The 55,946-nt window shown below is 63.7% G+C and carries 52 protein-coding genes and 1 tRNA gene (1 of these 53 cut by a window edge); 30 read left to right on the top strand and 23 right to left on the bottom strand.

The window, feature by feature from the left end:
* Positions 1-186 precede the first annotated feature (186 nt).
* The 3 genes from hemE to rho all read left to right on the top strand — a co-directional run bounded on the left by hemE (position 187) and on the right by rho (position 3,195).
* The gene (hemE, locus tag NKH13_RS16725; protein ID WP_352913105.1) at positions 187-1,215 is read left to right on the top strand and encodes a uroporphyrinogen decarboxylase; all 1,029 of its coding nucleotides are present in this window, start codon (positions 187-189) and stop codon (positions 1,213-1,215) included.
* Positions 1,216-1,217: 2 nt separating this feature from the next.
* The gene (gene hemJ / locus NKH13_RS16720; RefSeq protein WP_502914264.1) at positions 1,218-1,763 is read left to right on the top strand and encodes a protoporphyrinogen oxidase HemJ; all 546 of its coding nucleotides are present in this window, start codon (positions 1,218-1,220) and stop codon (positions 1,761-1,763) included.
* 166 nt (positions 1,764-1,929) lie between these two features.
* Positions 1,930-3,195, top strand: coding sequence for a transcription termination factor Rho (gene rho, locus NKH13_RS16715; protein ID WP_023675925.1), 1,266 nt, complete (start codon positions 1,930-1,932; stop codon positions 3,193-3,195).
* A 183-nt stretch (positions 3,196-3,378) separates the two neighbouring features.
* Here rho and NKH13_RS16710 read toward each other — a convergent pair whose 3' ends face one another.
* Complete coding sequence (locus NKH13_RS16710) at positions 3,379-5,397, bottom strand: thioredoxin domain-containing protein (RefSeq protein WP_352913103.1); 2,019 nt, start codon at positions 5,395-5,397, stop codon at positions 3,379-3,381.
* Between the two features lie 60 nt (positions 5,398-5,457).
* Between NKH13_RS16710 and mnmE the strand changes: the two genes are divergently transcribed.
* From mnmE to NKH13_RS16685, 5 genes are all read left to right on the top strand, one after another.
* On the top strand, positions 5,458-6,786 hold the full coding sequence (gene mnmE / locus NKH13_RS16705; protein WP_352913102.1) for a tRNA uridine-5-carboxymethylaminomethyl(34) synthesis GTPase MnmE: 1,329 nt from the start codon (positions 5,458-5,460) through the stop codon (positions 6,784-6,786).
* A 339-nt stretch (positions 6,787-7,125) separates the two neighbouring features.
* Positions 7,126-9,015, top strand: coding sequence for a tRNA uridine-5-carboxymethylaminomethyl(34) synthesis enzyme MnmG (gene mnmG, locus NKH13_RS16700; RefSeq protein WP_352913100.1), 1,890 nt, complete (start codon positions 7,126-7,128; stop codon positions 9,013-9,015).
* A complete protein-coding gene (gene rsmG / locus NKH13_RS16695; protein ID WP_352913098.1) occupies positions 9,012-9,653 on the top strand; it encodes a 16S rRNA (guanine(527)-N(7))-methyltransferase RsmG in 642 nt (213 codons plus the stop codon). The genes mnmG and rsmG overlap by 4 nt, the downstream gene beginning before the upstream one ends.
* Before the next feature lie 33 nt (positions 9,654-9,686).
* Positions 9,687-10,487: a ParA family protein gene (locus NKH13_RS16690; RefSeq protein WP_352913096.1), complete on the top strand. Its 801-nt coding sequence runs from the start codon at positions 9,687-9,689 to the stop codon at positions 10,485-10,487.
* A gap of 41 nt (positions 10,488-10,528) precedes the next feature.
* The gene (locus tag NKH13_RS16685) at positions 10,529-11,410 is read left to right on the top strand and encodes a ParB/RepB/Spo0J family partition protein (RefSeq protein ID WP_352913094.1); all 882 of its coding nucleotides are present in this window, start codon (positions 10,529-10,531) and stop codon (positions 11,408-11,410) included.
* 238 nt (positions 11,411-11,648) lie between these two features.
* Here NKH13_RS16685 and holA read toward each other — a convergent pair whose 3' ends face one another.
* The gene (holA, locus tag NKH13_RS16680) at positions 11,649-12,695 is read right to left on the bottom strand and encodes a DNA polymerase III subunit delta (protein WP_352913093.1); all 1,047 of its coding nucleotides are present in this window, start codon (positions 12,693-12,695) and stop codon (positions 11,649-11,651) included.
* Between the two features lie 52 nt (positions 12,696-12,747).
* Complete coding sequence (locus tag NKH13_RS16675) at positions 12,748-13,671, bottom strand: hypothetical protein (RefSeq protein WP_352913091.1); 924 nt, start codon at positions 13,669-13,671, stop codon at positions 12,748-12,750.
* Positions 13,672-13,993: 322 nt separating this feature from the next.
* Here NKH13_RS16675 and NKH13_RS16670 point away from each other — a divergent pair, with 322 nt between their 5' ends.
* The 4 genes from NKH13_RS16670 to lpdA all read left to right on the top strand — a co-directional run bounded on the left by NKH13_RS16670 (position 13,994) and on the right by lpdA (position 19,255).
* Positions 13,994-15,226, top strand: a complete 1,233-nt coding sequence (locus NKH13_RS16670) for a 3-methyl-2-oxobutanoate dehydrogenase (2-methylpropanoyl-transferring) subunit alpha (RefSeq protein WP_352466549.1) — start codon at positions 13,994-13,996, stop codon at positions 15,224-15,226.
* A gap of 2 nt (positions 15,227-15,228) precedes the next feature.
* Positions 15,229-16,242, top strand: coding sequence for an alpha-ketoacid dehydrogenase subunit beta (locus NKH13_RS16665; RefSeq protein WP_292665092.1), 1,014 nt, complete (start codon positions 15,229-15,231; stop codon positions 16,240-16,242).
* A gap of 11 nt (positions 16,243-16,253) precedes the next feature.
* On the top strand, positions 16,254-17,621 hold the full coding sequence (locus tag NKH13_RS16660; protein WP_352913089.1) for a dihydrolipoamide acetyltransferase family protein: 1,368 nt from the start codon (positions 16,254-16,256) through the stop codon (positions 17,619-17,621).
* Positions 17,622-17,860: 239 nt separating this feature from the next.
* A complete protein-coding gene (lpdA, locus tag NKH13_RS16655; protein WP_352913186.1) occupies positions 17,861-19,255 on the top strand; it encodes a dihydrolipoyl dehydrogenase in 1,395 nt (464 codons plus the stop codon).
* 166 nt (positions 19,256-19,421) lie between these two features.
* Here lpdA and NKH13_RS16650 read toward each other — a convergent pair whose 3' ends face one another.
* Complete coding sequence (locus NKH13_RS16650) at positions 19,422-20,525, bottom strand: saccharopine dehydrogenase family protein (protein ID WP_352913088.1); 1,104 nt, start codon at positions 20,523-20,525, stop codon at positions 19,422-19,424.
* 123 nt (positions 20,526-20,648) lie between these two features.
* Here NKH13_RS16650 and NKH13_RS16645 point away from each other — a divergent pair, with 123 nt between their 5' ends.
* From NKH13_RS16645 to NKH13_RS16635, 3 genes are all read left to right on the top strand, one after another.
* Positions 20,649-21,077, top strand: coding sequence for an Lrp/AsnC family transcriptional regulator (locus tag NKH13_RS16645; RefSeq protein ID WP_352913086.1), 429 nt, complete (start codon positions 20,649-20,651; stop codon positions 21,075-21,077).
* A 193-nt stretch (positions 21,078-21,270) separates the two neighbouring features.
* Positions 21,271-21,636, top strand: a complete 366-nt coding sequence (locus tag NKH13_RS16640; protein ID WP_352466543.1) for a RidA family protein — start codon at positions 21,271-21,273, stop codon at positions 21,634-21,636.
* A gap of 22 nt (positions 21,637-21,658) precedes the next feature.
* Positions 21,659-22,888, top strand: a complete 1,230-nt coding sequence (locus tag NKH13_RS16635) for an amidohydrolase/deacetylase family metallohydrolase (protein ID WP_352913084.1) — start codon at positions 21,659-21,661, stop codon at positions 22,886-22,888.
* A gap of 134 nt (positions 22,889-23,022) precedes the next feature.
* Here the strand turns inward: NKH13_RS16635 and NKH13_RS16630 are convergent, their stop codons facing one another.
* The 6 genes from NKH13_RS16630 to NKH13_RS16605 form a co-directional block, all read right to left on the bottom strand.
* Complete coding sequence (locus tag NKH13_RS16630; RefSeq protein ID WP_352913083.1) at positions 23,023-24,822, bottom strand: NAD(P)-binding domain-containing protein; 1,800 nt, start codon at positions 24,820-24,822, stop codon at positions 23,023-23,025.
* 137 nt (positions 24,823-24,959) lie between these two features.
* The gene (locus NKH13_RS16625; RefSeq protein ID WP_352913082.1) at positions 24,960-26,993 is read right to left on the bottom strand and encodes an aldo/keto reductase; all 2,034 of its coding nucleotides are present in this window, start codon (positions 26,991-26,993) and stop codon (positions 24,960-24,962) included.
* 56 nt (positions 26,994-27,049) lie between these two features.
* Positions 27,050-28,147 carry an ABC transporter ATP-binding protein gene (locus NKH13_RS16620; protein ID WP_352913081.1) on the bottom strand — a complete coding sequence of 366 codons (1,098 nt, stop codon included), beginning with the start codon at positions 28,145-28,147 and terminating at the stop codon, positions 27,050-27,052.
* A gap of 8 nt (positions 28,148-28,155) precedes the next feature.
* The gene (locus NKH13_RS16615) at positions 28,156-29,022 is read right to left on the bottom strand and encodes a carbohydrate ABC transporter permease (protein ID WP_352913079.1); all 867 of its coding nucleotides are present in this window, start codon (positions 29,020-29,022) and stop codon (positions 28,156-28,158) included.
* Positions 29,019-29,879 (bottom strand): carbohydrate ABC transporter permease, encoded by an 861-nt coding sequence (locus NKH13_RS16610; protein WP_352913078.1) that lies wholly within the window; start codon positions 29,877-29,879, stop codon positions 29,019-29,021. Before NKH13_RS16610 ends, NKH13_RS16615 begins: the two co-directional genes overlap by 4 nt.
* 207 nt (positions 29,880-30,086) lie before the next feature.
* Positions 30,087-31,358: an extracellular solute-binding protein gene (locus NKH13_RS16605; RefSeq protein WP_023675947.1), complete on the bottom strand. Its 1,272-nt coding sequence runs from the start codon at positions 31,356-31,358 to the stop codon at positions 30,087-30,089.
* A 106-nt stretch (positions 31,359-31,464) separates the two neighbouring features.
* Between NKH13_RS16605 and NKH13_RS16600 the strand changes: the two genes are divergently transcribed.
* Positions 31,465-32,337 (top strand): helix-turn-helix domain-containing protein, encoded by an 873-nt coding sequence (locus tag NKH13_RS16600; protein ID WP_352913077.1) that lies wholly within the window; start codon positions 31,465-31,467, stop codon positions 32,335-32,337.
* A 9-nt stretch (positions 32,338-32,346) separates the two neighbouring features.
* Here the strand turns inward: NKH13_RS16600 and NKH13_RS16595 are convergent, their stop codons facing one another.
* From NKH13_RS16595 to NKH13_RS16580, 4 genes are all read right to left on the bottom strand, one after another.
* Positions 32,347-32,853: a M24 family metallopeptidase gene (locus NKH13_RS16595; RefSeq protein ID WP_352913184.1), complete on the bottom strand. Its 507-nt coding sequence runs from the start codon at positions 32,851-32,853 to the stop codon at positions 32,347-32,349.
* Positions 32,766-33,584 (bottom strand): aminopeptidase P family N-terminal domain-containing protein, encoded by an 819-nt coding sequence (locus NKH13_RS16590; RefSeq protein WP_352913076.1) that lies wholly within the window; start codon positions 33,582-33,584, stop codon positions 32,766-32,768. Before NKH13_RS16590 ends, NKH13_RS16595 begins: the two co-directional genes overlap by 88 nt.
* 191 nt (positions 33,585-33,775) lie before the next feature.
* Positions 33,776-34,114 carry a hypothetical protein gene (locus tag NKH13_RS16585; protein WP_292665306.1) on the bottom strand — a complete coding sequence of 113 codons (339 nt, stop codon included), beginning with the start codon at positions 34,112-34,114 and terminating at the stop codon, positions 33,776-33,778.
* Positions 34,115-34,498: 384 nt separating this feature from the next.
* A tRNA-Gly gene (locus NKH13_RS16580) sits at positions 34,499-34,573 on the bottom strand.
* A gap of 232 nt (positions 34,574-34,805) precedes the next feature.
* Here NKH13_RS16580 and NKH13_RS16575 point away from each other — a divergent pair.
* From NKH13_RS16575 to NKH13_RS16560, 4 genes are all read left to right on the top strand, one after another.
* Positions 34,806-35,303: a prolyl-tRNA synthetase associated domain-containing protein gene (locus NKH13_RS16575; RefSeq protein WP_352913075.1), complete on the top strand. Its 498-nt coding sequence runs from the start codon at positions 34,806-34,808 to the stop codon at positions 35,301-35,303.
* Positions 35,304-35,388: 85 nt separating this feature from the next.
* Entirely contained in the window at positions 35,389-36,381 is a 993-nt protein-coding gene (gene trxA / locus NKH13_RS16570; protein ID WP_352913073.1) for a thioredoxin, read from the top strand.
* A 163-nt stretch (positions 36,382-36,544) separates the two neighbouring features.
* Positions 36,545-37,216: an LON peptidase substrate-binding domain-containing protein gene (locus tag NKH13_RS16565; RefSeq protein WP_352913071.1), complete on the top strand. Its 672-nt coding sequence runs from the start codon at positions 36,545-36,547 to the stop codon at positions 37,214-37,216.
* Between the two features lie 82 nt (positions 37,217-37,298).
* Positions 37,299-37,538 carry a Trm112 family protein gene (locus tag NKH13_RS16560; protein WP_292665009.1) on the top strand — a complete coding sequence of 80 codons (240 nt, stop codon included), beginning with the start codon at positions 37,299-37,301 and terminating at the stop codon, positions 37,536-37,538.
* 89 nt (positions 37,539-37,627) lie between these two features.
* On the opposite strand, the gene NKH13_RS16555 is transcribed toward NKH13_RS16560, so the two are convergent.
* From NKH13_RS16555 to NKH13_RS16545, 3 genes are read right to left on the bottom strand one after another with little or no spacing between them, the layout of a single operon-like run.
* Entirely contained in the window at positions 37,628-40,936 is a 3,309-nt protein-coding gene (locus NKH13_RS16555) for an error-prone DNA polymerase (RefSeq protein WP_352913070.1), read from the bottom strand.
* A complete protein-coding gene (locus tag NKH13_RS16550) occupies positions 40,933-42,411 on the bottom strand; it encodes a DUF6504 family protein (protein WP_352913068.1) in 1,479 nt (492 codons plus the stop codon). Before NKH13_RS16550 ends, NKH13_RS16555 begins: the two co-directional genes overlap by 4 nt.
* Positions 42,353-43,426 carry an ImuA family protein gene (locus NKH13_RS16545; protein WP_352913067.1) on the bottom strand — a complete coding sequence of 358 codons (1,074 nt, stop codon included), beginning with the start codon at positions 43,424-43,426 and terminating at the stop codon, positions 42,353-42,355. Before NKH13_RS16545 ends, NKH13_RS16550 begins: the two co-directional genes overlap by 59 nt.
* A gap of 184 nt (positions 43,427-43,610) precedes the next feature.
* Between NKH13_RS16545 and NKH13_RS16540 the strand changes: the two genes are divergently transcribed.
* Entirely contained in the window at positions 43,611-44,033 is a 423-nt protein-coding gene (locus NKH13_RS16540) for a metallopeptidase family protein (RefSeq protein WP_023721935.1), read from the top strand.
* A 263-nt stretch (positions 44,034-44,296) separates the two neighbouring features.
* On the opposite strand, the gene NKH13_RS16535 is transcribed toward NKH13_RS16540, so the two are convergent.
* Positions 44,297-44,503 (bottom strand): DUF1737 domain-containing protein, encoded by a 207-nt coding sequence (locus NKH13_RS16535; RefSeq protein ID WP_352913065.1) that lies wholly within the window; start codon positions 44,501-44,503, stop codon positions 44,297-44,299.
* Between the two features lie 27 nt (positions 44,504-44,530).
* Complete coding sequence (locus tag NKH13_RS16530; protein WP_352913063.1) at positions 44,531-45,412, bottom strand: HpcH/HpaI aldolase/citrate lyase family protein; 882 nt, start codon at positions 45,410-45,412, stop codon at positions 44,531-44,533.
* A gap of 278 nt (positions 45,413-45,690) precedes the next feature.
* Between NKH13_RS16530 and NKH13_RS16525 the strand changes: the two genes are divergently transcribed.
* The 4 genes from NKH13_RS16525 to NKH13_RS16510 are packed head-to-tail and all read left to right on the top strand — an operon-like array spanning position 45,691 to position 50,689.
* A complete protein-coding gene (locus NKH13_RS16525; RefSeq protein ID WP_352913061.1) occupies positions 45,691-47,235 on the top strand; it encodes a DUF4153 domain-containing protein in 1,545 nt (514 codons plus the stop codon).
* A 4-nt stretch (positions 47,236-47,239) separates the two neighbouring features.
* The gene (locus NKH13_RS16520; RefSeq protein WP_352913059.1) at positions 47,240-47,932 is read left to right on the top strand and encodes a response regulator; all 693 of its coding nucleotides are present in this window, start codon (positions 47,240-47,242) and stop codon (positions 47,930-47,932) included.
* Positions 47,920-49,491 carry an ATP-binding protein gene (locus tag NKH13_RS16515; RefSeq protein ID WP_352913057.1) on the top strand — a complete coding sequence of 524 codons (1,572 nt, stop codon included), beginning with the start codon at positions 47,920-47,922 and terminating at the stop codon, positions 49,489-49,491. The genes NKH13_RS16520 and NKH13_RS16515 overlap by 13 nt, the downstream gene beginning before the upstream one ends.
* Positions 49,492-49,522: 31 nt before the next feature.
* Complete coding sequence (locus NKH13_RS16510) at positions 49,523-50,689, top strand: NAD(P)/FAD-dependent oxidoreductase (protein ID WP_352913056.1); 1,167 nt, start codon at positions 49,523-49,525, stop codon at positions 50,687-50,689.
* Positions 50,690-50,712: 23 nt separating this feature from the next.
* Here the strand turns inward: NKH13_RS16510 and NKH13_RS16505 are convergent, their stop codons facing one another.
* From NKH13_RS16505 to NKH13_RS16490, 4 genes are all read right to left on the bottom strand, one after another.
* A complete protein-coding gene (locus tag NKH13_RS16505) occupies positions 50,713-51,201 on the bottom strand; it encodes an SRPBCC family protein (RefSeq protein ID WP_352913054.1) in 489 nt (162 codons plus the stop codon).
* A gap of 38 nt (positions 51,202-51,239) precedes the next feature.
* Positions 51,240-51,686 carry an SRPBCC family protein gene (locus tag NKH13_RS16500; protein WP_352470856.1) on the bottom strand — a complete coding sequence of 149 codons (447 nt, stop codon included), beginning with the start codon at positions 51,684-51,686 and terminating at the stop codon, positions 51,240-51,242.
* Entirely contained in the window at positions 51,686-51,997 is a 312-nt protein-coding gene (locus NKH13_RS16495) for an ArsR/SmtB family transcription factor (RefSeq protein ID WP_352491684.1), read from the bottom strand. Before NKH13_RS16495 ends, NKH13_RS16500 begins: the two co-directional genes overlap by 1 nt.
* Positions 51,998-52,089: 92 nt before the next feature.
* Entirely contained in the window at positions 52,090-52,515 is a 426-nt protein-coding gene (locus NKH13_RS16490) for a GNAT family N-acetyltransferase (protein WP_352466522.1), read from the bottom strand.
* Between the two features lie 167 nt (positions 52,516-52,682).
* On the opposite strand from NKH13_RS16490, the gene leuD reads away from it, so the two are divergent.
* The 5 genes from leuD to leuB all read left to right on the top strand — a co-directional run.
* Positions 52,683-53,288 carry a 3-isopropylmalate dehydratase small subunit gene (gene leuD / locus NKH13_RS16485; RefSeq protein ID WP_292663076.1) on the top strand — a complete coding sequence of 202 codons (606 nt, stop codon included), beginning with the start codon at positions 52,683-52,685 and terminating at the stop codon, positions 53,286-53,288.
* Between the two features lie 55 nt (positions 53,289-53,343).
* A complete protein-coding gene (locus NKH13_RS16480; protein ID WP_352719401.1) occupies positions 53,344-54,255 on the top strand; it encodes an Ivy family c-type lysozyme inhibitor in 912 nt (303 codons plus the stop codon).
* A gap of 123 nt (positions 54,256-54,378) precedes the next feature.
* Positions 54,379-54,762 carry a RidA family protein gene (locus NKH13_RS16475; protein WP_352719400.1) on the top strand — a complete coding sequence of 128 codons (384 nt, stop codon included), beginning with the start codon at positions 54,379-54,381 and terminating at the stop codon, positions 54,760-54,762.
* A 51-nt stretch (positions 54,763-54,813) separates the two neighbouring features.
* Complete coding sequence (locus NKH13_RS16470; RefSeq protein ID WP_352719430.1) at positions 54,814-55,164, top strand: VOC family protein; 351 nt, start codon at positions 54,814-54,816, stop codon at positions 55,162-55,164.
* A 136-nt stretch (positions 55,165-55,300) separates the two neighbouring features.
* Positions 55,301-55,946, top strand: the 5' portion of a protein-coding gene (gene leuB, locus NKH13_RS16465; protein ID WP_352719399.1) for a 3-isopropylmalate dehydrogenase. Its footprint extends 458 nt past the window's final position; only the first 646 of its 1,104 coding nucleotides appear in the window; the start codon lies at positions 55,301-55,303; the stop codon falls past the right edge of the window.

The following is a 55,946-nucleotide window of genomic DNA, read 5'->3' as shown; positions in this document are numbered from 1 at the left end:
TAAATTCCCGACTTTCCACAAAGTCCTGCAATCCCGTTGGAGAAGCGCGCGACAATATGCTGGCTGGTCTTTTCGAGGGCAAAGCGGGACAGGAGACAACCACCACAACCAACAGACTCTTAGAATCATAAGATTCCTAAAAATAGAATATTTAATTATAGGGAAGCCTGGAAAGGCGAGCGCTCAATGCCTCAAGACCGGATCGTGCTGGACGTGTTGAGAGGCAAGGCGGCGTTTCCGCCGCCGCTCTGGATGATGCGCCAGGCTGGCCGCTATCTGCCGGAATACCGGGAGACGAGGAGACGGGCAGGATCGTTCCTCGATCTTTGCTACGACCCGGATCTCGCCGTCGAAGTGACGTTGCAGCCGATCGAACGCTTCGGCTTCGACGCATCGATCCTGTTTTCCGATATCCTTGTGGTGCCGCATGCGCTCGGCCGCGACGTGCGCTTCGAGGAAGGACGCGGCCCGCTGCTGACGCCGATCACGGCTGCGGAAATTGCTGCTCTCGAAGGCGAAACGTTTCACGTGAATCTCGAGCCGGTCTACGAGACGGTGCGGCGATTGCGCGCCAGACTGCCTGATGAAACGACGCTGATCGGCTTCTGCGGTGCGCCCTGGACGGTGGCGACCTATATGATTGCCGGCCACGGCACGCCCGACCAGGCGCCGGCCAGGCTGTTCGCCTATCGCGAGCCGGCGGCCTTCCTTAGGCTGCTGAAGGTGCTCGCCGATCATTCGGCTGCCTATCTGATCCGCCAGATCGATGCCGGCGCCGACGCGGTGCAGATCTTTGATTCGTGGTCCGGCGTGCTCGACGAAGCGTCGTTCGAGTTGTTCTGTGTCCAGCCGGTGGCCGAGATCGTCCGGCAAGTGAAGGCTGCCCATCCCGACGTTCCGATCATCGGCTTTCCCAAGGGTGCCGGAGATCACTATCGAAGCTATCGCCAGAAGACCGGCGTGGCGGGGCTGGGCCTCGACTGGACCGTGCCCTTGTCGACGGCAAAGGAATTGCAGCGTGACGGCGCCGTGCAGGGCAATCTCGATCCGCTGCGGCTCGTAGCCGGCGGCAAGGCACTTGGCGACGGCGTAGCGGCGATCCTGAAGGCGCTGGGCGACGGGCCGCTGATCTTCAACCTCGGCCACGGCATCACACCGGAGACGCCGCTCGCGCATGTCGAGCAGATGGTCAAGCTGGTGCGGAGCGCGTCGTGACGATGATGGGCGCAGACAATGCGAACGGCACCAACACCGGCAAGGGCGCGATGCGCCGCGCGGCAATTGCGATCGCCATTTTTCTCGTGCTGGCCGGGCTGCTGTTTCTCTTCGGGCCCGATGATTTCTATCCCTGGGCGAAGGCGATCCATGTGATTGCCGTCATCTCCTGGGTGGCGGGCATGCTCTATCTGCCGCGCTTGCTGGTCTATCATGCCGATGCCGAAAAAGGCTCCGTCCAGTCGGAGACTTTCAAGGTGATGGAGCGCCGCCTGCTGCGCGGCATCATCAATCCGGCAATGGTGATCACCTGGGCGTTCGGCCTGTGGCTTGCCTGGAAAGGCTTTGGTTTTCAGGGCGGCTGGCTGCATGCCAAGATCGCTGCGGTGGTTGGCCTGTCGGCCGTGCATGGCTATCTCGCCGGCGCCGTCCGGAAATTTTCCGAAGACCGCAATGAAAAACCGGCAAGGCACTGGCGGATCGTCAATGAGATCCCTACATTGCTGATGATCGTCATCGTCGTCCTGGTTATCGTGAAACCGTTCTGACGTCTTCGGTTGCCCGCAAAAGGCGGCTTGCTCTTTCAACCGACCGACGATAAAAGACGGGTCTTCCTTCCCGTCATGCGCCGCCCATTTATCGCTTCGGCCGCGCCCGGCATTTGTCGCATCCCGCCGATATTTTTCCCAAAGCTTACTCAGAGTCCGTCTAATGATGCAAGAAATGAAACTCACAGAGTTCAAGAACAAGAAGCCACCAGAGCTGATCGCTTATGCGGAATCGCTCGAGGTCGAGAACGCCAGCGTCATGCGCAAGCAGGAGCTGATGTTCGCGATCCTGAAGAGGCTGGCGACCCAGGATATCGAGATCATCGGCGACGGCGTCGTCGAAGTGCTGCAGGACGGTTTTGGTTTCCTGCGCTCTGCCAATGCCAACTATTTGCCAGGTCCCGACGACATCTATATTTCACCCTCGCAGATCCGGCGGTTCTCGCTGAAGACCGGCGATACGGTCGAAGGCCCGATCCGCAGCCCGAAAGAGGGCGAGCGCTATTTCGCGCTGCTCAAGGTCAACACGATCAATTTCGACGACCCGGAAAAAATCCGCCACAAGATCCATTTCGACAATCTGACGCCGCTTTATCCGACCTCGCGGCTGAAGATGGAAATGGAGGTTCCGACCTCCAAGGACATTTCGGCGCGCGTCATCGACCTGGTGGCGCCGCTCGGCAAGGGCCAGCGCGCGCTGATCGTGGCGCAGCCGCGCACCGGCAAGACGGTGCTGCTGCAGAACATCGCCCATTCGATTACCACCAACCATCCGGAATGCTACCTGATCGTGCTTCTGATCGACGAGCGGCCGGAGGAAGTCACCGACATGCAGCGCTCGGTGAAGGGCGAGGTTGTCTCCTCGACCTTCGACGAGCCGGCGGTGCGCCACGTCCAGGTTGCCGAAATGGTCATCGAAAAAGCCAAGCGCCTGGTCGAGCACGGCCGCGACGTCGTCATCCTGCTGGATTCGATCACCCGCCTAGGCCGCGCCTACAACACCGTCGTGCCGTCATCCGGCAAGGTGCTGACCGGTGGTGTCGACGCCAACGCGCTGCAGCGGCCGAAGCGCTTCTTCGGTGCTGCCCGCAATATCGAGGAAGGCGGTTCACTGACCATCATCGCCACGGCGCTAATCGATACCGGCAGCCGCATGGACGAGGTCATCTTCGAAGAGTTCAAAGGCACCGGCAATTCGGAAATCGTGCTCGACCGCAAGGTGGCGGACAAGCGCATCTATCCGGCCATGGACATCCTCAAGTCCGGCACCCGCAAGGAAGACCTGCTGGTTCCGCGCCAGGACCTGCAGAAGATCTTCGTGCTGCGCCGCATCCTGGCGCCTATGGGAACGACCGACGCCATCGAGTTCCTCATCGACAAGCTCAAGCAGACCAAGACCAACGCGGATTTCTTCGATTCGATGAATACGTAAGGTTGCGGGCTGGCCGTTGCCTTCGTCATCCTCGGGCTTGACCCGAGGATCCATGCCGTGAGGTCTACCGGAGAAAGCAGCGGGGCAGAATCTGCGCCGTTGGAGCGCGCGAAAGTCACGGCATGGATCCTATGGTCTGCGCTGCGTCGCTTCGCTCCTTGCTTCGCCATAGGATGACGAATTCTATCTTCGCCGCAATAACCCTTCCAGCTCTTCAGCTTCCATTATCACCGGCAGGCAAACCTGCCCGGTGCACAGCCAGGCGCCGGGCTCGGCCGTTGGCGGCAGGACGCCACCTGGCAAGGCCGGCAGATTTGTCGCCGAGCCAACAGGCACGACGATGTCCACCCGACGGGGGTCTGGATTTCGATTCGCAACCGGAACAAGCCTTGGATTCTCCGGTCTATCCACGATCACCAGTTTCAGCGGCTCCAGCGCCAGGGCACAGGCATTGACTATTCCCGCCTGGCCGTAGCCCTGGTGCTCCGCCCGCCCGCCCGCGTGCTCTGCGACTGTCCAGGCTTTCTCCCAGAGTTCGAGATCGCCCGAAAGCGACGACAATCGGACCAGGGCTTCGATGATCTGGCCGGTAGCGGAAGGAATGGCTTCGTCGACATCGCCGCGGATGCGGATCGGCACATCCCCGCTGTCGGACGCGGTCAGATAGTAGCCGGTCTTGTCGCTGTCGCGGTGCCAGAGATCGAGTTGCTCAATGAATTTCCTGCCTTGGGCGATGTAATCCGGACTGCCTGTCGCCTCGAACAGCGAGAAGGCGGCATTGGCCATGGCGGCATAGTCGCTCGATAGAGCCGGGAACAGCCTCTTTGCGCCGAGCATCGAATGCGGCAGGCGATTATCACGTCCGGCGCCCGCAATTGCGGCAAAGGCCGCTGCCGCCACTTCGATCCAGTCGGATCGGCCAAGCGACCGCCCGGCCTCGGCAAGGACTGCGATCATCAAGCCGTTCCAGTCGGTCAGGGCCTTGCCGTCACGCCCGGGCCGAACGCGCTGTTCCCTTGCCGCCAGCAGCCTTTGCTTGAGCGGAACCAGAAGGGCACGATCGACGACGCTTTGCGCCTGTTGAGCATCAGTCTGGCAAATGATCGGCTTGCCCTCCCAGCCATGCGGACCGGCAAGCGTGAAGTATTTGAAAAACAAGGCTGAATCGTCGCGGAGGGCGGCTTCGAGCTCATCCCTGCTCCAGGTGTAGAACAACCCCTCCTCGCCCTCGCTATCGGCATCGAGGCTGGCGGCAAAAGCGCCGCCCTCGACCCGCATTTCGCGCAACAGCCAGGCAATCGTCTCTTCGATTCGCAGCCGGAACAATTCCTTGCCGGTTGACGCATAGGCCCAATTGCACAAGCGGATGAGCTGGGCATTGTCGTAGAGCATTTTTTCGAAATGCGGCACCAGCCATTCGGCGTCGGTCGAGTAGCGGCTGAGACCGCCGCCAATATGGTCGTAGATGCCGCCGGCCAGCATCTTTTCGAGGCTGAGGAGAACGGCGTCGCGGTGGGAAGCTGCGCCGTCGCGCAGCCAGGACAGCCAGAGGCTCTGCATGAACGGCGCGTTGGGGAATTTCGGCGCGCCGCGCAGGCCGCCCAAATCGCGGTCGATCATGCCGTCAATGCCGTTGGCGAGCTTTGCCAGCATGCCGCGGTCGAGCACGGCCTTGCCATGGCTGCCCGCCAGCCGCGTCTCGACATGCGTAGTCAAACCGTCGGCACTTTGGTTAAGGCTTTCTTTCTTCTCCCGCCAAGCCTTGTCTACCGCCTCCAGCACCTGGACGAAGCCCGGCCGGCCGTAGCGGGCCTCGCGCGGAAAGTAAGTGCCGCCCCAGAACGGCTTGCCGTCCGGGGTCAGGAACATGGTCAGCGGCCAGCCGCCCTGCTCGCCCATCGAGGACAGCGCCGCCATGTAGATCTGGTCGATGTCGGGGCGCTCCTCGCGGTCGACCTTGATATTGACGAAGAGACGGTTCATGACGGCGGCGACGTCGTCGTTCTCGAAGCTCTCATGCGCCATGACGTGGCACCAGTGGCAGGCGGCGTAGCCGACAGAGAGCAGGATCGGACGCTGCAGCGCCTTTGCTTCGGCCAAAGCGGCGGGCGACCATGGCCGCCAGTGCACCGGATTGCCGCTGTGCTGCTGCAGATAGGGGCTGGCCTCTTCGGCGAGCAGGTTTTGTGCAGGCAATGTCAACGGCGCTACTCGATGGCGGATTGAACAGGCATAGCTAGGGCGCTTCGGCAGAGCGGGCAAATGATTTCAAAAGACTCCATCGTGGCGCTGTCGAGCGGGCGCCTGCCGGCCGGCATTGCAGTGATCCGGATTTCAGGATCGCAGAGTCGATTCGCTATCGAAACGATTGCCGGATCGACGGTGCCGAACCGCGTTGCCACCTATCGCAAGCTCCGGGCGCCCGACGGATCGGTGCTGGACAGCGGCCTGGTCGTCTTCTTTGCCGGTCCCGACAGTTTTACCGGCGAGGACGTTGCAGAGTTCCATGTGCATGGCGGGCGCGCCGTCGTGGCGAGGATGCTGGAAACCATCGCCTCCTTCGATGGCGTCAGGCATGCCGAGCCTGGCGAATTCACCCGCCGCGCCTTTCTCAACGGCAAGCTCGACCTGGTCGAGACCGAGGCGCTGGCCGATCTCATCAACGCCGAGACAGAGGCGCAGCGGCGCTTTGCCGTGCACAACGCCGAAGGCGTGCAGAGCGACCTCTATCTGGGCTGGCGCCGACGGCTGATCCACGCCCGCGCGATGATCGAGGCCGAGATCGACTTTGCCGACGAGGATGACGTGCCGGGCTCGGTCGCCGATACGGTCTGGTCGGATGTCCGGGCGATGATCGAGGAAATAGAGCGCCATGTCGCCGGCTTCCGCGCAGCCGAAATCATTCGCGACGGGTTCGAAGTCGTGATCCTCGGCGCGCCGAATGCCGGCAAATCCAGCCTGTTCAACGCCTTGGCGCGGCGCGAAGCGGCGATCGTGACCGACGAGCCGGGCACGACCCGCGACCTGCTCGAGGTGGTACTGGACCTTGAAGGGATGCGGGTCAGGGTAACCGACACCGCCGGTCTGCGCGAAGCGCCAGGCTTGATCGAGGCGATCGGCATCGAGAAGGCCAGGACCAAGGCGCACAGTGCGGATCTGCTGTTGCTGCTGGAGGATCTGGCGGAGCCAGTCGCGATCGGTGTGCTGCCGGGCGACATGCCGGCGCTGAGGGTCGGAACAAAAATTGACCTGTTTGGGACCAAATCGCCCTCGCCCTCGGCGCACTATGATTTCGCTATCTCGACGCGGGACGGCACGGGTTTGGCCGAACTGCTGGACGAGATCGGGCGTCGTGCCGCAGCGCAGATCGGCAAGGCCGGCGATATCCTGCCGTCTCGGCTGCGGCACGTCGAGCTGCTCAATGAGACGAAACGGTTCCTGGTTGCGGCTGTCACGGGGGGCGAGCGCGGGCAGGAGCTGCGGGCCGAGGAACTGCGCCTGGCGGCGGATCGGCTCGGACGAATCGTTGGGGCGGTCGATGTGGAGGATATGCTCGATGTGATTTTTTCGCAGTTCTGTATTGGGAAATGACTCACGTGAAACATTGGGGAAGGAGCACACAGCGATGGAGACGGAACGCTGGCGCTGTCCCCTCCAACGTCTGCTAGGTTCCTCGCGCTGCAGATCGCAGGGACTGTGGTCCGCTTCGCTTCGGTGAAGTAAAGCTGGCAACCAACGCGGACATTCTTCTAATCTAAAGTGTCGGACAAAATCAGATCCTCTGGCGAAGGAACCGGGGCCGTGATTCACGTGAAACAACTCCCAACCCACGCAGATGGGATTGTTTCACGTGAAACGAACAGTCCCCTGTCCTTGACAGCGCGTGCCTCCGGGGACATGTGTCGGTCCACTTGAATTCGGGATTCTGAAATGACCAATCACTATGATGTGGTTGTGGTGGGCGGCGGCCATGCTGGGTGCGAGGCGGCCAGTGCTGCCGCGCGGGCTGGCGCCAGAACGGCGCTGGTGACGCTGCGCTTCGACACGATCGGTGTGATGTCCTGCAATCCGGCGATTGGCGGCCTCGGCAAGGGCCATCTTGTTCGCGAGATCGATGCCATGGACGGGCTGATGGGGCGCGTCGCCGATGCGGCCGGCATCCAGTTCCGGCTGCTCAACCGCCGCAAAGGGCCGGCGGTGCGTGGTCCCCGCACGCAAGCCGACAGAAAGCTCTATCGGCTCGCCATGCAAGCGGCGATTCGCCAACAGACCGGTCTCGAGGTTGTCGAAGGCGAGGTGCTGGATTTCGAAATCTATGACGGGGAAATCGACGATGGGCGCATCGCGGCGGTGCTGTTGGCGGACGGAAGCCGGCTCGCCTGCGGCGCTGTGGTGCTGACGACCGGCACTTTTTTGCGCGGGCTGATCCATATCGGCGAAAAGAAGATCGTCGCCGGCCGCATGAACGAGCAGGCGAGCATCGGTCTGTCGGCGACGATGAGCCGCGCCGGCTTCAAGCTCGGGCGGCTGAAGACCGGCACGCCGCCGCGGCTGGACGGCAGGACGATCGATTGGGCGTCACTGGAGAGCCAGGCGGCGGACGAAGACCCCGTGCCGTTCTCGCTGCTCACCGAGCGCATTCAAAACCCCCAGATCCATTGCGGCATTACCCGAACGACCAATGCCACGCATGAGCTGATTCGCGCCAATCTCGGCCGCTCGGCCATGTATTCGGGGTCAATCGAAGGCGTCGGGCCGCGTTATTGCCCGTCGATCGAAGACAAGATCGTCAAGTTCGGCGACCGCGAGGGCCACCAGATTTTTCTGGAGCCGGAAGGGCTGGACGACGACACGGTCTACCCGAACGGCATCTCGACCTCGCTGCCGGAAGATGTGCAACTGGACATCCTGAAGACCATTCCGGGGCTGGAGCGGGCAACCATGCTGCAGCCGGGCTATGCCATCGAATATGACCATGTCGACCCGCGCGAGCTCAAGCCAACGTTGGAAACCAGGCGGATAGGCGGGCTTTTCCTCGCCGGCCAGATCAACGGCACAACCGGCTATGAGGAGGCCGGCGCGCAAGGGTTGCTTGCCGGCTTGAATGCAGCGCGCAAGGCGTCGGCGAGCGATGAAATCGTGCTGAGCCGCACCGAAGCCTATATCGGCGTGATGGTCGACGATTTGACCAGCCGCGGCATCGCCGAACCGTACCGCATGTTCACCTCGCGGGCCGAGTTCCGGCTGTCGTTGCGGGCCGACAATGCCGATGAGCGGCTGACGCCGCTGGCGATGAGACTGGGGATCGCCTCGCCCGAGCGAATGCAGCGGTTCAGCAATGTCATGCAAGACCTTGAGAAAGTGCGACAGCTCGCCCTCGGCATCACGATGACCCCCAATGAGGCGGCGCGCCATGGGCTCGAGATCAATCGGGACGGCGTCCGTCGCTCGGCATATGAGTTGCTGGCCCATCCCGGTGTCGATATCGCCTGGCTGGCCCGCATCGAACCAGCGTTCGCGGCGATCGACGTCAAAACGGCCGAACGTCTTGAAACGGAAGCCAAATATTCTGTCTATCTCGACCGCCAGCAGGCCGACGTAGCGCAGATCAGGCATGAGGAGAGCCGGCTTATTCCCGAGTCGCTCGACTTTGCTTCTGTTCCCGGCCTGTCGAACGAGTTGAAGCAGAAGATGCTGGCACGCCAGCCTCGCTCCATTGCCGACGCGCAACGCATGGAAGGCATGACGCCGGCGGCGCTGGCGATTATTGTCGCGCATGTGCGCAATGCCGAGGCGGCCGCGCGAAAGCAGGTCGCGTGAGCGCTGCGTCCTGGGCAAACCTGCAAGCGGCAGCGGGCCCGGTTTCACGTGAAACATTCGATCGTCTGGTCGAGTTCGAGGCCGTCTTCCAGAAATGGAATCGCCGGATCAATCTGGCCGCGCAATCGACGCAGGACGATGTCTGGGGCCGCCACATCCTCGACAGCGCGCAGCTGGCGCGAATCAAACCAGAGGCGAAGCGCTGGGTCGATCTCGGCTCCGGCGGCGGGTTTCCCGGCCTCGTGCTGGCCTTTCTGCTGGTCGAGCGGGAAGGCGCCGGCATCGACCTGGTTGAAAGCAACCGCAAAAAAGCATCGTTCCAGCAAGCGGTCGTCGGCCAGTTCAGCCTGCCCGCCAAGGTCATCGCGCGACGCATAGACGACAGCTATCGTCTTGTTCCTGCACCGCAAATCGTCACGGCCAGGGCGCTTGCTTCGCTGCCGGCCTTGCTCGACCTGGCTGCCCCATGGCTGACGAAGGGCGCACGCGGCCTGTTTCACAAAGGCCGGGATTACCGCGCCGAAGTGGCAGAAAGCGCTCAACGATGGTCTTTCGATCTGGTAGAACATGCCAGTGCAACCGACGCGCAGGGCGTCATTCTCGAAGTATCCGACTTGCGACAGCTCCCTGGCTTGTGACCGGCGACCCAAATGAATTTCTGGCATAGACCCATGATGAAGAACGGCCCCCGAATCATCACCGTCGCCAACCAGAAGGGCGGCGTCGGCAAGACGACAACCGCCATCAATCTGGCCACCGCGCTGGCAGCCATAGGCGAACAGGTGCTGATCGTCGATCTCGACCCGCAGGGCAATGCCAGCACCGGGCTTGGCATCGACCGGCGCGACCGCACCGTATCCTCCTATGATGTGCTGACCGGCGAGCTCGATCTCGAAGCAGCCGCGATCCCGACGGCGGTGCCAGGCCTGTCGATCGTGCCGTCGACGCTCGACCTGCTCGGCATCGAGATGGAAATCGCCTCGGCGCCGGATCGGGTTCTGCGGCTGCGCAACGCGCTACGGGCTTCGGCCGAGCGCTCGGCCAAATTCGGCTATGTGCTGATCGACTGCCCGCCCTCGCTCAACCTGTTGACACTGAATTCGATGGCTGCGGCCGATTCGGTGCTGGTGCCGCTGCAGTGCGAGTTTTTCGCGCTGGAGGGCCTGAGCCAGCTTTTGGAGACGGTCGAGCAGGTGCGCCGTTCGATCAACCCCGACCTGACGATCCAGGGCATCGTGCTGACCATGTTCGACGGGCGCAACAATCTCGCCAACCAGGTGGTGCAGGATGTCCGGGCGCATATGGGCGACAAGGTCTACCAGACCGTCATCCCGCGCAATGTCCGTGTTTCCGAGGCGCCGTCCTATGGCAAGCCGGCGATTCTCTACGACCTCAAATGCTCGGGCAGCCAGGCCTATCTGCAGCTTGCTTCGGAAGTGATCCGTCGCGAGCGCAAATTGCGGGCCGCCTGAACGATAAGCCGAATTCGATACCGAAACGATCTGGACGGACGATGAACGAAGACCCTTCGAGAAAAAGATTGGGACGGGGACTGGCGGCGCTGATCGGCGAAATCGATCGCCCGGCGGCTCCGGAAAAGCCCGGGCTGACGGCCGACGGCAAGGTGCCGATCGAGTTCCTCAGCCCCAACCCGAAGAACCCGCGCCGGCATTTTGGCGACGCCGACCTGACCGACCTCGCCCAGTCGATCCGCGAGCATGGCGTGGTGCAGCCGGTGGTGGCGCGGCCGTCGAAAACCCAAACAGGCCGCTACGAGATCATCGCCGGCGAGCGTCGCTGGCGTGCGGCGCAACGCGCCGGGCTGACCGAAATCCCGATCATCGTACGCGACGTCAACGATCGCACGGCGCTAGAGCTTGCGATCATCGAAAACGTCCAGCGCACCGACCTCAACCCGGTCGAGGAAGCATTGGGCTACCAGCAGCTGATCGACGACCACGGCTATACGCAGGCCGATCTCGGCCAGGTGATCGGCAAGAGCCGCAGCCATGTCGCCAATACACTGAGACTGCTCAAGCTGCCCGACGTCATTCGCGACATGCTGGTCGACGGCGCGCTCTCGGCCGGCCATGCCCGCACCCTGGTGACGGCCGACGACCCGGCCGGGCTTGCCAAGCGGATCATCGACGAGGGGCTTTCGGTGCGCCAGGCCGAAGCTTTGGCGCAGATGCCGGTCGGCGCGCCGACGGCAAAGCGCCAGCCTGCGCCCCCGCCGCAAAAGGATGCCGACACGCTGGCGCTGGAAAAGCTGATGACCAATACTATCGGCATGATCGTCACGATCGAGCACAACCAGCGCGGCGGCGTGATCAGCGTCGCCTATCGGACGCTGGAGCAGCTCGACGAGCTTTGCCGAAGGCTGAAGCGGGAGTAGGGTTGCCAAAACGTCGAGGTCTTTAGCCGGCAAGTAACGTTTTTTCTAAGGCGCCGGTCATTGGCGAAATCGTCGAAGTAATTAATCTCCCCCCTTGAGGGGGAGATGGCCGGCAGGCCAGAAGGGGTCGTCTCACATCAAGCGCCCACGTCGTCTGTCGTCGCGGAAGGGGCTGGTGTTCCACGCGCTGCGACCCCCTCTGTCGCCTTCGGCGACATCTCCCCCTCAAGGGGGGAGATCAGGTGCGCTGCGCCAGCCTTGCGCTCTCCACGGCAATGCCGAGCAGCGCCTGGCGTGCCAGCGCGACCGACAGATCCGGCCGCCGGCGTGTCTGCAGGATCGCCGTCTGCAGACGGTTGAGTGCGCGGCCGAGCCCTTCGCTGCTCCACCGTTCGAGGGCTTTCTCCACCAGCTTGCGCCGCGAGAAAAAAACCGGCGGGCGCGCCGCGGCAACGACCGAAGCGGCATTGCGGCCGCCGGCGTCCATCTGGCCGCGCATGGCCTGGATCGCCTGCAACTGCCGCATCGCCGATGAAAGCACCAGGAAGGGCTGGCCGCCAGACTGGCAATGGCGGGTGAAGGCGCTGTCGAAGTCGGCGATCCTGCCTTCGAGCAGGGCGTCGACCGCCGCGTCGAAGGAGAGGCCGGAGACATCGCCAGACGTCGCCTTGACGTCATCGAGGCCGATTTCGGGCTGGCCATGCGCATAAAGCACCAGCTTTTCGATCTCGCCGCGCGAGGCCAGCCGGTCGCCGCCGAGATTGCGGCGCAGCGCCTGCCGCGCCTCCAGTGTCATCGACATGCCGGCCTTGCGCAATTCGTCGTCGATGACCGTATCGATATCCCTGGCTTCATCGGCATAGCAAGGCAATGCCATGGCATTGTCCGCCGCCTCCACCACGGCGCGCAGGCCGACGCCCTTCTTCAGGTCGCCGGCCTCGATGAGGATGATGGCATCCCGCGCGGGCTCCGACGTCAGCGCCTTGACGTCGTCAGCAAGCGCCTTCTGGGCGCCGGCATTGCGCACCCATAGCAGGCGCCGCTCCGAAAACATCGGCACGGTGCGGGCCTCGTCGAGCAGGCGGCCCTCGTCGCGTTCGACCTCCGAACCGTCCAGCCTGACCACCGAGAACGGATCGTCAAGCGGCAGGCCGGTCTTGCCGGCAAAGGCCTTTGCCCGCTCGGCAACCAGCCCGCGATCGGGACCGTAAAGCAACACGATCGAGACGCGCGGATCCGGCTTCGCGAGCCATGAATCGACCTCGTATGCTTTCTTCTGTGCCATTGGCGCTGATTAGCATGACGCGGGCGCGAGGTGAACCACGGGCGCCGGCCTGCTAGTTCTTGTTCTCGGGACTATCAGGCTTGAACGAGCTATCGGCATCACCGAGGCGTTCGTAGTCCGTCATTGCCGCGTCAAGCGATTTGTCTTTCTCGACTGACCACAAAGTCACTGAGGCCAGATAATTTGTGAAGGCGTTCTGCTCTCTTGCGAAAATGGCGGCCAAACGCGAGTCGTTTTGGAAAAAGCGATCGAGTTCCTGTTTGATTGCAACGTCATTCTTCGCCAGCGACCGTATAGCCCATACAGCCGATGCCACCGTCATCACACGCATCATATCTTTTGATGCCTGGCTCTTGGGACACCCATATTTCCGGCACGCAGCGACAATCATGATATTCTCGGGGCGACCTGGAGCCACCACACCCCCGAATTTCCCCATAACAAGGCCGATACGGATTGCGTCCGCCGCGATGCCGTCACGGCTGGTTCGAAGATTTTCCAGAATATGATCTATGTAGGACAAGTCTCCTGTCGCCATATAGGCGCCAAGCAGCAGATCATTGTCCAACGGGACAAAGAGAGGTGTCAACGTTTTCAAAGGGATGGCACCGGCGGATGCTGCATCATCCAGCTTTCGGCTCGACGCGAAACGCCGCGCTTCGTCCGTGAGACCAGCCTTGTGCAGAGCGGCCAGATAAAGGTCAGCCGCGCGATCGGAGGGCACGCCATCCAGCAGTTTTCGTCGCATCTCCGGCGAGCCGTCGAACAATGCAGCGAAAAAACCGGTTATCGTTCCGTTTTCAGCGCCGGACGGAGCTTGATCCAAGGTTGTGATGAGCCGGTCAATGCAGGCAGCATCCCTCGTGCGATGGTACGTGCCGATGCAATCGTCCGACTGAGCGAAAGTTGGTCGACCGGATCCAACCAGAAAAGCTACAATCGCCAAAGCGACGACGGCCCTCGATCTGCCTTGCATTCCCACCTCTCTCAAAACGATCCTGTCAGGATAGGGTCCTGGATGGTGGGCGCAACTTGAATCGCTGGAAGCGCGGGCTCGTCAAAGGCAAGCTCACCCCGGGACATATCGTCTGTTGCGGCAATCGTCGGCAAATTTCTGCTAAGTTGCGTGCTGCCGTCCAACATCGACAAGAAATTTCGCAGACATATCTTCATCTTGTGCGCGGGAGGCTGCATCGGCCGGGTCCGAAGGACCGAAGGCTTCCCCGACGAATTCGCACTGGTCTGGCGGCGTGGATGTGCAAATATCCTGGCCAGGCAACAGTGGAGGAACCGAGATCATGGCCGATGCCGGAATGTTGCGTTTCCATGTTCCGGAGCCGGAGGTGCGGCCGGGCGGAACGCCGGATTTTTCAGACGTGACCATCCCCAAGGCCGGCTCAGTGCCGCGTCCCGAGATCGACGTCGATCCGCGTACCATCCGCGATCTGGCGTTCTCGATCATTCGCGTGCTGAACCGCGCTGGCGAGGCCGTCGGGCCATGGGCCGGCCTGCTTTCCGATGAAGAGCTGCTGGAGGGGCTACGTCATATGGTGACGCTGCGCAGCTTCGATGCGCGCATGCAGATGGCGCAGCGCCAGGGCAAGACCTCTTTCTACATGCAGCATCTCGGCGAAGAGGCGGTGAGCTGCGCCTTCCGCAAGGCGCTGTCGCGGGGCGACATGAATTTTCCGACCTATCGGCAGGCCGGCCTGCTCATCGCCGACGGCTACCCGATGGTCACGATGATGAACCAGATCTATTCGAACGAGGCCGATCCGCTGAAAGGGCGGCAATTGCCGATCATGTATTCGTCGAAGGAGCACGGCTTCTTCTCGATCTCCGGCAATCTGGCGACGCAGTATATCCAGGCGGTCGGCTGGGCGATGGCCTCGGCAATCAGCAACGATTCAAAGATCGCCGCCGCCTGGATCGGCGACGGCTCGACCGCCGAGTCCGACTTCCATTCGGCGCTGGTCTTCGCCTCGACCTACAAGGCGCCGGTCGTGCTCAATGTCGTCAACAACCAGTGGGCGATTTCGACGTTCCAGGGCATCGCCCGCGGCGGCTCCGGCACGTTCGCCGCGCGCGGGCTCGGCTTCGGCATTCCGTCGCTGCGCGTCGACGGCAACGACTATCTCGCCGTCCACGCGGTGGCCAAATGGGCCGCGGAACGGGCGCGCAGCAATCTCGGGCCGACGCTGATCGAATACGTCACCTACCGCGTCGGCGCCCATTCGAGCTCCGACGACCCGTCCGCTTACCGGCCGAAGGCAGAGTCCGATGCCTGGCCGCTCGGCGACCCGATCGTCAGGCTGAAGAACCATCTCATCCAGCGCGGCGTCTGGTCGGATGAACGCCACGCCCAGGCCGAGGCGGAAATCCTCGACACGGTGATTTCGGCGCAGCGGGAGGCCGAGCGCCATGGCACGCTGCATGCCGGCGGCAAGCCCTCGGCCCGCGACATGTTCGAGGGCGTCTATGCCGAGATGCCGCCGCATCTCCGGCGCCAGCGCCAACAGGCCGGGGTCTGACCATGCCGCGGCGGACCATGATCGAGGCGATCCGCGACGCCATGGACGTGTCGATGGCGCGCGACGAACGCGTCATCGTGTTCGGCGAGGATGTCGGTTTCTTCGGCGGCGTTTTCCGCTGCACGCAAGGCCTGCAGGCGAAATACGGCAAGAGCCGCTGCTTCGATGCGCCGATCAGCGAATCCGGGATTGTCGGCGCGGCGATCGGCATGGCGGCCTACGGGCTGAAGCCTTGCGTCGAGGTGCAGTTTGCCGACTATGTTTATCCGGCCTATGACCAGATCGTCTCGGAAGCGGCGCGGCTGCGCTACCGGTCGAACGGTGATTTCACCTGCCCGATCGTCGTGAGAATGCCGACCGGCGGCGGTATCTTCGGCGGCCAGACCCACAGCCAGAGCCCGGAGGCGCTGTTCACCCACGTCTCTGGGCTGAAAGTCGTGGTTCCGTCCAATCCGCACGACGCCAAGGGCCTGCTGATCGCGGCGATCGAGGATCCCGACCCGGTGATCTTCCTGGAACCGAAGCGGCTCTACAACGGCCCCTTCGATGGTCATCACGAGCGGCCGGTAACGCCATGGTCGAAACATGAGCTCGGCGAAGTCGCCGATGGCCATTACACCGTGCCGCTCGGCAAGGCCGTGATCCGGCGGCCGGGCGCTGCGGTCACCGTGCTTGCCTATGGCACGATGGTCTATGTCGCCCAGGCGGCCGCCGAGGAGACCGGCATCGATGCCGAGATCATCGATCTGAGGACGCTGCTGCCGCTGGATCTCGAGACGATCGTCGCCTCGGTCAACAAGACCGGGCGCTGTGTGATCGTGCATGAGGCGACGCTGACATCCGGCTTCGGCGCCGAACTTTCGGCGCTGGTGCAGGAGAACTGCTTCTACCATCTGGAAGCGCCGGTGGCGCGGGTCACCGGCTGGGACACGCCCTATCCGCATGCGCAGGAGTGGGACTATTTTCCCGGTCCGGCCCGGCTAGGCCGCGCGCTCGTCGAAACGATGGAAGCCTAAGGGGGAAGACGATGGGCGAATATGTCATCAAGCTGCCCGATGTCGGCGAAGGCGTCGCCGAGGCCGAGCTCGTCGAATGGCAGGTCAAGGTCGGCGATCTCGTGCGCGAGGATGCCGTGCTTGCCGCTGTCATGACCGACAAGGCGACGGTCGAGATTCCTTCGCCCGTCGATGGCGAAATCGTCTGGTTGGGCGCCGAGATCGGCGACACGGTGGCGATCGGCTCACCGATTGTCAGGTTGAAGGTGGCGGGCGAGGGTAACGTCAAGCCGCCACGGGACGTTGAGGCGGGCGCCAAGCGTACCCCCACCCCTGACCCCACCCCACAAGGGGGAGGGGGACGCGTCACGGCCGCCAAAGCCGATGCCCCGCGCCCCTCGCTCTCGCCTGAGCTTGCTCCAAGAAACGGGAACGCAGGTGTGGCGCGGACAGAATCCCCCTCCCCCTTGTGGGGAGGGGTTAGGGGTGGGGGTACTGCGACGTCCGGAGCGGCGCGCCCAGAGGGCGAAAAGCCACTGGCCTCGCCGGCCGTCCGCCTCAGGGCGAAAGAGGCCGGCATCGACCTTCGGCACGTCCCGGGAACCGGCCCGGCCGGCCGTATCCAGCACGAGGACATCGACGCGTTCCTGGCACGCGGACCGCAGCTCGCGAAGGCCCTTGGCCTCGCCCGCAACGAGGCGGTCGAGGACATCAAGATAGTCGGGCTCAGGCGAAAGATCGCCGAAAAGATGACGCTGGCCAAGTCGCGCATCCCGCACATCACCTATGTCGAGGAGATCGACGTCACCGCGCTCGAGGATTTGCGCGCCGCGCTCAACAAGGAGAAGCGGCCGGGCGGGGACAGGCCGAAGCTGACGCTGCTGCCGTTCCTGATGCGGGCGATGGTCAAGGCAATCGCCGACCAGCCCAATGTCAACGCGCTGTTCGACGACGAAGCCGGCATCGTCCACCAGCATGGCGGCGTCCATATCGGCATCGCCGCGCAGACGGCTTCGGGGCTGATGGTGCCGGTGGTCAAGCACGCCGAGGCGCGCGACATCTGGGATTGCGCAGCCGAGGTTGTCAGGCTGGCCGAAGCGGCAAAGTCCGGAACGGCGACGCGCGACGAGCTCTCGGGCTCGACCATCACCATCACCTCGCTCGGCGCCATGGGCGGCGTGGCGACGACACCCGTGATCAACCACCCGGAAGTGGCGATCGTCGGCGTCAACAAGATGATGGTGCGGCCGGTATGGGATGGCACCCAGTTCATCCCGCGCAAGATGATGAACCTGTCCTCCAGCTTCGACCACCGCGTCGTCGACGGCTGGGACGCGGCGGTGTTCATCCAGCGGATCAAGGCGTTGCTGGAGACGCCGGCGCTGATTTTTGTGGATTGAGGTAATGGGCAGCAGCGCAGAATGAGAACAGTAGCGATCCTTCCCACCCCCCTCTGCCCTACCGGGCATCTCCCCCGCAAGGGGGGAGATTGGCTGCCTTCCCGGCCTTCGCCAATCTCCAATGTCGCAGGAGTAAGCGGGGCGTCGAAGCTGCTGATCTCCCCCCTTGCGGGGGAGATGCCCGGCAGGGCAGAGGGGGGTGCTGTCCCTCCAGCTTGCCGAGGAGCTAGAGCGACATGATGAAGGAAATCTCCTGCAAGCTGCTCGTCATCGGCGCCGGTCCCGGCGGCTATGTCTGCGCCATCCGCGCCGGGCAACTTGGCATCGACACGGTGATTGTCGAGGCCGCCAAGCCCGGCGGCACTTGCCTCAATGTCGGCTGCATCCCGTCCAAGGCGCTGATCCATGCGGCCGAAGAGTTCGAGAAGCTCTCGCACATGGCCGGCGGCAAAAGTCCACTCGGCATAACGGTCGCAGCACCATCGCTTGATCTCGCCGCGACCATTGCCTGGAAAGATGGCATCGTTAGCCGGCTGAACAACGGTGTCGCCGGTCTGCTGAAGAAAGCGGGCGTGAAGACGGTGCATGGCTGGACGACATTTCGCGACGGCAAGACCGTTGCCGTCGAGACCGAGATCGGCATGCAGGTGATCCGCGCCGAAACGGTGGTGATCGCGACCGGCTCGGCGCCGGTCGAACTGCCATCGCTGCCATTCGGTGGGCCGGTGATTTCGTCGACCGAGGCGCTGGCGCTGAGCGAAGTTCCGGAGAGGCTGGCGGTGGTCGGCGGCGGCTATATCGGGCTGGAACTCGGCATCGCCTTTGCCAAGCTGGGCGCCAAGGTGACCGTGGTCGAGGCGTTGCCGCGCGTGCTGGCGCAATACGATGCGGAACTGACCCGGCCGGTGGTGAAGCGGCTGGCCGAACTCGGCATCGAGGTGCTCGTGAACGCCAAGGCCAAGGGGCTGTCCACTAAGCGCGACGCGCTGCTGGTCGAGACGAATGGCGGCAAGAACGGCAAGATTGCTGCCGACAAGGTCCTGGTCACGGTCGGTCGGAAGCCGGTGACCGAAGGCTGGGGGTTGGAGCAGATCGACCTCGACATGGCCGGACCCTTCATCCGCATCGATGACCAGTGCCGCAGCTCGATGCGTGGCATCTTTGCCATTGGCGACGTCACCGGCGAGCCGATGCTGGCGCACCGGGCGATGGCGCAGGGTGAAATGGTCGCCGAGATCGTCGCCGGCCACAAGCGCAGCTGGGACAGACGAGCGATCCCGGCTGTCTGCTTCACCGATCCGGAGCTGGTCACCGCAGGCCTGTCGCCGGAGGAGGCCAAGACCAGTGGCGAGATCAAGGTCGGACTGTTTCCCTTCACCGCCAATGGCCGGGCGATGACGAAGTTGGGCGAGGACGGATTCGTCCGGGTCGTTGCCCGCGCCGACAACCATCTGGTGCTCGGCATCCAGGCGGTCGGCCAGGGCGTGTCGGAACTGTCGACGGCGTTTGGGCTGGCGCTGGAGATGGGCGCGACGCTGGAGGACATTGCGGGCACCATCCATGCCCATCCGACACAGGGCGAGGGTTTTCAGGAGGCGGCGCTGAAGGCGCTGGGGCGGGCGGTGCACGTCTGAGGGCAGGTGATCTCCCCCCTTGAGGGGGAGATGGCCGGCAGGCCAGAGGGGGTCGGTTCGACTGGATGCGACGTCCCTTGCGACAGATGGAGGTTAGCGCTTTACGCGAGGCGACCCCCTCTGTCGCCTTCGGCGACATCTCCCCCTCAAGGGGAGATTACGCAGCTCACCCCGCAAGCCGGCTAACCATCTCGTGCTGCGCATAGGCGCGGCCGAATCGGTTGGCTAGAAACGCGTCGAGCGCGATGTCCTCCTGCTTGATGAAGCCCTTTGCCGGCAAGGTGCCGTCGGCGAGCATGTCGAGCACGGCGCAGATGGCGGACGCCGTGGTGATTTGGATGGCGCTGCGCACCGTTTCGCCGACACGCCTGGCGTAGATCTTGTTGGCGTAGGTTTCCTGCAGCAGACGGCCGTTCTTGCGGCCGCTGACGGTGACGAAGACGATGACCACGTCCTGCAGCGTCGCCGGCAGGGCGCTTTCGAAAATGTCCTTCAGCACGTCGCGGCGGTGGCGCAGGCCGAGATCGTTGAGCAGCGCCTTCATGATCGCGGCATGGCCGGGATAGCGGATGGTGCGGTAGTTCAGCGTCCGCACCTTGCCTTTCAGCGTTTCGGCCAGCGTGCCCAGCCCGCCCGAGGTGTTGAACGCCTCGTAGGTGACGCCGTCGAGCGAGAACTCCTCGCGCTCCTCGAGCGGCGGCACTTCGACCAGCTCGCCTTCGACGATCGCCTCGCAAGGCTCGCAATATTCGTTGATGACGCCGTCGGTGCTCCAGGTCAGGTTGTAGTTCAGCGCATTCGACGGGTATTGCGGCAGAGCGCCGACCCGCATGCGCACGCTTTCCAGCGTGTCGAAGCGGCTGGCGAGATCGTTGGCGACGATCGAGATGAAGCCCGGCGCCAGCCCGCATTGCGGGATGAAGGCGCTGCTGCCGGAACGCGCCAGCTCCTTGACCCGCCTGGTGCTGACGACGTCCTCGGTCAGATCGAGATAGTGCACCCCGGCGCTGGCCGCCGCCTCGGCGATGCGCGTCGTCAGATGGAAGGGCGCGGCGCTGAGCACGGCGAACTTGCCGGCCAAGGCCGCTTCGAGGGTGCCGGCGGCCTCGATGTCGAGTTCCAGCGTCTCGACCGTTTCAGGCAGTTCGGCCGCGCCAAGCTGCGCCGCCGAGCGGTCGACGAGCGTGACATGGTAGTTGCCCGTGGAAGCCAGCATCTCGGCAATGGTCGAGCCGATCTTGCCGGCGCCGACGACAATGATTTCCTTCATGACCGGTCCCTCGCACCAATGCTAAATTCACGGTTAGAATCGCAGCTTGCCTGTCGAAAGGAAGCGTAGGATTGTACTAAACGCAGTCTCTCTTTACACAATATGCCGACAAGGTTCGTCGAAATGCTCAGCGATGCCGACCAGGCGCTGCTTTCCCTGCTGCGCATCAATGCGCGCGCCTCGACCGCCGAACTGGCGCGGCGGCTCGGCGTCTCACGAACGACGGTGCAAAGCCGGATCGAGCGGCTGGAACAGCGCGGCATCATCGCCGGCTACGGCGTCAGGCTTTCGCCGGATTACGAACAGGGGCTGGTCAGGGCGCATGTCCTGCTCACCGTCACCCCCAAGCTTGCCGACAAGGTGGTGCGCAGCCTGCAGGCGCTGGCGCCGGTTCGCAGGCTGCACTCGGTCAGCGGCAATTTCGACATGATCGTCATCGTCGAGGCGCCGTCGATCAGGGATCTCGACACGCTTCTCGACCAGATCGGCGCCATGGACGGGGTCGAGCGCACGTCGTCGTCGATCATCCTGTCGACGCGGATCGACCGCTGAGCCGGCTGGTGTCGCGGGTCCAGACGCTGGCGGGACAGAGGGGGGCGCGAAGGATCACCAAGGGCGGTGATCGTTCTGGCGTTACCGCAGCAAAGCGATATAGGCTTTCAAAATGTGGATCGATGGCGTGCAACCGCCCCCTATCTCTCGCAGCATCGCGCGTTCATCCAAAGAACCTAGACAGGAGGCCTTCTTGCCCAAGCAGTGTTTTGGAAAATCCCATGTGCCGTTGTCTCCGGCGGTCAGGGCCGGCGATTTCGTCTATGTCTCAGGCCAGGTACCGGTCGGCAGCGACGGGCTGGTGGTCAAGGGCGGCATCGCCGAACAGACCGAGCAGGTGCTGTCGAACGTCAAGGGGGCACTGGCGCTGGCCGGCTGTACCCTCGACGACGTGGTCAAGACGACGGTCTGGCTGGAGGACGCGCGCGATTTCGGCATTTTCAACACCGTCTATGCCAGGCATTTCCCGAAAGACCCGCCGGCGCGCACGACAGTGGAGTCGCGGCTGATGATCGACATCAAGATCGAGGTCGAGGCCGTTGCCTACAGGCCGGCCTGACGGGCAAGCGGAGACAGGCGCGATGCAATTCGATCTGCTGATAAAAGGCGGCCGCCTCATCGATCCGGCGTCCGGCCTCGACGCGCAACGCGATCTGGCGATTGCCGACGGCCGTATCGCCGCGATCGACGCCGAAATCCCCTTCGAACGTGCCGCGCGCGTCATCGACGCCACGGGCTCCATCGTCGCGCCGGGCCTGATCGACCTGCACAGCCATGTCTATTGGGGCGGCACCTCGCTCGGCGTCGATGCCGACCAGCTCGCCGCAAAGAGCGGCACCACCACCTTCATCGATGCCGGAAGTGCCGGCGCCGGCAATTTCCTCGGCTTTCGCCGCCACGTCATCGAGCGCTCGAAGGTCCGCATCCTGGCCTATGTGAACATTTCCTTTGCCGGCATTTTCGGCTTCTCGCAGACCGTGGCGGTCGGCGAGTGTAGCGACCTCCGGCTCTGCGAACCGCGGGAAACGGTGGCGGCGGCGCGCGAGCACGCGGACGTGGTTGTCGGCGTCAAGGTTCGCTCGGGTCGCCACGCCGGTGGCACCAGCGGCATCGCGCCGGTCGATCTCGCGCTCGAGGCCGCCGACAAAGCCGGCCTGCCGCTGATGGCGCATATAGACGAGCCGCCGCCCGGCCGCTCGGAAGTGCTGCCGCGGCTGCGCAAGGGCGACATCCTCACCCACTGCTTCCGGCCGTTTCCCAACGCGCCGGTCTTCGCCTCGGGGGCGGTGCGGCCGGACATGCGGCTGGCGCGCGAGCGCGGCGTCATCTTCGATATCGGCCACGGCATGGGCTCGTTCGATTTCGAAGTGGCCAAAGCGATGCTGAGCGAAGGATTGGCGCCGGACGTGATCAGCAGTGACGTGCATCTCTATTGTGTCGATGGTCCCGCCTTCGACATTCTGGTCTGCATGTCGAAGCTGCTGGCGCTCGCCATGCCGCTGGTCGAAGTGCTGCGCGCCGCAACACAGCGGCCGGCCGAGGCGATCGCCAGGCCCGATCTCGGCAGGCTTGCGGTTGGTGCGGTCGGGGACATCGCGGTGCTGCGGCTGCGTCCGGGCCGCTTCACCTTTGTCGATTCGGTCGGCGCCACGCTGGTCGCCGAGCAAAGGTTGGTCTCGGACGGCATCGTGGTCGGCGGCAGCTGGTGGCCGAACGAGGCGGTGGACGATCTCGGCGAAACCGAGCGCTTCGAAGCGCATGCGCACGACACGCATGTCGATGTTGTGAGCCGGCATTTCGGGCGTGGGTGATCTCCCCCCTCGAGGGGGAGATGTCGCCGAAGGCGACAGAGGGGGTCGGTTCGACCGGGCTCGCCTTCCTGCAACGGATGGAGGTTGGCGCTCGACGCGCGGCGACCCCCTCTGGCCTGCCGGCCATCTCCCCCTCAAGGGGGGAGATCACAGCTTCGCCCCGGCGCTCCATAGACCGGCGTCGCAACGCCTTCCATGCGCGCCTTGATCTGCAGCGCCACGTACTTCGAATAGAAGCGGGACAGCGCCAGATTGCCGCCGTGGAACCACAGCGCTTGCTGCGCCGTCGTCTTCCACATGTTGCGCAATTCGCCTTGCCACGGACCCGGGTCGCCTTCCACGCCTGAGCCAATCCCCCAGCACGGCCCGACCTTGTCGGCGACTTCGCGCGAAACGATCGCCGCCACGGTTTCGTTCATCGAGAGATAGCCGGTGCAGGCGATGATTGCGTCGGCCGCCAGTTCGGTGCCGTCGTCGAAGAAGATGCCTGTCGGCGTCAGCGACTTGATCCCGACGCCGCTACGGATGCCGATCTCGCCGTCGATGATCAGATCGCAGGCGCCGACGTCGATGTAGAAGCCCGAGCCGGTGCGGTAGGCCTTCATCAGGAGCCCGGTCTCGTCGTCGCCGAAATCGATGGCGAAGCCGGCGCTGCGCAAGCGGTCGTAGAAGGCCGCGTCTCGCGCCTTGATGATGTCGTAAAGCGCCCGCTGGCCTTGCGGCAGTAGCGCGAACGGCGTCGAGGCGACGATCATGTCGGCCTTCTCAGTGGTGATGCCGCGGGCCAGCGCCTTTTCCGAAAAGATCTCGAAACCGATCTCCATCAGCGTGTCCGACTTGACCACCGTCGTCGGCGAGCGCTGGACCATGGTCACCTCGGCGCCGCTCTCCCAGAGGTCGACGCTGACGTCATGGCCGGAACTTGCCGCGCCGATGACGGCGACCTTTTTGCAGCGGAATTTCTCGCCGCTGGAATACTGGCTGGAATGCAGGATCTCGCCCTGGAAGACCTCGGCGCCCGGCAAGTCGATGCTCCTGGGCGGGCCATAAGCACCGGTTGCAAAGACGATGTGCTTCGGGTTCAGTGAGATGCGCTCGCCGGCGCGGTCGAGCTCGACCGTCCAGACCTTTTCGGTCTCGTCGTAGGAGGCGCTCACGCATGTCGTGGAGGTCCAGTAGTTGAGCTCCATGACGCGCGTATACATCTCCAGCCAGTCGCCCATCTTGTCCTTGGGCGTGAACACCGGCCAGTTCTCGGGAAACGGGATGTAGGGCAGGTGATCGTACCAGACCGGGTCGTGCAGCACGAGCGAGCGGTAGCGATTGCGCCAGGAATCGCCGGCCTGGGCGTTCTTCTCGATGACGATGGCCGGCACGCCCAATTGCCTGAGCCGCGCCCCCAGCATGATGCCGCCCTGGCCGCCGCCGATGACCAGGCAGTAGGGCTGCTGGCTGGCGCCGAGGTCACGTGCCTCGCGGCGCCTCGCCTCCAGCCAGGTTTCGCGTTCCGGATCCGCCTTGTGGCGGACGCCCAGTGGTCGCGCCGGGCCCTTGCGCTCCTCAAACCCCTTGAGATCGGTCATTGCCGTAAACAGCGTCCGGCATTTGCCGTCCCTGAGGCGCATGATGCCTTGCCCCCATGCCGATGACGTCTCGAAAGAAAACCAGGCCTCGATGGTGCCTTCGTCCGAAGTCGCTTCGCCGCTGAGCTGCCACTGAGTAGGCCTCGTGTTTGCCAGCGTCGCCTCAAGCATGTCGCGGATTGCCGCGCGGCCTTCCATCGTCTTGATGTTCCAGGTGAAGGTCAAAAGATCGCGCCAGTAGCAGTCCTCGACGAACAGGCTGGTTGCGGCCTCGACGTCGCCCGCTTCGAGCGCCCTGGCAAAGGAACCGAGCCAGCTGGTAGCCTGTTTCGATGGTGCGATGTCGAGCATCTGTCTTCCCTAACTTCCAGAGACGGTGGCGCTGCCCTCATTCTTAGCCTTTCCCGGTTCTTTGCGGGAGAGGGTGAGGGCAGCGCAAACAGTCCGGAAGCTAAGGGCGCAGCGTAAGGAAGCGACTGCCGCTGCTGTCAGGCCCGCGCGCGGGCCTGATCCGAACCGCTATCCAGCCATGCAAGATCGTCCGGCGAAAGTGAGATGTCGAGCGCCTGGAGGCTGTCTTCCAATTCGTCGAGGGAGCGCGGCCCGATCAGCGGGACGGACGGGAAGGGCTGCGCCAGGACGTAGGCGAGCGCGACGTGGATCGGGCTTTTGCCCAGCCGCTTGGCGAGCTCGATGGCACGGTCGCGACGGCCGAAATTCTTGTCCGAGTACCAGACCCGGACCAACTCCTCGTTGTCGCGCCGGTCGCGGCCGGCGCGGTCGGTGAAGAAGCCGCGGCCCTGGCTCGACCAGGCGAAGTTCGGCATCTGCCGGGCGGTGAGCCAGGCCTTCCACGCGTCGCTGGAGGAGGTGACGCAGCCTGCCCAGATCGGCTCCAGCATCTCGGCCAATGAGAAATTGTTGGAAAGCGCGCCGGGCTTCTGCTTGCCGGTGCGCTCGGCATAGGCAATCGCCTCGTCCATGCGTTCCATCGTCCAGTTCGAGCCGCCGAACGGACCGCGAATGCGGCCGGCCTTGACCTCGCGGTCCATCGCATCGACGAATTCGTCGACCGGCACATCCGGATTGTCGCGATGCATGAAATAGACGTCGATATGGTCTGTTTGCAGCCGCTCGAGCGACTGGGTGAGCTGCTTGCCGATGACGTCGGGATAGCAGAGCGGCGAGTGCGCACCCTTGCCGATGACCACCGATTGCTCGCGCACGCCGCGGTTCTTCAGCCACTGGCCGAGCAGCGTCTCGGTATAGCCGGAACCGTAGACGAAGGCGGTGTCGAACAGATTGCCGCCGGCCTCGAAATAGGCGTCGAGCAGGATGGCGCCCGACGAAAAGGTGCGAAAATCCTCGAAGCCGAGCGCCAGGCACGAGGCGGGCCGCGGCAGGCCCGGAATGCTGCGCTTGGAAATGGCGGTCCCGCCGGAGCGCATCTTCCGTCCGGAGATCGTGTTGACGCGCTTTGCCGGTTTCTCGATGTCGTATTCGAGCCCGATTGCGGCTCGCCATTTGTCGAGCACGCGCAGATTGCCGAGACTGTCGGCCCAGCCCATGCCGGGCCACGCGAACTCCTGCTTCCCGCCGAGAATGGCCTCGCCGGCGGCGTCGACCTCGAACGCGTAAAGCCAGCCGTCCTCCTTGACCTCGACCACCTCGGTATCACCCGGACGGATGATGCGAATTTCGCCGGTGCCGCCTTGGTGGCCGCCGGCATACCAGAAATCCGCCACCTCGATACGGCCTTTGCTGCCAAGAATGCGCAACACATTGTCTTGAGCGAGGGAGATGCTGCAGGACACTTCCGCGACGATGCCGCCCGGAAAATGCAACAGCGCCGACGCCCATTCGTCGACGCCGGATTGGCCGAGATGCGCAGTGCCCACCAGTTTGTCCGGCTCGGCGAAGGGCTTTCCGGCCTCGGCGCCGGCAATCAGCCGCGCCATCGAGACGGGATAGCCGCCGACATCGAGAATGCCGCCGCCGGCGAGATCCTTGGCGTAAAGCCGGTGCTCCGGCATGAAGCCCGGCATGGCGAAGCCGAAGCTGGATTTGATCATCTTGATGTCGCCGATCGCGCCGGCCCTGATCAGCTCGACCAGCTTGGCCGTCTGCGGATGCAGCCGGTACATGAAGGCTTCGCCGAGAAAGGTGCCGGCCTTGCGCGCGGCATGGATCATGGCGTCGGCCTCGAAGGCGGTCAGGCCAAGCGGCTTTTCGCAAAGCACATGCTTTCCGGCCTCGGCCGCCTTGATCGCCCATTCGGCATGACTTGGATGCGGCGTCGAAATATAGATCGCGTCGACATCCGGGTCGCCAAGCAAAGCCTCGTAGCCGTCGAGAATGCGGGCGCCGGGGAAAGCCTCGGTGAGCCCGGCCTTGCCCGGATTGCGCGCCCCTAAGGCGACCAATGTGCCGGTGCGCGAATGGGCGACGCCGCCGGCAAAAGCCTTGGCGATGTTGCCGGGCCCGAGAATGCCCCAGCGAACTTTTTCTGGTTTGGAAGTCATGTCAAATCTCCGTGGGGTGGCCGCGAGCAATCGCGATCGGACAAAAGAAAGATGGGTTAGCGAATGCGTGCGCCAGTGGCGTCGAAGAGAAGCGAGCGGTCGGCCTTGATCGACACCACCAGGTCGTCGCCATTCGCGCGATGCCGCGAGGCCTCGCGCTCGATGATCAGTTCCTCGCGCCCGCCCCCGGTCCCGGAATTGGCATAGACATAGCTCACCGATCCCAAGTGCTCGGCGACGTCGGCCTTGAGGGTAAGGTCGCAATCGCCCTGGCCGGCGTCGAAGAAATGCTCCGGCCGCACGCCGAGCACGACATCGCCGCCTATCGCAGGCAAGGCATCCGAAAGCGGCTTGCGCAGTCGCGCGCCGCGATGGTTGACCAGTTCGACGACCGCAGCGCCGTTTTCGGCGCCAACCATTTTCGCCGCCAGAAAGTTCATCTTCGGCGAGCCGACGAAGCCGGCAACGAAGCGGTTGGCCGGGTCGTCGTAGAGATCGAGCGGCGCGCCGATCTGCTCGATATTGCCGGCGTTGAGCACGACGATCCTGTCGGCCAGCGTCATCGCCTCGGTCTGGTCGTGCGTCACATAGACCATGGTAACGCCAAGCTCCTTGTGAAGGCGCGATATCTCGACGCGCATCTGCACCCGGAGCTCGGCATCGAGATTGCTGAGCGGTTCGTCGAACAGGAACACTTGCGGCTCGCGCACGATGGCGCGGCCGATGGCGACGCGCTGGCGCTGGCCGCCCGACAATTGCCGCGGCCGCCGCTTCATCAGCTCGGCAATGCGCAGGATCTCGGAAGCCCGCTTCACCCGCCGCTCGGTATCTGCCTTGGGGTTGCCGGTCATTCTCAGGCCGAAGCTTAGATTCTGCTCGACCGTCATATGCGGATAGAGCGCGTAGGACTGGAACACCATGGCGATGCCGCGATCGGCCGCCTCGACGTCGTTCACCACCTTGCCGCCAATGGCGATCTCGCCGTCGCTGATGTCCTCGAGCCCGGCGATCATCCGGAGCAGCGTGGACTTGCCGCAGCCGGAAGGGCCGACGAAGACGACGAATTCGCCGTCGTCGATGTCGATGTTGGCGCCGTGGACGATCTCGAAGACGCCGAAGCGCTTGATGACGTTTTTGAGTGTGACTGCCGCCATGCTGATCCTTACTTGATGGCGCCGGCGGCGATGCCGGCGACGAAATGGCGCTGCAGAAGCACGAACACGACGAGCATTGGCGCCGTCAGCATCACCGCGCCCGCCATGATGCCGCCCCAGGACACCTTGGTGAGACCGATCAGTGTGCCGAGCGCCACCGGCGCGGTCATTGCGCCCGGCTTGGAATTGATCAGCAGCGGCCAGAGATAGTTGTTCCAGGAGGCGAGGAACAGGATGATGGCGAGCGCTGCCAGCATCGGCCGTGCCAGAGGCAGGGCGACGAACAGGAATATCCGCCATTCCTTGACGCCCTCGACCTTGGCGGCGTCGAACAGCTCGTGCGGCATCATCGAAAAACTCTGCCGCATGAACAGCACGCCCAGCGAGTTGAACAGCGGCGGTACGATCAGCGCCACCCAGGTGTTGGCGAGCTTGAAGTCGCGCGCCACCATGATGAATTGCGGGATCAGCACGACCGCATAGGGCAGCGTGATGGTGCCGAATATGATGGCGACGACCATGCCCTTGCCGAAGAAGTTGTAACGCGCCAGCGCCCAGCCGGCCATCGAGGTCAGCATCACCGACAGGAAGGTATAGGTCACCGCCACCGAGACGGAGATGCCGATGGCGCCGATGAAATTGGTGCCGCGCTGCAGATTGCTGACATTGTCGAGGAAATTGCCATGCGGCAAAAGCTCGATGTCGGGGCTGAAGATGCCGTTGTCGGGCATCGTCGAAAAAACCACCATCATCCACAGCGGAAACAGCCAGACTAGCGCCAGCGGCGTCAGGAAGAGATGCAGCGCGATGCTGCGGCCCAATCTGGCCTGGGAACGGCTGACCCGGGAATGGCCAATTGGGGAGCGCGAGGTCATTTCGGTTCCCTCGTCAGCCATATCTGCACCAGCGAAATGGCAATCGCCAGCCCGGCCATGGTGTAGGCGATGGCCGAAGCGTAGCCGAAATTGAGCGACCGGAAGCCCTGGCGGTAAAGCAGCAGCCCGAGCGTTTCGGTGCCGCCGCCCGGCCCGCCGCGCTCGGTGATCAGGAAGGGCTCGGTGAACAGCTGCATGGTGCCGATGATCGACAGCACGGCGCAGAACACGATGATCGGCTTGAGCAGCGGCAGCGTGATGTAGAAGAACTGTTTGACCTTGCTGACCCGGTCCAGGGTCGCCGCCTCGTAGACATCCTCGGGAATCGACTGCAGGCCGGCGAGCAGGATGATGGCGTTGTAGCCGGCCCAGCGCCACGTCACCGCCATCATGATCACCGCCATCGCCGGGGTGACGTTGGTAAACCAGTCGACACTGGGCAGGCCGATGCTGTTCAGCAATTTGTTGATGATGCCGTAGTCGAGATTGAACATCAGCCGGAAAACCGCCGAATAGGCGACCTCGCCGACCACGACCGGCGCGAAGAAGGCAAAGCGGAACAGGCCACGGGCCTTGAGCAGCGGCGAATTCAAAAGCACCGCCATCACAATCGCCAGCGAAATCATCACCGGCACCTGGATGACAAGGATCAGCAATGTGTTCTTCAAGGCATTGAAGAAGGCCGGATCGCCGATCAGCCGGCCCCAGTTGAAGGTCGGCGCGAAACGCCATGGCACGGTGCGCGTCGCCTGGAACGAGATCAGGAAGGAATCGATGATCGGCCACAGCCAGAAGATCGAAAAGATCAGCAGATAAGGCGCGAGAAAGCGATACGCCGTGGCGTTCGGGTAGCGCATCGTTTTCCTCCTTTCTGCTTTTCAAGTCTCTTGCCTTCTCCCCTTGTGGGAGAAGGTGGATCGGCGCGTAGCGCCGAGACGGTTGAGGGGTGATGGCCGGAGTGCCGCCGGCGCCAAGCTGGAGCGCCCCTCATCAGTCGCCTTCGGCGACACCTTCTCCCACAAGGGGAGAAGGGGAGCCGTGCGCTCGGAGCCGCCTCGTTCAGATCACGACTTGACCGGCAGGCCGGTCGCCGCGGCGATCTGGCTTGCGGCATCGTCGAGCGCTGCCTTGGCGTCGGGATAGCCGCCGGCCAGATATTTGGTCTGCACCGCGCGGATGATGATTTCGGCGTCGCTCTGGAACGGCGTGCCGCGGCTGGGTACGACCTTGGGCAAGGTGCCGAGGATGTCCTTCCACACCGCTTGGCCACCCCAATAGGGCAGGCCTTCGGAGACATAAGGGTCGTTGAGCGCCGAAATCAGCGATGGCACCAGGCCGAAGCCTTTCAGCATGGTGATCTGGCCCTCATTCGTCGCAAGCGTGTATTTCAGATAGGCGTAGGCGGCTTCCTTGTTCTTCGACACCGAGGTGATGGCGAGCGAGGAGCCGCCGAGATTGGCGGCGCGCGGACCGTCGGCGGTCAGGCTCGGCATCAAATAGACGCCCCATTTGCCTGCCCCATCGGGCGATTCGGTGCGCACGGTGCCTTCATACCAGCCGCCATACATCTGCGTGGCGACCTTGCCGGCGGTGTTGTTGGTGATCTTGGTGCTCCAGTCGGCCGAGGAAATGATGCCGGCGTCCTTCATCTCCTTGATCTTGGTCATGGCATCGACGCATTTGGGCTGGTTGACGGTGATCGATTGACCATCGGCCGAGAAATAGGCGCAGCCCTGCTCGTTGGAGATCATGCGGAAGAATTCGGAATCGCCGTTGAAATCGGCGTTGGTCATCGTGACGCCGGGATTGGCGGCCTGGATCTTCTTGGCGGCGGCGATGAAATCGTCCCAGGTCTTGATCGAGGACGGGTCGACGCCGGCCTTCTCGTAGAAATCACGGCGGTAGAACATCGCCACCGGGCCCGAATCCCACGGCATCGCATAGGCCTTGTCGTCAACCTCGAGCTCGGTGCGCTTGAAGTCGGGGAATTTTGCCTGGTCTTCCGCGGTGTAGCCGAGCGTGTGCAGGTCGACGAAGCAATCCGGGAACTGGCTCCAGTAGTTTTCCGCTTCCCCGTTCTCGATCGTAACGATGTCAGGCAGCCCCTCGCCGCCGGCGGCACAGCCGGCGATCGATTTGTCGTAAGTCGGCTGGTTGCCGAGGTCCTCGACCGTGACCTTGATGTCGGGATACTGCTTGTTGAAGCCCGCTATGGTGGCCTTCAGCGACGAAGCCGCGATATTCCAGCTCCAGATCGTGATTTCACCGGACTGCGCAAAGGCCGGGCTGGAGCCCAAGGCAAGCGCGAGCGCGGCGCAGGTCAATTTTATGCGCATTGAAATCCTCCCATTTCAGTTGCTCTCTGTTTGCGAGCGTGGCTAGACTAGGCCTCGGGAACGCCTTGTCCGCGACAAAGGGAATAAGAAATGAGCGGAAAGTAAGATGCCGGAAAGGCCGTTTTACCAGCCCGGCGCCAGCAGCGTGGAGGGCCTGCCGCTGCTGCTGCAGATGTTCCACACCCAGCCCCTGGTGATGCTCAAGCCGCATTGGCATGCCCAGGTCGAGGTGAATTTCATCGTGCGCGGCGCCGTGCATTACCGCATGGATGGACACGGGCTTTCGCTCTCTGCCGGCGACATGTGCCTGTTCTGGGGCGGCCTGCCGCACCAGATGGACGAAGCCTCCGACGATGCCATCTATGCCGGCGCGCATCTGCCGCTGGTGCATTTCTTCCGGCTGCATTTGCCCGTCGATGTCCGCAACAGGCTGATGACGGGGGCGACGCTGGTGACCGACGCCACCGACCGGTCGGACGACCACAATTTCGAACGCTGGAACCGCTATGCCCGCTCCGGCGACCCGGTCAAGGCCGAGCATGCCGTCAACGAGCTTTTGCTGCGGCTGGAGCGGGTGCGCTTCGAGCCTTACCGGCTCGTGCCCGAAACCCTGGTCGAACAGGAGATAGGCAGTCCCTTCGATCAGCAATCGTTGCGCAATGTCGGGCGCATGTGCGACTTCATCGCCGAGAATTTCCTCTACGAGATCGATTGCGTCGATATCGCCGCGGCGGCCGATATCCATCCCAAATACGCCATGAGCATCTTCAAGAAATCGACCGGCATGACGCTCAACGAATATGTGAATTTGCTGCGCCTCAGCTACGCGCAGGCGCTGCTGATGCATCAGGATGCCAATGTGCTGCGCGTCGCCATGGAATCGGGCTTCGGTTCGCTCAGCGCCTTCAACAAGTCGTTCCGCAAGCTTGCCGGCATGTCGCCGTCGGATTTCCGCAGGGGCGTGGCGGGCGCCAGGTGACGGCTGGATTCAGCCGAAAGTAGCCAGGCTTCTCGGCAGGCGGTTCATTGGCAGCGGCCCGTTGGCGGTGATCAGGAACTGGTCCTCGAGATTGAAGCTGGCGAGACCGTCGATGTAGAGCGGGATCTCGAATGCCAGCACCATGCCGGCTTCGATCACGACATCGCTGTCGGCCGAAATGAACGGCCATTGCTCGGAAAACACGGAATGGCCGACGCTGTGGCCGAAATGGCCGCGGCGATAGGAATGCAGGCCCTGGCGCGCCAGGCTTTCGCTGGCGGCGTGATGCACGCCGGCGAACGGCTTTCCGGGCATAAGCGCGGCAAGCCCGTCGGCGAAGGCGCGTTCGGCTATCGCATGCAATTCGGCCTGTTCGGGCGACGGTGGCCCGAAGGTGAAATTCCGCGACATGTCCGAGGCATAGCCGTTCACGCTGCACACCATGTCGGCTTGAGCGGATCGCCGGCGGCGGCGACCGCATCGGCCCTTTTGGGGCGAGCGCCCAGCGTGACGTATTCCGCCGTCGAGATTTGCTGCGATGACCCGGCGGCTGCATCGGCGACGCCTTGCCGGTAGAGCGCGATCAGCTCCGACTGACGCATGCCGGTCGCCGCATGCTGCTGCAGCCGCGACAGGCCGGCTTCCGACAGGACGATGCCTTGCTGCAGGAGGTCGATCTCGCTCTGCGATTTGACTGCCCGCAGCCTGTCGAGGATCTGCGAGCCGTTGACCAGGGCAGTCCCCGTCAACATCGCCTGCATTGCGGACAAATCGCTGGCCGGGACAAAATCCAGCTCGATGCCGAGCGTTGCACGCTCCAGCCCGAATTCGGCAAGCATCCTCTTCAGCTCGCGGACGGAGCGGGCAAGCTCGAAGGTCGCCGGGCGGGAAAAACCGGGCGCGCGGCCAACCAGGCCGGCCTCGATGCGCTGCGCAACGGGCCGGTCGGCCGTCGCCGGCTCAAACGACGCCGATTCGATCCAGATCGGATGCGTGCGCACCACGGCGCCGGCCATCGCCGCCCGGAGCTGGGCAGCCTGGAAATCCGCCACCACGATGCCGATCGGCAGGTCGTTTCGCTTGGGGATGACCACGAAACCGGCGCCGGCGCGGCGGAACAGGCCGGCCGGGCCGATCCAGGCGCCGGTGGCGTACTGGAACGCCTCGGGCTCGCAAAGCACCAGCGCCTCGATGCCGGCGCGCTGCATCAGGTCTGTTGCGCGCTCGCGGTCGACAAAGCCGGTCATGGGTTCCCTCCAGTGCGATCGAATTCGATGCCGACGCGGCGGCATTTGGCCTTAGCGTAGCTTCAGTGCCGCGGTGGAGCAGCTTTTTTCTGGAAGCGCTGTTCACCTTGAGAGTTCGACGCCAGGACGGGAAACGAAAAAGCCGCGGCGAACCGCGGCTTTTCAACGCGACAATTGTCGGCTTCGAAAGCTTATTCGGTTTCGTCGGAAGTGTCGTCGGCAGTGTCTGCCGCGTCTTTCGCGGCCTTCCTATCCAGCGCTGCCTGCAAGGCCAGCGTAGCCCGCGGTGAGGCCGGTGTCGTTGCAACGACCGCCATTGCATGAGCAACTCCGGTCGTCGACTTGTCCTTGGCTGCGGCGGAGGTGGCGGCTCCGTGTCCCTGCGAGCCGGCCCCGGCCGAGTTTCCGCCGTTACCGTTGCTGCCGCCATTGCCGTTGCCATTGCCATTGCCGCCGGGAGCAGCGAGGACCGGAGACGCGACAAGGGTGAGAGCGGCTACAGTCGCGAATAGACAGGTGCGCGTTTTCATAGTTCCTCCTTCGAGTCGCCCTCCCGCCAGGATGGGTTCCAGATGAAAAACGTCAGGACTTTCCAAAGTGGAAGCCCGCTATCTAACAAGCTTTGTTCAAACACAGCATTCTGCAAGACGGACCTTGGTCCGGGATCGACGCGCAAAAGTCTGAAATCCCAGGAGCTTACTTCCCGCAAGGAGACGCCTGCTGGTCAAAGGTGGCAAAGCGACAGACTCGCTTCGCCTAAGCAGCCAAAGCTGGCGTACGATCCCACAGGGGCGAGGTGATCGGGCTATGTCGGCCATTTTAGCAGGCTTGAAATCGCCGCGACCTCAACCGCCTGAAACGAAAAAGCCGCGGCGGACCGCGGCTTTTCGATGCTTGATTTCCCTTGAGAGAAATGGAGCGGGTGAAGCGATTCGAACGCTCGACCCCAACCTTGGCAAGGTTGTGCTCTACCCCTGAGCTACACCCGCTCGCGCGGCTTTTGGGCCGCAAGCCGCGCCTATATGGCTGAAGAGCGCGGCGATTGCAACAGGGAATTCGCAGGCTTTTTGCTTCGCCGGCAATGCGGACAAGCCATGCTTGCGAGACGTCGCAAGGCAATCGCCCCCGCGTTGCGCGACGGGCTTGTCTTGGCCGCATCATTGGCCGTAAACGGCGTTAGCCGAACAAGCCGTTGAAAGCGGGCCATCAGAAGAAAGACCGATGCCGAAGACCAAAGCCGAACTTTTCGCCTTTCTTGCCGGACTCGGGATCGAGGTATCGACGCGGCGGCATCCGCCGCTGTTCACGGTTGCCGATTCGCAGGCGCTGCGCGGCGAGATTGCCGGCGGCCACACCAAGAACCTGTTCCTCAAGGACAAGAAGGACAATTTCTTCCTGGTCAGCGTCGACGAGGAGGCGGTGGTCGATCTCAAGCAGATCCACCATCTGATCGGCGCTGCGGGGCGCGTGTCTTTCGGCCGGCCGGAGATGCTGATGGAGCTTCTCGGCGTCGTCCCGGGCGCGGTCACGGTGTTCGGGCTGATCAACGATACCGAGCGAAGGGTCAAGGTCGTTTTGGACGAGGAGCTGATGGGCCATGCGGTGGTCAATGCCCACCCGCTGACCAACGAAGCGACGACGTCCATCGCTGCCGCGGACCTGGTCAAATTCGTCGAGGCAACCGGACATGATGCTGTTATCTTGAAAGTCTCGGCATGATCGCCACATGGGTGACTGAAACCGGGTTCTAAAGACGGATGTTGCGCCCGTCCCTTGGCCGGCGGCGCGACTGAAAGGCGATGAGATGAGCGATAGCAACCCCTTTGGCGGCCCATTTGGCAGCAATGGCGGCCAGTATGCCACCACCGTGCAATATGGCGGCACCGATGCCGCGCGTGAGAAGGTCGCGCTTGCGGAGGCGCCGGCCGACGTCATCAAGGACACAACGACCGCTGGATTTGCCGCCGACGTGATCCAGGAATCGCGCCGCCAACCGGTGCTGGTCGATTTCTGGGCGCCATGGTGCGGCCCCTGCAAGCAATTGACGCCGCTGCTGGAGAAGGCGGTGAAAGCCGCCGGCGGCAAGGTCAAGCTGGTCAAGATGAATATCGACGACCATCCATCGATCGCAGGCCAGCTTGGCATCCAGTCGATACCGGCGGTCATTGCCTTCAAGGACGGCCAGCCGGTCGACGGCTTCATGGGCGCCATTCCCGAGAGCCAGATCACGCAATTCATCCAGAAGGTTGGCGGCAAGAACGGTGGCGCGCCGCAAGTGGCCGAAGCGCTGGCCGCGGCTGCCGAGGCGCGCGACGCCGGGGATGTGCAGACGGCGGCCGACATTTACGATGCCATCCTGGAACAGGCGCCGGCGACGATCGAGGCGATCGCCGGCTTGGGCGATCTGCTGTTCGAGGCCGGCGATGCCGAAGGTGCCGAGGCGGTGCTGGCGCGGGCGCCGGAAGCGAAGAAGGATGCGCCCCAGCTCGCCGCGCTGCGGGCCAAGATGGCGCTCGCAGCGCAAGCCGCGGCACTCGGCAATCCGGCGGAACTGGAACGGCGACTGGCCGAAAATCCCGGGGATCACCAGGCACGGTTCGAGCTTGCCATGATCCAGAACGCCAAGGGTGATCGCATGGCGGCGGCCGACAATCTGCTGGCGATCATCAAGGCCGACCGCTCGTGGAACGACGACGGCGCCAGAACCCAGTTGCTGCAGCTCTTCGAGGCATGGGGCATGACCGACGAAGCAACGCTGTCGGCACGGCGCAAACTGTCGTCGCTGCTCTTTTCCTGAGCCGGCGCAGACTGTTTTGTCGCGCGGCCTTGCGGTGGGCGGCGGCTGCGCCAGATTAGGTTTTCGGACGGCGTTCGATTTCAGGTTTCCGGTGTTGCGCCTTGTGCCGGCCGGGAGGAGACGGATTTGGTGCGCTTCCTGACAAAGCGATCGGAGGATTGAGGTGCAGGCGGGAAACGCGCATTACCGGCTCGCTGCGGACTTACCGTCGACCATGCCGATCTTTCCGCTTGAGGGCGCATTGCTGCTGCCGGGAGGCCGCATGCCGCTCAACATCTTCGAGCCGCGCTATCTGCAGATGGTCGACGAGGCGATCGCCGGGCCGCGGCTGATCGGCATGATCCAGCCCAGCCTTGACGGTGCGCTGCGTCCCGGCGGCGAGCCGGAGCTCTGCAATGTCGGCTGTGCCGGGCGCATCATTGCGCTGTCCGAGAGCGGCGACGGCCGTTACCTGATTTCGCTGCAGGGCGTGTGCCGGTTCCGCATTGTCCAGGAACTCACGGTCAAGACGCCGTTCCGCCAGTGCCGGTTGGCACCCTTTCTCACCGATCTCGACGACGACCAGGCAGAAGCCGAGATCGATCGGCCGGCGCTGCTCAAAGCTTTTCGCGCCTATCTGCAGGCCAACGATCTGGAGGCCGACTGGGAAAGCGTCAGCCGCGCCGAAAACGCCATGCTGGTCAACGCGCTGTCGATGATGGCGCCTTACGGGCCGGCCGAGAAACAGGCGCTGCTCGAAGCGGCCGATCTGAAGACACGCGCCGAAACGCTGATCGCCATCACAGAAATGGCGCTGGCGCGCGACAATGAGGATTTCGGTTCGAGTTTGCAGTAGGTTGGCCCTCCTTCTCCCACAAGGGGAGAAGGACGTCCGCGCTCGAAACCTTAACCGATTGCCTTGTGGAAGGATGGATCGAATGGCGGATGGACGTGACGGGAACAGGACTGTCGATCCCAAGCTGCTGGAACTGCTGGCCTGCCCGCTGACCAAGGGGCCGCTTGCCTGGGATCCGGAGCGCGGCGAGCTTATCTCGCGGGTGGCAAAGCTTGCCTATCCGGTGCGGGACGGCATTCCGATCATGCTGCCCTCGGAGGCGCGTGTCATCGCCATAGATGATGCCATGCCACCGCCGCCGCGCCTGGGTGGCTCGGGATAAGGCCGGTCTATAGCGATCTTTCGCACCCCCCTCTGTCCCGCCGGCATCAAAGTTCAGCACCGCAGCAGCGCTCCGACGAAGGATGAGGCCTATTGAAAATTGCGCCCCTTGGGCATGACCTTCTCTGCCTTTCCCAATAGTTCCGTTTGCGCGATGCTGCCCGGCCGAACCTCGTCTGCACTGCTCGAAGGCTCATCCGCAGGTCTTGCCTCTTCCAGCAGCACCGACAGCCACGGCGTCAGATCCTCGACCTTCTCGGCGACGATATGGATGACGTCCGATTCCGATTGCAGCTTGCCGGTGACGCGGATGAGACGCGCGCCCATGACGATGGGGCGGAAGCGGTCGAAGGTCCTTTCCCAGAAAATGATGTTGGCGACCGCATTCTCGTCTTCCAGCGTCAGGAAAATCGCCTTGCCATTGCCCGGCCGCTGCCGCACCAGCACGAGGCCGGCGACCGAAACGCGCCGGCCGTCCCGCACCTGGCCGAGGCGCGCATTGGGCGTGACGCCGGACCGATCCAGCCTTTCACGCAGGAAGGCGACCGGGTGCGCCTTCAGCGACAGGCCGAGCGAGCGGTAATCGTGGACGACGTGCTCGCCGAGCGGCATTGTCGGGAGCCTGGTTTCGGGCTCCAGATCGCGCAAGCGGATCGCCGGCTGGTCGAACAGCGGCAGCTTTTCGGCGGCACTCTTGCCGTCGAGCGCGCGGACCGCCCATAGAGCGTCGCGACGGTTCAACCCAAGCGAGCGGAAAGCATCGGCCTGTGCCAGTTTCTCGATCTCGTCGACGTTGAGGCCCGAGCGCAGCCAGACGTCGCGCACGGATGCATAGCCGGCGCCTCGCCTCGACACAAACGCTTCCATGCGCTCCTTCGACAGGCCCTTGACCTGGCGAAAGCCAAGCAGGACGGCATGGCTGGTCCGGATGACGCCGCGCATCTGGGCATGGCGGTCAAGGATACGATCCGGATCGAAAGGCGATTTCTCCAAGGCGCAATCCCAGCCGGAAAAATTGACGTCGACCTCGCGGATCTCGACGCCGTGGTCACGCGCGTCGCGGACAAGCTGGGCAGGCTGGTAAAAACCCATCGGCTGGGAATTCAGGATCGCGGCGCAGAACACGTCGGGATAGAAGGTCTTGAACCAGCAGGAGGCATAGACCAGCAGGGCGAAGGAGGCGGCGTGGCTTTCGGGAAAGCCGTATTCGCCAAAACCCTCGATCTGCTTGAAGCAGCGCTCGGCGAAGTCTCTTTCGTAACCCTTGGCGACCATGCCGTCGACCATTCTCTTGCGATAATTGCCGATCGTACCGGTGCGCTTGAATGTCGCCATGGCGCGGCGCAGTTCATCGGCCTCGCCCGGCCTGAAGCCGCCGGCGACGATGGCGATCTTCATCGCCTGCTCCTGGAACAGCGGCACGCCCAGCGTCCTGCCGAGTATTTTTTCCAGTTCCGGCTTGGGATATTCGGGTTTTTCCTTGCCTTGCCGGCGGCGCAGATAGGGGTGGACCATGTCGCCCTGGATCGGGCCGGGCCGCACGATCGCCACCTCGATGACGAGGTCGTAAAAGCTTTTCGGCCGCAGCCGCGGCAGCATCGACATCTGCGCGCGGGATTCGATCTGGAAGACGCCGATCGTGTCGGCGCGGCAGATCATGTCGTAGACATGTTTGTCCTCGGCCGGGAGGGTGGCCAGCACATAAGGCCGGCCGTACTCGTCCCGCGCGTTCGGATAGTGATCCTGAAGCAGGGTGAAGGCGCGCTGCAGGCAGGTCAGCATGCCGAGCGCCAGCACGTCCACTTTAAGGATTTTCACCGCGTCGAGGTCGTCCTTGTCCCACTCGACCATCTTGCGCTCGTCCATCGCCGTCTTGACGATGGGCACGATCTCGTCGAGTCGGTCCCTGGTGATGACGAAACCGCCGACATGTTGCGACAAATGACGGGGAAAGCCCATGATCTCGTTGGCGCATTCGATCACATGCCTTGTCGATGGATCGGTCTGATCGAGGCCGCCGGCCTTTGTCTCCTTTTCGCCGAGCTCTGAGGTCGACCAGCCCCAGATCGAGCTGGACAGCGCGCTCCGGACGTCGTCCGACAGGCCCATCGCCTTGGCCACTTCGCGCATCGCCGAGCGGCTCCGGTAGCTGACGACGGCGGCGGCCAGCGCGGTGCGCTTGGTGCTGTATTTGGAATAGATGTACTGGATGACCTCCTCGCGCTTTTCATGCTCGAAATCGACGTCGATGTCGGGCGGTTCGTTTCTTTCCTCGGAAATGAAGCGCTCGAAAAGCGTGTCGATCTTGTCCGGGCCAACTTCGGTGATGCCGATGCAGAAGCAGACGATCGAGTTGGCGGCGGAGCCGCGCCCCTGGCAGAGAATGTTCTGGCTGCGGGCGAATTTGACGATGTCGTAGACGGTCAGGAAATAGCGCGCGTAGTTCAGGCGCTCGATCAGAGCGAGTTCCTCCTCGATGCGCTGCGTCACAAAAGCGGGCACGCCCGAGGGGTAGCGGATGGCGGCTCCCTCCTTGGCCAGCCTTTCCAGCTCGGCCTGCGGCCCGAGGCCCGATTCCGTCGGCTCATCGGGATAGTTGTATTGCAGGTCACTGAGCGAGAAGGTCAGCTCGCCGGCAAAACGCAGCGTTTCCGCCAGCGCTTGCGGGTGCCTGCGGAAAAGCCGTGCCATCTCCAGCGGCAGCTTTAAGTGACGCTCGGCATTGGCCGCCAGTTCCAGCCCCACCTCGGCGACGGGCACATTGAGGCGGATCGCCGTCAGCACGTCCTGCAGCGGGCGCCGTTCCGCCGTATGGTAGAGCACATCGTTGGTCGCCATCAGCGGGATGCCGGCCAGTTCGGCCATCGCCGCCGCCTGCTCGATCCGGAAGCGGTCGTTGCCGCGGTAATCCGGCGAAACAGCCAGCCGCAGCCTTTCGCCGAAGCGATCCCTGAGCCGGCTAAGCAAAGCGAGGCTATCGTTCGCGTCCGCCGACAGATCCGGCAGGATGGCCAGCGACAGGCGATCGCCCCATTCGAGAAGGTCGTTCTGTTTGAGAAGCGTTGCCCCTTTTTCGTTTTCGTCACGCAGATTGGCCTGCGTCAGCATGCGGCAGAGATGACCCCAGCCCTTGCGGTCCCGCGGGTAGGCGAGGATGTCCGGCGTGCCGTCGCAAAACACCAGGCGGCAGCCGGGATGATAGGAAACACCTTCCACTTTGGCCTGCTGCCAGGCGCGCACAACGCCCGCCACCGTGTTGCGGTCGGCGAGCCCGATCGCCGAAAATCCCATGAATTTTGCCGCGACCACCAGCTCCTCCGGTTTCGAGGCGCCGCGCAGGAACGAGAAGTTCGACTGGATGCCGAATTCGGCATAGGGGATGGCCGTCAGCGCATTCATGCGAAGACCCCATGCATGAACCAGCGCGGCGAAGGCTGCGAGGCGCCGTAGAGGCCCTGGCGATAGAGCCAGTAACGGCGGCCATCGGCATCCTCGATGCGGAAATAATCCCGGGTCGGCTCATCTTCTCGTCCCGCCGCCCCTCGCCACCATTCCGGCGCGATGCGCTCCGGCCCTTCGGCGCGCGCGACCCGATAGAGCGCGCGCCGCCAGCGGAAGTTCAAAGGCGGGCCTTCCGGCATTTCGGTGGCCGGCACCTCGATCGGCTCGGGCGAACGGAAAAGCCGGATCGGCCGTTCCGGCTGGAAGACGGTCGTGGGAGCGTCCTTCGCCTTGTCGGGCTGCTTCGGCGGCGAGCTTCTCTGCGGCGCCTCCGTGAAGGGAAGGGTGGCGACGGCGCGCTCCGGCAAATGGCTCTCGACGGCGACCGGCTTCAAGACCGCGCCTTCGCCGAGCCGGGCGCGAATGCGGTCGGCAAAAAGCGCGATATCGGCACCGTCGTCGCTCGTCTCGCCGGCAAGGTCTGCCTGCTGCATGTCGAAGGCGGCGGCGGTCAGCACCGAAAGGCGCACGAGGTCGAAGCCATAGCCGGCGTCGATATCCTGTTCGAGCGCGGCAAGCCTTTCGTGGAACAATTTCTGGATCAGCCGCGGCTCGCGCAGAGGCCGCGAGGTGCCGACGGCGATGCGGCTGACGCCGCCATCGACGCGGAAAAGCAGCAGCGCCAGCCGCCTCGCGCCCTCGCCGCGACGCTCGAGGTCGCTCTTCAAGGTGGTTGCCAGCATGCCTGTCAGCCGCTCGATGTCCTCGGTCAGCATGATCGGCTCGGCAAGGTGACGCTCGACCGAAAGCGGTGCCACCGGCAGGCGCGGCGACACGGCCTCCTCGAGGCGGCCAAGCGCCTGGTCGAGGCGCAAGAGCAGCGATGCGCCGAAGCGGCGGGCCAGCGGCGCGCGCGGTGCCGCCATGACGGCGCCCGCCGTGCGCAGGCCGACGCTTTCGAGGCTGGCGCGGACCTCCGGGCCGATGCGCAGCGCCGCCAACGGCAAGGGCGCGAGAAGCGCTTCCTCCTCACCATCGGGAACGATGCGGTCGCCGGCAAACCGCGCCGCCGCCCAGGCAGCACCAGGCGTGGCGGCAAGCCCGGCGCGGACATCGAAGCCCTGATGGAAAAAACGCGACAGGATATCGTCCAGCATCGAGCGTTCGCCGCCGAAAAGATGGGTGCAGCCGGTGACGTCGAGATAGAGGCCGTCGGTCCCGTCGAGCGCCACCAGCGGGGTATAGCGGTCGCACCAGTCGGCGAGGCCTTCGAGAAGGCGCCGGTCGGCCTCCGGATCGGCCTCCACGATGTCGATCGAGGGATGCATGGCGCGCGCATCGGCTATGCCCATGCCGCGCTTCAGATTAAGTGTCTCAGCCCGTTCGTCGAGGGCGGCGATGCGCTGGGTGTTCCCTTGGCGATGGCTGATCACCAGCGGCAGGTGATCCGACGGCCGGGAACGCCAGGACCGCCCCAGACGCTGCCGCAGGATCCTCTCGGCGGCGAGATGCGGAAACCACAGGGATAGGATTCTTTGGCCGTTCTGGGGCCCATTCCTGAGACCTTCCTTGCTCGCCCCGTCTTTCTTCGAATATGCGTTCATCGGGGTTCCACTCCAGTGTGAATTTTCCGGGCAAGGCCGTGCGGCTCTTGCCGATGGCGACGGTGAAGGCGGGCCGGCCGATCGAGCCGGCGAGCGGCCCGGCAAGCGTCTTACGCGTTGCCGCCGGTGCCGCCGACAGGATGAGGCGGACGGGCGCTGCCGTCGGCTCGGGCTCGCCGGCCTGGCGCAGCAGGAACAGCGGCCGGCCGGCACTCTGCGCCCGGGCGTGCAGCCGCCGCGTCGCGGTGAGGTCAAGCCGCTGCGGGCTGCCGCGGATTTCGAGGATGACGGCGGCCAGCGCCGTCATCCTGGCAGCCTCCTCGGCGACCCACAGCGCATCGAGCAGCCTTGGCGCCTCGGAAAACAGCAATTGCTCCGGCTCGATGCCGAAGAAGGCATGAAGCCCCCTGGCATAGGGAAAGCCGGCCTCGCGGAAAACCTCGGATGTGCCGATCCACAGCACCGGCAGTCGCGGCCCCTGGCTGAGGATCAGGCTGACGAGCGACAAGACAAAACCGGCGACGGCCCCGGCATCGCGGGTCGCGGCGCCATGAAACTCGCTCAGCGCCGCTTTCGGCAGGCCGCCGCTCAGCGCAGCATCGAGGCGCTCGGCGCCGGTGCGCAAAAACGCATCGGGCGGCGCCACGGCAAGACCGCGCCGGACAATCGTCAGATTCCGAGCGGGTGTCGGATGCCGAGAGGGTGTCAGACTCTGACGAGGGACATCCGCGTCAAACGACGAACCGGCCGGCGCCTCCAGGCGCTCGGGCAAGGTCCCTTCGATTTTCGCGATCTGGCGGCGCAGGGCAAAAACAGTCTCCCGCGCCACGGCGCTTGTCGCCATGACGGTCAGCTTCCACTCACAATTGTTCCTGTTATGTTCCCTATAGATTCCAGAGGCCGCCCGAAGAGTCAAGCGGAGTCATGGGGAATTTATTCCTGTAGTGGGGGCATGACACGGGCACTCCAGCCCGGCCATTTGCCGAGTCCGGCCCGAAAGCCTATATGCCGGGATCAAAGGACAAAGCATGGCTCGCATCTACCAAACACGCATCTGGCACGACCAGCTTTCGCCAACGATGGAGGAAATCGAGCTCCTGGCGCTGGAGGCCTATGCCCATCTGCCGGAGGAGTTTCGCAAGCTGACCGGCGAGATCGTCATTCAGATCGCCGAATTCCCGACCGACGAGATCATGGACGACCTTTCTCTGGAAACGCCCTTCGACCTGCTCGGCCTGTTCGAGGGGCGCGGCATCGCCGAGCGCTGGAATCCGCAGACCGGCGAAGGCCCGAACCGCATCACGCTCTACCGCCGCGCCATCCTCGACTACTGGGCCGAGAACGAGGAAACGCTGGGCGACATCGTCACCCACGTGCTGATCCACGAGATCGGCCACCATTTCGGCCTGTCGGACGACGATATGGAGAAGATCGAAGAGGCAGCGGAGTAGGATGTGCTGATATTCAGGTGATGCCGGCCTGCGAACGGCGGCTTCCTGCGCTTACCTACAGCGCCGCGCGCCCTATTGGGCGCGCAAAGGACGCTGTAGAACTTTGATTTTGCGCATGACCTTTCCGAAATCGATCTCGATTTCGGAATCATGCGCGGGCTCACGTACCCAAAAGTACGCTCCGCTCCGGTTCTCGGAAACCACCCAGTCTGGTCGCTTCGCGCCCGTCTTCGACTCCGGCGCGGCCTGACCTGAATCTAAGTCTACCAGTCGCTGAGCTTGGTGTCGGGGCCGTATTCCTGGCCCTCGACGTCCTTCACCACCGCCTGGCCGCAGCGCATGGTCTTGGCCTCCTTGTCATAGGCATAGGTCGGCGAACCGAACAGATGCCAGCCCGTGTTGAGCGCCGCCGTCACCTTGTGGCAGAAGCTGGCGTCGTCCGGGCCGGACAAAAAGCGGTAGAGTTTCATTTTCAATCCTGTCGTCAGTTACGATAATCATGCGCGAACAGCGGCGGCCTTCGCCAGCAGTTTTTCGGCCTGCGCCAGATGCAGCCGCTCGACCATCTTGCCGTTCAGCGCAACTACCGCCTTGCCGGTATTTTCGGCGAGCGCGAAGGCTTCCTTGACTGTGCGCGCCTCGGCCAATGCTTCAGGCGTCGGCGCAAAGGCGCGGTTCGCGGCTTCGATCTGCGCCGGATGGATCAGCGACTTGCCGTCAAAACCCATCGCGGCCGCTTCCGTGCACTGGCGCGCAAAGCCGTCCATATCGCGAAAATCATTGAAGACGCCATCGAGCAGGTCGAGGCCGCCGGCACGCGCCGCGAGCACCATTTGCATCAGCCACGGCACAAGATAGCGCCGGTCGGGCGTGGCGAGAATGCCCGTGTCCTTGACCAGGTCGTTCGTTCCGGCAACGAAACAAACCAGTCGAGAGGCCGGGTCGCGGCCGAGCTCGGCGATCGGCCCGATGTTGAGCAGCGCCTTGGGCGTCTCGATCATCGCCCACAGCTTGACTTCGTCGGGGATAAAATTGTCGTCGAGCACGTCGCCTGCCTCGAGAATGTCGCGCGGCGTGTCGACCTTGGGCAGCAGGATGGCGCCGGGCGTGCATCTTGCCGCGGCCAGCAGATCGTCGGCGCCCCATTCGCTCGACAGCGCGTTGATGCGCACGACCATCTCGCAGCGCCGGTCGGAACGGCCGGCGAAAATCCCCGCCAGCTTTTCGCGCGCGGAAGGCTTGTCGGCCGGGGCGACGGCGTCCTCAAGATCGATGACGACGGCATCGCAGGCCAGCGACGGGATTTTGGCCAGTGCCTTGTCGTTCGAAGCCGGGACGTAAAGCACCGAGCGGCGCGGGCGGGAGGGTTCGGCAGTCATCTCCGATCTATGCCGCCTGCAACCGGCCGAGGCAAGCCGTGCATAAAAACTGCACGCAATTTCGGAAAATCTCCTCGTCTCCGCCCCGCTTGCCACCCGACAGAATGCGACAGGGGCGGCATGCAAGAGCAAACGAACTCCCGTTGGTCCCTGCCGTACCGGCTTCGCCGCGAAAGCTGGTGGCTCGTCGATCCGCCCCAGACTTCGGCAAACCTCCTCCCTTTCGTCCGCAAATCCCTGCCCACCGGCCGCATCAAAGCCGCCGAGAAAGCCCGATCATGACAGTATTCCTCTCGGCGGCGCCGAGCTATTGCAGCCGCTTCGGCGTTGCCGTCCTGCTCGTCGCGTTGGCTGATTTCTTCTTCTATGGCCAACCGGCCGGCATCACACTTTTCCTGTTCGGCGTTGCGATTGCCGCGGCGAGCATGGCTCTCCATCCTCTCGGCATCTTCAACGATGGCAGGTTCTGGTTCAAGCCGGTTGCGCTGATTATGGCGCTGCTGCCGCTTGTGGAAAATGTCAGCGCACTGTCCGTCTCGATCGCGCTGGCGGCGGCGGCCATCTTCGCGCTTTCACTGGCCGGACGGTTGCGGTCCGGCCTTGCCCGCATTGCCGGCCAACTTTCGCTGTTCCTGCTAGCAACGCCATTTCGGCTGGTCCTGGATTTCTTCCGCTGCCGCAAGGCGGCGCGGCGGCTTGGCCGGCGGCGCGTGCGCCTTGCGGCGATCGCCGTCTGGGTCATGCCGCTGAGCCTCGGCGCGGTGTTCCTCGCCTTGTTCGGCGCCGCCAATCCGGTCATCGAATATTGGTTCTCGCTGATCGACCTGATGGCACTGCTCGACCTCATCCAGCTGCCACGTCTCGCCTTCTGGCTGTTCGTGCTTGCCGGCGTCTGGGCCCTTCTGCGGCCGCGCCTGCCGCGCTTTCTCCGCCGCCGCAGCGTGTCCCCAGCAAGCGCACCGGCGACGCCGGCCACCAGGACCACCATCGAGGACATCATCTTCGGCAAGGCCGCTATTCTCCGCGCGCTTGTCGTCTTCAACATCCTGTTCGCGGTGCAGAGCGCACTCGACGCCACCTATCTGTGGGGCGGTATCGCGCTTCCCGACGGGCTGACCTATGCCGCCTACGCGCATCGCGGCGCCTATCCGCTGATCGTCACGGCGCTATTGGCGGCCGGCTTCGTGCTGGCGGCGCTGAGGCCGGGAAGTGCGACCTCCGGCGATCCGCTCATCCGCCGGCTGGTTTATGTCTGGGTGGCGCAGAACGTGGTCCTGGTCATCTCGTCGATCCTGCGGCTCGATCTCTATGTCGGCATCTATGCGCTGACCTATTGGCGTGTCGCCGCCTTCGTCTGGATGGGGCTGGTGGCGGCGGGCCTTGTCCTGATCATAGCCCGCATTGCGCGCGAAAAGTCCAACGAATGGCTGCTTTCCGCCAATCTTCTGACGCTATCGGCGACGCTTTATGCCTGCTCGTTCATCAACTTTGCCGCGCTGATCGCCAACTACAATGTCGAGCATTCCCTCGAAATGACCGGCCAAGGCACCCAGCTCGACGTCTGGTACCTGCGCTCGCTCGGGCCCGGCGCCTTGCCGGCGCTCGATCGCTTCGTCCAGCACCAGAGCAGGACGGTTTCCGCGGAGGATGCCTCCACCCGCGAACTCGCCGGCTGGTACGCGCAGGACGAAGCACGCTTCCGCGCCGGCCAGGAAAACTGGCGCGGCTGGAGCTTTCGTGACTGGCGGCTCAACCGCGCCCTCGACAGGCGTGGCCCGTTCGTGGTTCCTCCGATGTCCGAACCCTTCATGCCGGGCCGCTGATTTGATGCCGCACCACATACTGGTCGCCGACGACGATCCGCACATTCGCGAAATCATCTGCTTCGCGCTCGAAAAGGCCGGCATGAAAACGCTGACGGTGCCGAACGGCGCGGCTGCCTTGCAGGCGATCGAACGCCGTGCTCCCGATCTTGTCGTGCTCGACATCGGCATGCCGGAAATGGACGGGCTGGAAGTGTGCCGGCGGCTGCGCCACACATCCGACGTGCCGGTGCTGTTCCTGTCCGCGCGGGATGAAGAGATCGACCGCATCCTCGGGCTGGAAATGGGCGGCGACGATTATGTCACCAAGCCGTTCAGCCCGCGCGAGCTGGTCGCCCGCGTCAACGTCATTCTGCGCCGCGCCCGGCCCACGCCGAAACCAGCCGACGACCGGCAATTCTCGCATGGCAGACTGTTGCTGGTTCCGGCAAGCCATACAGCCAGCTTCGACGGCAAGCCACTGGTTCTGACCTCGATCGAATTCGCGATCCTGCAAGGATTTCTGGCAAGGCCGGCGCATGTGCTTGGCCGCGACATGGTGATGGCCAATGCCTATGCGGCCAACATCCATGTCGCAGACCGCACCGTCGACAGCCATATCCGCAACATCCGCGCCAAACTGGCGGCGGTCGGCTGCCTTGATGCAATCGAGACCGTGCACGGCGTCGGCTTCCGGCTGGGTAAATGCGGCGCGTGACCGCGCAGAAATGGCGGCCACGGCTTGCCACGGTCGTCATTGCCATCCTGATCATGGTGATGGCACTGCCGCTGGCCGGCCTGTTCTTCTTCCGGCTCTACGAGAACCAGCTGATCCGCCAGACCGAGGCCGAGCTGATCGCACAAGGTGCCGCCCTTGCCGCGATCTACGCGCAAGAGGTCCGTGAGGCCGGCCTTGCCCCGGAAAAGCTCGGCACACCCATGCCTCCGCCCGATACCGGCGATCGGGCTTCTCGCTACCTGCCGATCGAACCGCGCCTCGATCTTGCGTCCGACAGGATCCTGCCGACCCGGCCCGCAGCCACCGCGGCCAGCGTCGATCCTGCCTTCGCGGCGATCGGCGCGCGGCTGTCGGGCATACTTGCCGAGACGCAGAAGACCACGCTAGCCGGCTTCCGGCTGCTCGATCCGAGAGGCGTGGTCATCGCCGGGCGTGAGGAAGCCGGCCTGTCGCTCGGCGCTGTCGAAGAAGTTCGCGCAGCACTTGCCGGCCGCTACGCCAGCGCGCTTAGGCTGCGGGTTCCCGACCAGCCGTCGCCGCCGCTCTATTCGGTCAGCCGCGGCACCAAGGTTCGCGTCTTTGTCGCCATGCCGGTTGCGGTCTCCGGCAAGGTCGCCGGCGTGGTCTATCTGTCGCGGACGCCGAACAACATCGTCAAGCATCTCTATGGCGAGCGCGGCAAGGTGGCGCTGGCGGCAATCGCCATCCTCGGCGGCACGCTGCTGATCGGGCTGGTCTTCCTGCGCACCGTCAGCCGGCCGATTTATGCGCTGATGGAACGCACGAAACGCATCGCCGCCGGCGACCGCGCGGCGATCAGGCCGCTCGATCACCACGGCACGCGCGAAATGGCAGCGCTTTCCGCCGCCTTCCTCGACATGGCCGAAAAGCTGCACGCACGCTCCGACGGCATCCAGACCTTTGCCACCCACGTCTCGCACGAGCTCAAATCGCCGCTGACGGCGATCCAGGGGGCGGCCGAACTGCTGCGCGATTCGGGCAGCGCGATGGACGAGGCCAAGCGGCGGCGCTTCTCGGACAATATCGTCACCGATGCCGGCCGGCTCAATCTGCTGGTGCGCCGCCTGCTCGATCTGGCGCGCGCCGAAAATCTCGAGCCGAGCGGCGAAAGCACATCGCTCGGTGCGGCACTGGCGCTGCTGCCGGCCGATGACAGGCTGGCGGTACGCCTCGAGGCGGGCGCCGAGATCGGGCTGCGCATATCGGCTGAAAACGCCACGATCGTGCTGGCCAACCTTATCGACAATTCGGCGCGGCACGGCGCGACGCTGGTTTCGGTCACGGCAGCAAGCGCGGACGGCAAGGCCACCATCGTGGTGGACGATGACGGCGCCGGCATTTCGCCCAGCAACCGAGGCCGCATCTTCGAGCCGTTCTTCACCACGCGCCGCGATTGCGGTGGCACCGGCATGGGCCTCGGCATCGTGCTGGCCCTCCTGAAAGCGCATGATGGCACGATCCGGCTGGTTGACTCGGCGAGCGGCACGCGCTTCGAGATCATCCTGCCGGCGGCGTGACTCGGCGGTTCAGATCGGAAGGGCGAAAAAGGTGCATTACGACATCGTCATCATCGGCGGAGCCATCGTCGGCTCCTCTGTCGCCTATTATCTGCGCGAGGAAGGGTTTTCGGGCTCGATCGCGCTTGTCGAGCGCGACCCGCAATTTTCCCGCGCCGCGACCACGCTGTCCTGCGCCTCCATCCGCCAGCAGTTCTCGATCCCGGAAAACATCCGGCTGTCGCAGTTCACGCTGAAACTGTTCCGGCGGCTCAGGGAAGAGTTTGGCGCGGACGCCGATATCGGCTTTCGCGAAGGCGGCTACCTCATCCTTGCCGGCGAGAACGGCCTGCCTATCCTGCGGGCCAACCACGAGGCGCAGATGGCCGAGGGCGCCGACATCGTGCTCGAGGATGCCGAGGCGCTCGTCCACCGCTTTCCGTGGCTGTCGGTCGAGGGCATTTCCGCCGGCGCCTATGGCCGCAGCGGCGAAGGCTGGTTCGACGCGCATGCGATGCTGATGCTGTTCCGCAAGGCACTGCGAAGCAAAAACATCGATTTCATCACGGCGTCGGTGACCGGTATCAAGCGGCAGGGGAAGCGCGTCGCCGGTGTGACCCTCGACAATGGCGAGCGGCTCGAGGCTGGCACCGTCGTCAACGCCGCCGGGCCGAATGCCGGCAAGGTGGCAGCGATGGCCGGGCTGGCGCTGCCCGTGGAGCCGCGCAAGCGCAACGTCTTCGTCTTCGAGGCGCGAGAGAAATATGAGGACATGCCGCTGCTGGTCGACCCAAGCGGCATCTATGTCCGGCCGGAAGGCTCGGTCTACATCACCGGCGGCGCCGAGCCAGAAGAGGGCGAAGGACCGGCCGACCCCGCCGACTTCGACCCCGACTGGCCGCTGTTCGAAGAGGTGATCTGGCCGGTGCTGGCGACCCGCATTCCGGCCTTCGAGGCGATCAAGCCGACGCGCGCCTGGGTCGGCCATTACGACTACAACACGCTCGACCAGAACGCGGTGATCGGCCCGCATCCCGAGGTCGGTAATTTCCTCTTCGCCAACGGTTTTTCCGGTCACGGCTTGCAGCAGGCGCCGGCGGTCGGCAAGGCGCTGGCGGAACTGATCGTGCATGGCGGCTATCGCACGGTGGATTGCTCGGCGTTCGGGTACAGCCGTATCGCCGACGGGCGGCCGTTTCGGGAATTGAATGTAATTTAACGCTTGTGCGAAGGGCCGTTGGGCTAAGCCGCCACCAAGCCGCCTGCACCAAGATACGCCTGAAGCCAGCTCAGAACCCTACCCCAGCCTTCCGCATGCTCGGTTGCGGCGTCAGCGAGGCCGGCAAAGCCGCCATGACAGATGGTGACGCGCGTGCCGCCGGCGATCGGCTCCAGCAGCCAGGCGACTTTGGTTTCGCGGCGGCCAAGCGTCGGATGGTCCCAGTCGTATCTGCGCGTCTGCACGATCCGGCGCGGCCCCTCGATCTCCAGGAATTCACCGCTGGCGGGCAGGTGTCTGCCAGCCGCCGTCTCGACGGTGACGCTCCAGCGGCCGCCAACGTGGAGGTCGGCCGTCCATCCGGTCATCCGGTAGGTCTTGGCGGACCCCCACCAGCGCTCGACCTCGCGTGTAACGAGCGCGTCAAAGATCCGCTCGGGCGGCGCGCAAACATCGGCGCTCGCCATGACGGTCTCGCCATTGGTCATGCTGTGCACCGCGGAACCGTGCATCACCTGTCCTCCAGAAACGTTTCGCTATCGAAACGACCTCAAGCCTTCGACGCCGGGCGCGACAGCCCTTTGCCGGTTTCGAGCAGGCTCTTCAGGCTGGACAGGATGAGCGGCCAGCCGTTCGCCACATGGCCGAGCAGCTTATGCGGCCCATCGGCTTCGTGTGTGATGGCGAGCTTCATCATCTCGCCCTCCTGCTCGATGGCGAAGGTGCAGCGTGTGTAGCCGTCCGCCTTGACCTCGGGCATGAATTCGTTGCGCCATTTGAGCACGATGCGCTTGGGTGGATCGATCTCGAGGACCTCGCCGCTGTCGGTGACGCGGCCGTCGGTGTAAACCATCTTCCACGCCGAACCTTGTTTCCAATCGCTCAGCATCTGGGCGCCGAGGAAATATTGCCGCTGGAACTCCGGTTCGGTCAGTGCTTGCCAGAGTTTTTCGGGCGAGGTGCGGATGTAGGTGACATAAACGAAAATGTTGCTCATCAGTCTTCCCTTTCGAGACGTTTCTTCAAATCGCTGAGGGCGCCCAGTCGCCCCCGCTCGAATTTGCCGATCCAGCGTTCGGCGATCTCGTTGATGGGAACGGGATTCAGATAGTGTTGCTTCTCGCGTCCCTTGCGGATGGTGGTGACGAGGTTTGCTTCTTCCAAAATCGCCAGATGCTTGGTCACCGCCTGGCGCGTCATGTCCATCTCACCGCACAGCGCGTTCAGCGTCTGCCCGTTCCTGGCATGAAGGCTGTCCAGCAATCGCCGGCGTGTCGGGTCGGCCAAGGCGCGAAAGACATCATCCATGCTCATGACTCTAATATGCAACCATTTGGTTGCATGTCAAGAGGCAGAACCTTGGCCGAGGATGCGCAGGTTGAGGTCGCTGGAAGTGGATTTCAGCGCTTGCGGCCGAACCAGAACGCGTCGGACACGCGCTCCATGCCGATCCGTTCGTAGAAGCCGACCGCGTCGGGCATGGAGATCAGGCTGATGGCGACGGACGGCCCGAGTTGTCGCCGCGCTTCATCGAGAAGGCCCTTGCCGATGCCGAGCCCTTGCGCCGCTTTGCAAACGGCGAGCTCGGAAACGTAACAGACCCACGAGAAATCGGTGACACCGCGGGCAACGCCGACCAGCGGCTTGCCTTCTGTGTCGAGACGCGCGGTGAGCACCAAATTGGCCGCTGACAACATCGCCTTTAATCGGGTGTCGTCATCGACGGGGCGGTTGGCGCCGAGGCCGGATTCCACCAACACGCGGCGGAACTCGGCGGTGCCGAGGCCCGGTTCGCTGGCGTAGAGGACCTTGGATCGCGTTGTCATGTCGATAAAAGTGCACCATGGGCCGGTGATTTTGAAGCTGTTTTGTACCGATCTTGTGTTTCGATCGACGACGGAAGTCCAAAAACAGCCGCCTTTTATTTGCCCGCGGCTTTGTGTAAACCGGGCGCCAGCAATTCCCCGCAACGAGAAGAAGACGGGCAAGAACCATGGAAAAATTCACCAAGCTCACCGGCGTCGCCGCGCCGATGCCGATCGTCAATGTCGACACCGACATGATCATCCCCAAGGATTATCTCAAGACGATCAAGCGCACCGGGCTCGGCACCGGCTTGTTTGCCGAAATGCGCTACAAGGACGACGGTTCTGAAAATCCGGACTTCGTGCTCAACAAGCCGGCCTACCGCAAGGCGCAGATCCTGGTCGCCGGCGACAATTTCGGCTGCGGCTCGAGCCGGGAACATGCGCCGTGGGCGCTGCTCGATTTCGGCATCCGCTGCGTCATCTCGACCTCGTTCGCCGACATTTTCTACAACAACTGCTTCAAGAACGGCATCCTGCCGATCACCGTCAGCCCGGAAGACCTGGAGAAGCTGATGGACGATGCCTCGCGTGGTTCCAACGCGACGCTGTCGGTCGATCTCGAAGCCAAGGAAATCCGCGGGCCGGACGGCGGCGTGGTCAAGTTCGACCTCGACGAATTCAAGCGCCACTGCCTCTTGAACGGCCTCGACGATATCGGCCTGACCATGGAGAAGGCCGGCGCCATCGCTTCGTTCGAGAAGAAGAACGCCGAGCTGCGGCCCTGGGCATAGGCTCTAAAGCCGCGCCGACGGTCGGCCTCTACGCCAAGTGTCCGGGAGGGATGTGATGACACGCTTGCTTGTTGCCGCTGCCTGCGGACTGCCGCTGATGCTGCTGCCCCCGGCGAGCGTCTATGCCCAGACGCAGACGCCCGCCACGGAAGCGCCAGCGACAGATCAAGGCGCCAGCGACACAGCCGCCGCCGACGATGACAAGCAGGCGCCGATCCCGTTCGAGGGCGGCCAGCTGACCATCACCCAGGAGGAAGAGTACGGGGAACGGGTGCTCGCCTTCGACGGCAAGGAACTGGCGCGCAATTACGACGTCTTCTTCGACAAGATCGTCGAGGTCGGCGGCGTCAAGGTGGCGCTGGTCGATGTCGGCGACGGCGGCAATCAATGCGGCCCGGCCAAGGTGATCGTGTGGAAGCCGGAAGGCGGCGCGATCCAGACGACCACGGTCGAGCAGGACGAATGCGGCGCACCGCCGGCTGCGATCTCCGACAGCGCGATCTATTTCGTGCCCTATCTGCTGCCGGGCGATTCCAAGCCGGCGCTGCAATGGTCGCCGACGGACGGACTGACGACGTCCGGCAATCTGACCTACATGCCGGAGCCGGGCACCGACTGGAAAGACGTCGATCCGTCGAAATACGACAACATCATCGACGCCTTCCACAATGAAGCGGTCTACAAGGAAGCCGAGACGCTGCTCGGCAAGGACATGCCCGACATGGCGACCAGCCTGCTGGTCGGCGGCGGCACCGAGAAAACCGCGTCGGGCGCCTTTTTTGCCAGCGGCTGCGTGCCGCATGATTGCGGCGGCAATGACGGCTTCATGGCGGTCGACCCCGTCGACCACAAGCTCTATTTCGCCCGGCGCGGCGACAAGCCCGAGCCGGACGCGTGGCCGGCGGTGAATAGCTGGCCGGCCGAGATCAAGGAAGCGCTGGACAAGGCGCTGGGGTCACCGAATTAGAAATCGTTCTGCCGCGATCCTTCCCGCCCCCTCTGTCCTGCCGGACATCTCCCCCACTTGGGGGGAGATCGGCCGTCACCGCCGCTTTCACCAAACGGCCTACGCTGAAAAAAGGAGGACACCATGCGAAAACTGATCTCCACCGGTTCGCCCTTCGAGAAGACCGCCGGCTATTCGCGCGCCGTGGTGCAGGGCGACTGGTGTTTCGTGTCCGGAACGACCGGCTACGATTATGCGACCATGTCGATGCCGGAGACCGTCGAGGCACAAACGCGCAATTGCCTGGCGACGATCACCAAGGCGTTGCGAGATGGCGGCTTCGAAATGGCTGACGTGGTGCAGGCACATCACTATATCACCGATGCGGCTTTCGTGGACGTGGTGTTCCCGATCCTCGGCGAGGCATTTGGCGAGATCAGGCCGGCAGCAACGATGATCGTGTGCCAGCTCAACAAGCCGGAAATGAAGATCGAGATCGAGGTGACGGCGCTGCGGCGCACAGCCTGATGCCTGTCACGGTTGCGACAACGACACGGTTAGAACGAGGATCGGCCCATGGTGAAGGTCAGACGCATCGTTGCAAACATAGACACGCAGGACATCGCGGCGGCAAAACCCTTCTATCAGGATGTGCTCGGTCTCCATCTCAAGATGGATATGGGCTGGATCGCTACCTATGGCTCGCAAGAGACGATGTCCGTGCAGGTCAGTTTCATGGCCGAAGGGGGATCAGGAACGCCGGTGCCTGACCTGTCGATCGAGGTCGACGACGTCGATGCCGCGCTTGAAAGCATGAGGACGGCCGGCTTTGCCATCGAATACGGTCCGGCGGACGAACCCTGGGGCGTGCGGCGCTTCTTCGTACGCGACCCGTTCGGCAGGCTGGTCAATATCCTCTCGCATCTGTAGGCGTTTTGGCTTGAGCATCGGATTCTCCCAAAACCGGTTTCCACTTTTGGGTCCGATGCTCTGAACCGCAGGCTTGCGCGCCGGCCGCTTGGCGTTTAGCAAGGCCGCGGCTCACGACACAATCAGGACGGTTCTCATGGCTTCGAAAAATCTTCTCCTGCTTGCCGGCGACGGCATCGGCCCCGAGGCGATGGCCGAGGTGAAGAAGCTGATCGCCGCCATGAACGACAAGCTCGGCAGCGATTTCGTCACCGATGAGGGCCTTGTCGGCGGTTGCGCTTACGACGCACATGGCGCGGCGATTTCCGATGCCGACATGGCCAAGGCAATGGCGGCGGACGCGGTGCTGTTCGGCGCCGTCGGCGGACCGAAATGGGATGCGGTGCCTTACGAGGTGCGCCCGGAGGCGGGTCTGCTGCGGCTGCGCAAGGACATGGAACTGTTCGCCAATCTTCGACCCGCCATTTGCTATCCGGCGCTGGCGGCGTCCTCCTCGCTCAAGCAGGAGGTGGTCGAGGGGCTCGATATCCTCATCGTGCGCGAGCTCACCGGCGGCGTCTATTTCGGCGAGCCGAAGCAGATCATCGATCTCGGCAACGGCCAGAAGCGCGGCATCGACACCCAAGTCTACGATACGTTCGAGATCGAGCGCATTTCGGGTGTTGCCTTCGAATTGGCACGCACGCGCAAGAACCACGTCACCTCGATGGAAAAGCGCAATGTGATGAAATCAGGCGTGCTGTGGAACGAGGTCGTCACCCAGACGCACAAGGCCAGGTATG

It is taken from the genome of Mesorhizobium sp. M1348, from assembly GCF_040317925.1.
Classification (GTDB): domain Bacteria; phylum Pseudomonadota; class Alphaproteobacteria; order Rhizobiales; family Rhizobiaceae; genus Mesorhizobium.
The sequence above is the reverse complement of the archived record's forward strand: the minus strand, read 5'-3'. Positions and strand labels throughout refer to the sequence as shown.

Excerpts from the sequence above, each read along its gene's own strand:
- hemE (WP_352913105.1), top strand. The coding sequence starts at position 187 with ATGCCTCAAGACCGGATCGTGCTGGACGTGTTGAGAGGCAAGGCGGCG.
- hemJ (WP_502914264.1), top strand. The coding sequence starts at position 1,218 with ATGATGGGCGCAGACAATGCGAACGGCACCAACACCGGCAAGGGCGCG.
- rho (WP_023675925.1), top strand. The coding sequence starts at position 1,930 with ATGCAAGAAATGAAACTCACAGAGTTCAAGAACAAGAAGCCACCAGAG.
- mnmE (WP_352913102.1), top strand. The coding sequence starts at position 5,458 with ATGATTTCAAAAGACTCCATCGTGGCGCTGTCGAGCGGGCGCCTGCCG.
- mnmG (WP_352913100.1), top strand. The coding sequence starts at position 7,126 with ATGACCAATCACTATGATGTGGTTGTGGTGGGCGGCGGCCATGCTGGG.
- NKH13_RS16690 (WP_352913096.1), top strand. The coding sequence starts at position 9,687 with ATGATGAAGAACGGCCCCCGAATCATCACCGTCGCCAACCAGAAGGGC.
- NKH13_RS16685 (WP_352913094.1), top strand. The coding sequence starts at position 10,529 with ATGAACGAAGACCCTTCGAGAAAAAGATTGGGACGGGGACTGGCGGCG.
- holA (WP_352913093.1), bottom strand. The coding sequence starts at position 12,695 with ATGGCACAGAAGAAAGCATACGAGGTCGATTCATGGCTCGCGAAGCCG.
- NKH13_RS16675 (WP_352913091.1), bottom strand. The coding sequence starts at position 13,671 with ATGCAAGGCAGATCGAGGGCCGTCGTCGCTTTGGCGATTGTAGCTTTT.
- NKH13_RS16670 (WP_352466549.1), top strand. The coding sequence starts at position 13,994 with ATGGCCGATGCCGGAATGTTGCGTTTCCATGTTCCGGAGCCGGAGGTG.
- NKH13_RS16665 (WP_292665092.1), top strand. The coding sequence starts at position 15,229 with ATGCCGCGGCGGACCATGATCGAGGCGATCCGCGACGCCATGGACGTG.
- NKH13_RS16660 (WP_352913089.1), top strand. The coding sequence starts at position 16,254 with ATGGGCGAATATGTCATCAAGCTGCCCGATGTCGGCGAAGGCGTCGCC.
- lpdA (WP_352913186.1), top strand. The coding sequence starts at position 17,861 with ATGAAGGAAATCTCCTGCAAGCTGCTCGTCATCGGCGCCGGTCCCGGC.
- NKH13_RS16650 (WP_352913088.1), bottom strand. The coding sequence starts at position 20,525 with ATGAAGGAAATCATTGTCGTCGGCGCCGGCAAGATCGGCTCGACCATT.
- NKH13_RS16645 (WP_352913086.1), top strand. The coding sequence starts at position 20,649 with ATGCTCAGCGATGCCGACCAGGCGCTGCTTTCCCTGCTGCGCATCAAT.
- NKH13_RS16635 (WP_352913084.1), top strand. The coding sequence starts at position 21,659 with ATGCAATTCGATCTGCTGATAAAAGGCGGCCGCCTCATCGATCCGGCG.
- NKH13_RS16630 (WP_352913083.1), bottom strand. The coding sequence starts at position 24,822 with ATGCTCGACATCGCACCATCGAAACAGGCTACCAGCTGGCTCGGTTCC.
- NKH13_RS16625 (WP_352913082.1), bottom strand. The coding sequence starts at position 26,993 with ATGACTTCCAAACCAGAAAAAGTTCGCTGGGGCATTCTCGGGCCCGGC.
- NKH13_RS16620 (WP_352913081.1), bottom strand. The coding sequence starts at position 28,147 with ATGGCGGCAGTCACACTCAAAAACGTCATCAAGCGCTTCGGCGTCTTC.
- NKH13_RS16615 (WP_352913079.1), bottom strand. The coding sequence starts at position 29,022 with ATGACCTCGCGCTCCCCAATTGGCCATTCCCGGGTCAGCCGTTCCCAG.
- NKH13_RS16610 (WP_352913078.1), bottom strand. The coding sequence starts at position 29,879 with ATGCGCTACCCGAACGCCACGGCGTATCGCTTTCTCGCGCCTTATCTG.
- NKH13_RS16605 (WP_023675947.1), bottom strand. The coding sequence starts at position 31,358 with ATGCGCATAAAATTGACCTGCGCCGCGCTCGCGCTTGCCTTGGGCTCC.
- NKH13_RS16600 (WP_352913077.1), top strand. The coding sequence starts at position 31,465 with ATGCCGGAAAGGCCGTTTTACCAGCCCGGCGCCAGCAGCGTGGAGGGC.
- NKH13_RS16590 (WP_352913076.1), bottom strand. The coding sequence starts at position 33,584 with ATGACCGGCTTTGTCGACCGCGAGCGCGCAACAGACCTGATGCAGCGC.
- NKH13_RS16585 (WP_292665306.1), bottom strand. The coding sequence starts at position 34,114 with ATGAAAACGCGCACCTGTCTATTCGCGACTGTAGCCGCTCTCACCCTT.
- NKH13_RS16575 (WP_352913075.1), top strand. The coding sequence starts at position 34,806 with ATGCCGAAGACCAAAGCCGAACTTTTCGCCTTTCTTGCCGGACTCGGG.
- trxA (WP_352913073.1), top strand. The coding sequence starts at position 35,389 with ATGAGCGATAGCAACCCCTTTGGCGGCCCATTTGGCAGCAATGGCGGC.
- NKH13_RS16560 (WP_292665009.1), top strand. The coding sequence starts at position 37,299 with ATGGCGGATGGACGTGACGGGAACAGGACTGTCGATCCCAAGCTGCTG.
- NKH13_RS16555 (WP_352913070.1), bottom strand. The coding sequence starts at position 40,936 with ATGAATGCGCTGACGGCCATCCCCTATGCCGAATTCGGCATCCAGTCG.
- NKH13_RS16545 (WP_352913067.1), bottom strand. The coding sequence starts at position 43,426 with ATGGCGACAAGCGCCGTGGCGCGGGAGACTGTTTTTGCCCTGCGCCGC.
- NKH13_RS16540 (WP_023721935.1), top strand. The coding sequence starts at position 43,611 with ATGGCTCGCATCTACCAAACACGCATCTGGCACGACCAGCTTTCGCCA.
- NKH13_RS16535 (WP_352913065.1), bottom strand. The coding sequence starts at position 44,503 with ATGAAACTCTACCGCTTTTTGTCCGGCCCGGACGACGCCAGCTTCTGC.
- NKH13_RS16530 (WP_352913063.1), bottom strand. The coding sequence starts at position 45,412 with ATGACTGCCGAACCCTCCCGCCCGCGCCGCTCGGTGCTTTACGTCCCG.
- NKH13_RS16525 (WP_352913061.1), top strand. The coding sequence starts at position 45,691 with ATGACAGTATTCCTCTCGGCGGCGCCGAGCTATTGCAGCCGCTTCGGC.
- NKH13_RS16520 (WP_352913059.1), top strand. The coding sequence starts at position 47,240 with ATGCCGCACCACATACTGGTCGCCGACGACGATCCGCACATTCGCGAA.
- NKH13_RS16515 (WP_352913057.1), top strand. The coding sequence starts at position 47,920 with ATGCGGCGCGTGACCGCGCAGAAATGGCGGCCACGGCTTGCCACGGTC.
- NKH13_RS16505 (WP_352913054.1), bottom strand. The coding sequence starts at position 51,201 with ATGCACGGTTCCGCGGTGCACAGCATGACCAATGGCGAGACCGTCATG.
- NKH13_RS16500 (WP_352470856.1), bottom strand. The coding sequence starts at position 51,686 with ATGAGCAACATTTTCGTTTATGTCACCTACATCCGCACCTCGCCCGAA.
- NKH13_RS16495 (WP_352491684.1), bottom strand. The coding sequence starts at position 51,997 with ATGGATGATGTCTTTCGCGCCTTGGCCGACCCGACACGCCGGCGATTG.
- NKH13_RS16490 (WP_352466522.1), bottom strand. The coding sequence starts at position 52,515 with ATGACAACGCGATCCAAGGTCCTCTACGCCAGCGAACCGGGCCTCGGC.
- leuD (WP_292663076.1), top strand. The coding sequence starts at position 52,683 with ATGGAAAAATTCACCAAGCTCACCGGCGTCGCCGCGCCGATGCCGATC.
- NKH13_RS16480 (WP_352719401.1), top strand. The coding sequence starts at position 53,344 with ATGACACGCTTGCTTGTTGCCGCTGCCTGCGGACTGCCGCTGATGCTG.
- NKH13_RS16475 (WP_352719400.1), top strand. The coding sequence starts at position 54,379 with ATGCGAAAACTGATCTCCACCGGTTCGCCCTTCGAGAAGACCGCCGGC.